This is a genomic window from Spirosoma harenae, assembly GCF_054776975.1.
Window position 1 is genome coordinate 57,672 of sequence record NZ_BAAHBD010000054.1, and the last position, 57,671, is coordinate 115,342.

The 57,671-nt window shown below is 45.9% G+C and carries 39 protein-coding genes (2 of these 39 cut by a window edge); 12 read left to right on the top strand and 27 right to left on the bottom strand.

Features of this window, described 5'->3' with window-relative positions; translation table 11 throughout:
* Positions 1-3,969, top strand: partial view of an SdrD B-like domain-containing protein gene (locus ACYVE4_RS32525; protein WP_461044599.1) — the 3' portion only. 150 nt of this gene lie to the left of the window's left edge; only the last 3,969 of its 4,119 coding nucleotides appear in the window; its start codon lies beyond the left edge, outside the window; it ends in the stop codon at positions 3,967-3,969.
* 94 nt (positions 3,970-4,063) lie between these two features.
* On the opposite strand, the gene ACYVE4_RS32530 is transcribed toward ACYVE4_RS32525, so the two are convergent.
* Positions 4,064-4,975 (bottom strand): M12 family metallopeptidase, encoded by a 912-nt coding sequence (locus tag ACYVE4_RS32530; RefSeq protein ID WP_461044600.1) that lies wholly within the window; start codon positions 4,973-4,975, stop codon positions 4,064-4,066.
* Between the two features lie 391 nt (positions 4,976-5,366).
* Between ACYVE4_RS32530 and ACYVE4_RS32535 the strand changes: the two genes are divergently transcribed.
* Positions 5,367-6,371: a YpdA family putative bacillithiol disulfide reductase gene (locus ACYVE4_RS32535; RefSeq protein ID WP_461044601.1), complete on the top strand. Its 1,005-nt coding sequence runs from the start codon at positions 5,367-5,369 to the stop codon at positions 6,369-6,371.
* A 325-nt stretch (positions 6,372-6,696) separates the two neighbouring features.
* Here the strand turns inward: ACYVE4_RS32535 and ACYVE4_RS32540 are convergent, their stop codons facing one another.
* Complete coding sequence (locus ACYVE4_RS32540; RefSeq protein WP_461044602.1) at positions 6,697-8,067, bottom strand: sensor histidine kinase; 1,371 nt, start codon at positions 8,065-8,067, stop codon at positions 6,697-6,699.
* Between the two features lie 21 nt (positions 8,068-8,088).
* Positions 8,089-11,244: a cyclic nucleotide-binding domain-containing protein gene (locus ACYVE4_RS32545; protein WP_461044603.1), complete on the bottom strand. Its 3,156-nt coding sequence runs from the start codon at positions 11,242-11,244 to the stop codon at positions 8,089-8,091.
* Between the two features lie 201 nt (positions 11,245-11,445).
* Here ACYVE4_RS32545 and ACYVE4_RS32550 point away from each other — a divergent pair, with 201 nt between their 5' ends.
* The 3 genes from ACYVE4_RS32550 (at position 11,446) to ACYVE4_RS32560 (ending at position 16,754) form a co-directional block, all read left to right on the top strand.
* On the top strand, positions 11,446-14,244 hold the full coding sequence (locus ACYVE4_RS32550) for a 2-oxoglutarate dehydrogenase E1 component (RefSeq protein ID WP_461044604.1): 2,799 nt from the start codon (positions 11,446-11,448) through the stop codon (positions 14,242-14,244).
* Positions 14,245-14,346: 102 nt separating this feature from the next.
* The gene (gene odhB / locus ACYVE4_RS32555) at positions 14,347-15,987 is read left to right on the top strand and encodes a 2-oxoglutarate dehydrogenase complex dihydrolipoyllysine-residue succinyltransferase (protein ID WP_461044605.1); all 1,641 of its coding nucleotides are present in this window, start codon (positions 14,347-14,349) and stop codon (positions 15,985-15,987) included.
* A gap of 161 nt (positions 15,988-16,148) precedes the next feature.
* Positions 16,149-16,754, top strand: coding sequence for a Uma2 family endonuclease (locus ACYVE4_RS32560; protein WP_461044606.1), 606 nt, complete (start codon positions 16,149-16,151; stop codon positions 16,752-16,754).
* An 8-nt stretch (positions 16,755-16,762) separates the two neighbouring features.
* Here the strand turns inward: ACYVE4_RS32560 and ACYVE4_RS32565 are convergent, their stop codons facing one another.
* The 9 genes from ACYVE4_RS32565 to eno form a co-directional block, all read right to left on the bottom strand.
* On the bottom strand, positions 16,763-18,019 hold the full coding sequence (locus tag ACYVE4_RS32565) for an MFS transporter (protein WP_461044607.1): 1,257 nt from the start codon (positions 18,017-18,019) through the stop codon (positions 16,763-16,765).
* A gap of 70 nt (positions 18,020-18,089) precedes the next feature.
* Complete coding sequence (locus tag ACYVE4_RS32570; RefSeq protein WP_461044608.1) at positions 18,090-19,394, bottom strand: Gfo/Idh/MocA family protein; 1,305 nt, start codon at positions 19,392-19,394, stop codon at positions 18,090-18,092.
* 132 nt (positions 19,395-19,526) lie between these two features.
* The gene (locus tag ACYVE4_RS32575) at positions 19,527-20,297 is read right to left on the bottom strand and encodes a 3-ketoacyl-ACP reductase (protein ID WP_461044609.1); all 771 of its coding nucleotides are present in this window, start codon (positions 20,295-20,297) and stop codon (positions 19,527-19,529) included.
* Positions 20,294-21,739: an oxidoreductase gene (locus ACYVE4_RS32580; RefSeq protein ID WP_461044610.1), complete on the bottom strand. Its 1,446-nt coding sequence runs from the start codon at positions 21,737-21,739 to the stop codon at positions 20,294-20,296. Before ACYVE4_RS32580 ends, ACYVE4_RS32575 begins: the two co-directional genes overlap by 4 nt.
* Positions 21,736-23,118 (bottom strand): glycosyl hydrolase, encoded by a 1,383-nt coding sequence (locus tag ACYVE4_RS32585; RefSeq protein ID WP_461044611.1) that lies wholly within the window; start codon positions 23,116-23,118, stop codon positions 21,736-21,738. The genes ACYVE4_RS32580 and ACYVE4_RS32585 overlap by 4 nt, the downstream gene beginning before the upstream one ends.
* A gap of 144 nt (positions 23,119-23,262) precedes the next feature.
* A complete protein-coding gene (gene gpmI / locus ACYVE4_RS32590) occupies positions 23,263-24,840 on the bottom strand; it encodes a 2,3-bisphosphoglycerate-independent phosphoglycerate mutase (RefSeq protein WP_461044612.1) in 1,578 nt (525 codons plus the stop codon).
* Between the two features lie 64 nt (positions 24,841-24,904).
* Positions 24,905-25,423, bottom strand: a complete 519-nt coding sequence (locus tag ACYVE4_RS32595; protein WP_461044613.1) for a low molecular weight protein-tyrosine-phosphatase — start codon at positions 25,421-25,423, stop codon at positions 24,905-24,907.
* Positions 25,424-25,536: 113 nt separating this feature from the next.
* Complete coding sequence (locus tag ACYVE4_RS32600; RefSeq protein ID WP_461044614.1) at positions 25,537-25,848, bottom strand: FtsB family cell division protein; 312 nt, start codon at positions 25,846-25,848, stop codon at positions 25,537-25,539.
* Positions 25,849-25,934: 86 nt separating this feature from the next.
* Entirely contained in the window at positions 25,935-27,215 is a 1,281-nt protein-coding gene (eno, locus tag ACYVE4_RS32605) for a phosphopyruvate hydratase (RefSeq protein ID WP_461044615.1), read from the bottom strand.
* A gap of 259 nt (positions 27,216-27,474) precedes the next feature.
* On the opposite strand from eno, the gene ACYVE4_RS32610 reads away from it, so the two are divergent.
* Both ACYVE4_RS32610 and recA read left to right on the top strand, forming a co-directional pair.
* A complete protein-coding gene (locus ACYVE4_RS32610) occupies positions 27,475-27,957 on the top strand; it encodes a hypothetical protein (RefSeq protein WP_461044616.1) in 483 nt (160 codons plus the stop codon).
* A gap of 176 nt (positions 27,958-28,133) precedes the next feature.
* Entirely contained in the window at positions 28,134-29,228 is a 1,095-nt protein-coding gene (recA, locus tag ACYVE4_RS32615; protein WP_461044617.1) for a recombinase RecA, read from the top strand.
* Positions 29,229-29,339: 111 nt separating this feature from the next.
* On the opposite strand, the gene ACYVE4_RS32620 is transcribed toward recA, so the two are convergent.
* The 6 genes from ACYVE4_RS32620 to uvrA form a co-directional block, all read right to left on the bottom strand.
* Positions 29,340-29,924, bottom strand: coding sequence for a hypothetical protein (locus ACYVE4_RS32620; protein WP_461044618.1), 585 nt, complete (start codon positions 29,922-29,924; stop codon positions 29,340-29,342).
* A 185-nt stretch (positions 29,925-30,109) separates the two neighbouring features.
* Positions 30,110-31,396, bottom strand: a complete 1,287-nt coding sequence (locus ACYVE4_RS32625) for a citrate synthase (protein WP_461044619.1) — start codon at positions 31,394-31,396, stop codon at positions 30,110-30,112.
* Between the two features lie 152 nt (positions 31,397-31,548).
* Positions 31,549-32,796, bottom strand: coding sequence for a metal-dependent hydrolase family protein (locus ACYVE4_RS32630; protein ID WP_461044620.1), 1,248 nt, complete (start codon positions 32,794-32,796; stop codon positions 31,549-31,551).
* Between the two features lie 62 nt (positions 32,797-32,858).
* A complete protein-coding gene (locus tag ACYVE4_RS32635; RefSeq protein ID WP_461044621.1) occupies positions 32,859-33,674 on the bottom strand; it encodes an endonuclease/exonuclease/phosphatase family protein in 816 nt (271 codons plus the stop codon).
* Positions 33,675-33,759: 85 nt separating this feature from the next.
* On the bottom strand, positions 33,760-34,158 hold the full coding sequence (locus ACYVE4_RS32640; protein WP_461044622.1) for a hypothetical protein: 399 nt from the start codon (positions 34,156-34,158) through the stop codon (positions 33,760-33,762).
* Between the two features lie 58 nt (positions 34,159-34,216).
* Positions 34,217-37,087 (bottom strand): excinuclease ABC subunit UvrA, encoded by a 2,871-nt coding sequence (gene uvrA, locus ACYVE4_RS32645; protein WP_461044623.1) that lies wholly within the window; start codon positions 37,085-37,087, stop codon positions 34,217-34,219.
* A gap of 417 nt (positions 37,088-37,504) precedes the next feature.
* Between uvrA and ACYVE4_RS32650 the strand changes: the two genes are divergently transcribed.
* On the top strand, positions 37,505-38,551 hold the full coding sequence (locus ACYVE4_RS32650) for a ribonucleotide-diphosphate reductase subunit beta (RefSeq protein ID WP_461044624.1): 1,047 nt from the start codon (positions 37,505-37,507) through the stop codon (positions 38,549-38,551).
* Between the two features lie 140 nt (positions 38,552-38,691).
* On the top strand, positions 38,692-39,489 hold the full coding sequence (locus ACYVE4_RS32655) for an FkbM family methyltransferase (protein ID WP_461044625.1): 798 nt from the start codon (positions 38,692-38,694) through the stop codon (positions 39,487-39,489).
* 14 nt (positions 39,490-39,503) lie between these two features.
* Here the strand turns inward: ACYVE4_RS32655 and ACYVE4_RS32660 are convergent, their stop codons facing one another.
* The 3 genes from ACYVE4_RS32660 to ACYVE4_RS32670 are packed head-to-tail and all read right to left on the bottom strand — an operon-like array spanning position 39,504 to position 42,114.
* Entirely contained in the window at positions 39,504-40,577 is a 1,074-nt protein-coding gene (locus tag ACYVE4_RS32660) for a glycosyltransferase family 4 protein (RefSeq protein WP_461044626.1), read from the bottom strand.
* Positions 40,578-40,622: 45 nt separating this feature from the next.
* Positions 40,623-41,081: a regulatory protein RecX gene (locus ACYVE4_RS32665; RefSeq protein WP_461044627.1), complete on the bottom strand. Its 459-nt coding sequence runs from the start codon at positions 41,079-41,081 to the stop codon at positions 40,623-40,625.
* 31 nt (positions 41,082-41,112) lie between these two features.
* Complete coding sequence (locus ACYVE4_RS32670; RefSeq protein WP_461044628.1) at positions 41,113-42,114, bottom strand: nucleoside hydrolase; 1,002 nt, start codon at positions 42,112-42,114, stop codon at positions 41,113-41,115.
* A 94-nt stretch (positions 42,115-42,208) separates the two neighbouring features.
* Between ACYVE4_RS32670 and ACYVE4_RS32675 the strand changes: the two genes are divergently transcribed.
* From ACYVE4_RS32675 to ACYVE4_RS32685, 3 genes are all read left to right on the top strand, one after another.
* Positions 42,209-43,381, top strand: coding sequence for a glutathionylspermidine synthase family protein (locus tag ACYVE4_RS32675; RefSeq protein WP_461044629.1), 1,173 nt, complete (start codon positions 42,209-42,211; stop codon positions 43,379-43,381).
* 126 nt (positions 43,382-43,507) lie between these two features.
* The gene (locus ACYVE4_RS32680; RefSeq protein ID WP_461044630.1) at positions 43,508-43,855 is read left to right on the top strand and encodes a DoxX family protein; all 348 of its coding nucleotides are present in this window, start codon (positions 43,508-43,510) and stop codon (positions 43,853-43,855) included.
* 454 nt (positions 43,856-44,309) lie between these two features.
* Positions 44,310-44,987: a TetR/AcrR family transcriptional regulator gene (locus tag ACYVE4_RS32685; protein ID WP_461044631.1), complete on the top strand. Its 678-nt coding sequence runs from the start codon at positions 44,310-44,312 to the stop codon at positions 44,985-44,987.
* A gap of 61 nt (positions 44,988-45,048) precedes the next feature.
* Here ACYVE4_RS32685 and ACYVE4_RS32690 read toward each other — a convergent pair whose 3' ends face one another.
* The 6 genes from ACYVE4_RS32690 to ACYVE4_RS32715 form a co-directional block, all read right to left on the bottom strand.
* Positions 45,049-47,094 carry a glycosyl hydrolase family 95 catalytic domain-containing protein gene (locus ACYVE4_RS32690; RefSeq protein WP_461044632.1) on the bottom strand — a complete coding sequence of 682 codons (2,046 nt, stop codon included), beginning with the start codon at positions 47,092-47,094 and terminating at the stop codon, positions 45,049-45,051.
* Between the two features lie 74 nt (positions 47,095-47,168).
* Entirely contained in the window at positions 47,169-47,840 is a 672-nt protein-coding gene (locus ACYVE4_RS32695) for a hypothetical protein (protein WP_461044633.1), read from the bottom strand.
* Between the two features lie 103 nt (positions 47,841-47,943).
* The gene (locus ACYVE4_RS32700) at positions 47,944-49,299 is read right to left on the bottom strand and encodes a vanadium-dependent haloperoxidase (RefSeq protein WP_461044634.1); all 1,356 of its coding nucleotides are present in this window, start codon (positions 49,297-49,299) and stop codon (positions 47,944-47,946) included.
* 97 nt (positions 49,300-49,396) lie between these two features.
* Complete coding sequence (locus ACYVE4_RS32705; protein WP_461044635.1) at positions 49,397-52,816, bottom strand: VCBS repeat-containing protein; 3,420 nt, start codon at positions 52,814-52,816, stop codon at positions 49,397-49,399.
* Positions 52,817-52,901: 85 nt separating this feature from the next.
* Positions 52,902-56,291, bottom strand: a complete 3,390-nt coding sequence (locus tag ACYVE4_RS32710) for a VCBS repeat-containing protein (RefSeq protein ID WP_461044636.1) — start codon at positions 56,289-56,291, stop codon at positions 52,902-52,904.
* Positions 56,292-56,499: 208 nt separating this feature from the next.
* Positions 56,500-57,671, bottom strand: the 3' portion of a protein-coding gene (locus ACYVE4_RS32715) for a RagB/SusD family nutrient uptake outer membrane protein (RefSeq protein WP_461044637.1). The gene runs 319 nt beyond the window's last position; the window shows 1,172 of its 1,491 coding nt (coding positions 320-1,491); its start codon lies off the right edge, out of view; its stop codon occupies positions 56,500-56,502.

The following is a 57,671-nucleotide window of genomic DNA, read 5'->3' on the forward strand; positions in this document are numbered from 1 at the left end:
ACGCCAATCACAACAACGACCGCTACCGATGGGTCGTATTCCTTCAATAGTTCTGATGTTCCAGCCGGTAAACCCGTGCGGCTTGAGTTTAGTGGCTTTCTGGCCGGTGATTACAATGGCGTTTATGGAAAGGAAAGCGGTACTAGTATACAGTTTGTAAAATCACCCGCCGAAAACGTTAATCTGGGTATCAATTATCCGGCCGACTATTGCCAGCAAGTTGGTAAAAAAATCATCCTACCCTGGTACGTAAACGGAAATTCCCAGATCACTACTGATAAAGATGGCAATCCAGTACCGGACGGCGATCAGGCGGCTTTAGCCACTGCACTGGTTAGTATACCCTATGAAGCATCGGGAATAGCTGAACCCAACAATTTTATGCCAGACCGTTTAGCAACCGCTAATCAGGTGGGGGCTATCTGGGCTGTTGCATACCAACGGCGTATGAAAACGGTATTTACAGCCGCTATTATTAAGCGACACGCAAGCTTCGGGCCGTTGGGCACGGGCGGAATTTATAAAACAGACATAGCCACAGGAACAACAAGTAACTTTGTCGATCTAAAAACCATTGGAATTGATACGGGGACAGATCCTCATAGCGATTTATTTGGCGATAAGACGCAGGCAAGTATTGATGCTGGCCCAATGCAGGCAGTGGGCCGTATGAGTATTGGCGGGATGGATATCTCGGAAGATGATCGTACCCTCTATCTTATTAATCTGAAAGACCGAACATTATACGGGATTTTTGTTGACTCGCCCGCTCGTACGCCAACAGCGGCCGATGTGAAATCGTGGGCAATTCCTGATCCTGGTTGCTCGAATGGCGATTTTCGTCCCTGGGCTGTTAAAGTCTATCGAGGCAAAATTTACGTGGGCGTTGTGTGTACTGCAGAAACATCGCAGCAGCAAAGCGATCTAAAAGCAACTATCTATCGCATAGATCCTACGGCTGCAAATCCCACGTTTGAGGAAGTGTTATCATTTCCATTGGATTTCCGACGAGGCCCAGTCGATTCAACCTTTGATCCGCTTCATCCTGAAAAGACCTGCGAAAAATATGACCATTGGCAACCCTGGACGGAAGCCTGGCCAGAACCTTGCGGAAAGGGTAATGGCCCAACGTTTGTTATGCTTCCGCAGCCTATTCTGAGTGGTTTGTCTTTTGATGACGACGGATCGATGGTGATCGGATTTATGGACCGATTCGGAAATTTATCAGGTGTAGCCAATCATGATCCGCAGGGAAACGGTGATTTCCACGGCTTTACAGCTGGCGATTTGATGCGTGCGTATAATAATAACGGAACTTATGTTCTCGAAAGCAATGGTGTAGCGGGGAATCGTGCAGGCAGTGGCGTTGGAAATAATCAGGGACCTGGCGGGGGAGAATTTTACGCAAAGGATGAATGGTTTTTTATTGACCATATTGCTCACTTTGAGGTCACTATTGGTGGAATTTCTATTATTCCGGGGTATAATGAAGTAGTCTCTTCCGCTTACGATCCAATCGCCAATGTGGTCCAGTCAGGCGGTCTGAAAGTCTTTAGCAACACTACGGGCGAGGAAAATCGTAGCTACGTACTATACACGAAGCAGCCTGGCACATTTGGAAAAGCAGAAGGAGTCGGCGATACCAAAGCGATCTGCGATGCGTCGCCAGTTGAGATCGGTAACCGCTTTTGGTTCGATGATAACCGCGATGGTGTTCAGGATCCATACGAACCGGGTATTGATGGCATCACGCTAACGCTGCACGACATGGAAGCGGGTGGCAATCAGTTGGCAGCTCAGACAACACACGATGGCGGTCAGTTTTATTTTAACAATACGACGGTATCGGGAGGGCTGAAGTTTAATCATAAATATCAGATCCGGATGGATACCGCTCAATTGTCGTTATTGGATATAACCCTTGATGGTGTGAAGACCGTAAGTAGCCCGCAACGTTATTATTCCATTTCGCCGGGTAATCGCACCGGATTTGCCGATGCTGATTTACGTGATTCAGACGCTCGTATGGAGGGTAATCTGGCAGTTATCGACGTAACTACGTCTGAACCGGGACATAATGACTTTACGAACGATTTGGCCATTTATTCTTGTCCACAGGTAATCAATGAGAAACATAGTATTGAACTATGTTCGGGTAGTAAATTAGATTCGATCGTCGCTCAAAGTAAGTACTTCAGTCGGGTCGATTCAGTTCGGTTCGTAGTATTTAGCAGTCCACAGTCGGGTACGGCTATGTACGGGAATGGAGGGACTGTGTTGGGTACGGTTCTGCCAGATGCCAACAATCGAGCCGTTCTACATAATCCCGCTCTGACTACAGCTAATAACACATCGGGCCTTGTTAATCAATATGTATACGCGATCATTTTTCCAACACCAGAGAATCCGGGTTGTCGTCAAACGGATGAAACGGTTGTAAAGATTTCACCTGCCTTGTCGGTATCGGCGTTAGGAGGGGGACTGACCTGCGCTGTAAAAACGGTAACAGTAAGCAGTCAGGCATTTTATGGCAATGGATCGACAGCATCTGATGCTATTTATAGCTGGACGGGGCCTAACGGTTTTACGAGTTCGCTTCAAAACCCAACAGTTTCTGAAAAAGGTTCTTATACGGTAACGGTTAATAGCCTCAACTGCCCCGGTAACCTGACAATGGCCGTGGCTAACGTTACATCCGATATAAGCACCCCCAGTCTGGTCGCTTATGGAAATGCGTTACCCTGCGTTAATTGTTCCGCAACGTTATTAGCCGAAGCACCAGGAGCGACGTTCTTCTGGACGGGTCCCAACAATTTTACGAGTACAGCCGCCGAACCGGAAGTCTCGATTCCCGGCGAATATACCGTGACGGCAAGAGGAGCTAATGGTTGCGAAATCTCGGAAACTGTTGAGCTTTTGCCTATCCAAAACGATCCTTGTCCAGTGTTATCCGTTACGGTTACGGGTGGAGAACTAACCTGTGCGCTCAAACAACTTACGCTCACCAGTAAAGTAGTTTTATCTGACGGCTCAGCGGCAACAGACGTTATCTATGCCTGGACAGGCCCTGGTAGTTTTACGAGTTCGCTTCAGAATCCAACCATTTCCGCGAAAGGCTCTTACACATTAACGGTTAGCCTACCTAATTGTCCAGATAGTCGGACAACAGTTGTAACCAATGTAACATCGGATACGGCAGTTCCAGATTTGGTGGCTTACGGGAATGCCATGCCTTGTGCAAACTGTAGCGCCACCTTACTAGCCGAAGCACCAGGGGCAACATTCTTCTGGACAGGTCCCAACAATTTTACAAGTACAGCTGCTGAGCCAGAGGTTTCAATTCCAGGTGAATACACCGTAACCGCCAAAGGTACCAATGGTTGCGAAATATCAGCGACTGCGGAATTGCTGCCTATCGAAAGCGATCCATGTCAGCCAGTATCGGTTACAGTTACAGGCGGGAAGCTGACCTGTGCTGTAAAAACGGTAACGCTAACTAGTCATGCAACCTTCGCAGATGGCTCTGCAATTCCTACGGTCATCTATGCCTGGACAGGCCCGAATAGCTTCACCAGTGCGCTTCAGAATCCGGTTATCTCCACAAAAGGATCGTATACTTTAACAGTGAGTGTACTAGATTGTCCAGATAGTCGGACAACGGTTGTGACCAATGTGACATCGGATACGGCGGTTCCAGATTTGGTGGCTTATGGAAATGCAATACCTTGTCCTAAATGCAGCACGACTTTATTAGCCGAAGCGCCTGGAGCGACGTTTAAATGGACTGGTCCTAAAGGATTTACCAGCACAGAAGCTGAGCCAACAGTAACCGTTGCTGGAGACTATACCGTTACTGCAACGGGAGCAAACGGCTGCGCGATTTCTACGACTGTAGAACTTCTGCCAATAGAGAGTGATAATCCTTGTAAGCCAGTTTGTTTACCGATCACTATTAAACGAATTCGATAATTCACAGGCATTTACTAAAACCAATCACTACACTTTTTTTAAAACAAAAAGGGCCAGTATACGACTGGCCCTTTTTTGAAACGCGTGCTTACGTCTAGGGGTTTGTTGAGGTGGTACTGCCGCGAACCGATGATAGTTCGGTGCCGGCAGGATACATGCTGAGAACGGTATTGACATCGACAGGTGACAAGCCAGTCCGCTGGCCTACGAATGTCGAGCCATCTTTTTTAGTGATCGTTGGCAGTCCATTTTTAGAGAAATCATACGACCCATAAAGCATAATCGAGCCAAAATCGAGGCCACCAGCGTAATCGAATCCATCCTGTCCGCGCTCTACATAGGTCTGAAAGTCAGCTTCGTATCCTGTTTGGATGTTTGCTGTATTAATGTTTACATACGTATCGCGATCAGCGCGAGTATGTTCGTGCCATAGCCCGATTGTATGACCAATTTCATGAATCGTATTGCCCGTTGTGCAGCCACTCCCCAGATTTACATACTGCAAACCGCCCGAATAGCCAACATTTGATGAGCATCCTGTGCCTGACCGAAACAGAACATAACCGCGCTGGGTAGTACGTTGAACAAAGCGAATAGGCGTATACATTTCCCAGTGAGCAATGGCATCGGTTACCCGAGACTGGTTCGGCAGAGAAGGATCGATGGAGTAATAAACTATTTTATTTGGCCAGCGCGATGAGGCTTTTGTTCGCCCTGTTCCATCAACAACTTCGGTACCTGTATTTGTAGGAGCCTGTAATTCCTGCGACGATAAAAGAATATCGCTCTCGAAAACAGCCTGGTCGCCAATCAGTCGGTAATTTATTTTCTGGCCATTCAGCAAACCCGTTTTTGATACACCCACCTGGTTGGGGAAGGCTTCTTCGGGGCGGCTCATTTTACCGGAGGGGATTGTGGGAGATTGTTCTGTTGAGGGATCCTGTGAACAGCTGATTAAAAAAACCGAAAGTGTACAGGGAATGACAAGAGAAAGAATTGTTTTCATGTAATGAACGTTTTTAAGTTATTCTTAACAGCGAGTATATTCGTTGGATCAAACTTAAAAGATTTTCAAGTGTTCTATTTATTTCATAAACGGTATACTTGTCTCTTGAGCGGTAGGTTTATTTAGTAAAAGCAAATATATTGGACACATAGAAAGTATACCTGTTGTTTACCTCTTATACAACAGATTATATATTTAGCGGTCGATAGTATATTTATGTACTAGACAATATTGATAATTTGCTAGCCAGCCAAACCCACTACATGAGGAATCTTTGCCAGAAACTCTTCGTTGCTAGTATTAAGATCTATAGCATCATAAATCTGTTTTTTAGGCAGTATTTGTACAACTAATTGCCTTCCGAGAAAACAGCGTTGATCTAACTTATAGCATGCAAGTATTCGATGTCATTATTGTTGGCGGTGGTCCCTGCGGACTTGCTGCCGGGATTGAAGCTGCGAAAGCCGGATTGAGTCATCTGATTCTGGAAATGGGAAGTCTGACCGAATCCATTCGGCAGTATCCTCGCCGGATGCGCTTCTTTTCAACCGCCGAAAACATTGAAATCGGTGGATTGCCTTTTCCAATTTCAGGCGTTAAAGCAGGCCGTGACGAAGCACTTCAATACTATCGGAAAGCAGCCGCATACTATAACCTGAATTTTAAATTATTCCAGGAAGTCTGGGAGGTTCATAAAGAAGGCGATCTTTTTACAGTTACGACGACCGCTGGAGACCGATACCAGGCGCGTAAAGTGATTATGGCCACGGGGTATTTCACCCGTCCACGCTGGTTGGCTATTCCGGGCGAAGACCTGCCACACGTTTCGCATTATTACGACGAGCCGTTTAAATATTCCTTTACGAATGTGGTGATTATTGGTGCATCTAACTCCGCTGTTGAAGCTGCGCTGGAGTTGTACCGCCACGACGTCAATATTACTATTGTTCACCGGGGCGAAGATTTTCGGAGTACGGTAAAATATTGGCTAGTGCCTGATGTAAAGAATCGGGTAAAAGAAGGAAAAATTAAAACCGTTTTCGATTCCTGTGTGACGCAGATCGACCCGCATCACGTGACAATTACGAATCTAAAAACGGGCGAAGAAAGCCAGTTACCCGCCGATTTTGTCTTTATTCTAACGGGCTATATTCCAGATGCCGCATTACTGGCTCGTTGTGGAATTGAGCTGAATCCGCAAACGCAGGTGCCTGTTTATAATAAAGAAACGTTCGAGACCAATATTCCCGGCTTGTATGTATGTGGTACAGTACTAGCGGGTATTTATACCGAAAAAGTATTCATTGAGAACGGTCGCGAACATGCGCAATCCATTATAGATCACATTATGGGTCGGGAAGTGCATAAAGTAGCTGAACTGATTCAGCGTATTTAAATGGCTGGAAGATCTGGCCATTCACCCTCAAAAACCTCGGATATTTTGAGGGTTTTTCGTTTTCAATTGGATAAAAAAACAAGTGCCCCCACCAAAGGTAGAGGCCTGTAATCGTAACTTGAACTTTAATATCTTTTTAGACTTTGAGAATTTTATCAGGTAACGAAAACGGTTGACGTTGATAGGTCTGTCCCTTGATTCGTTATATATAGTCTATAGATTTCTTTCTTGTCGATAGTGGCGGCAAAGATAACAATATTTATAGGTTTATTTACTAATATTTAACGAGTGTTTTATTTTTTTATAGAATAGACTAGGCGAACCATTAAGTTGGTAGTGTAATAATAAATTTTGTTCCCTGGCCTTCTTTGCTTTCTACTTCCATTTCGCCATTGTGCCCCTTGGTAATGATATCATACGCTAATGATAAGCCTAGCCCTGTTCCTTCTCCTGTTGGCTTGGTGGTGAAAAAAGGCTGGAAAATCTTCTGCTGTAATTCTTCTGGAATTCCTGTACCGTTATCACTGACGGTGATGATCGCTTCATCCTTGGCGTTGCGGGTTGTGAGTGTTACTGTTGGCTGATAACCCGAATCTGTGCTTTGCTTCTGGCGTTGTTGAACGGCGTAAAACGCATTGGTAAACAGATTTAGTAAAACCCGACCAATATCCTGCGGAATCATACTGACTTCGCCTAGCGATGGGTCGAAATCTGTTTTGAGCTGGGCATTAAACGTTTTATCTTTTGCCCGCAACCCGTGATACGCTAATCGCAGATATTCATCGCCCAGCGCATTCAGATCGGTTGGTTCACGCTGCCCTGTACTAGCCCGCGAGTGCTGAAGCATCCCTTTTACGATGGAAGCTGCCCGACTGCCATGTTGGGTGATTTTCTGTAGATTTTGTCTTAAATCGGTGAGTATTTCGGCTTCAAGTTCATGATCGCGCTCTTCTTTGGCCTGTTCTTCACTTAATTCATCAATCAACTCGATGCTCACTTCCGAAAAGTTGTTGACGAAGTTGAGGGGATTCTGGATTTCATGAGCAATTCCGGCGGTCAATTCGCCCAGCGAAGCCATTTTCTCGCTGTGAATCAGCTGGCTTTGGGTCGCTTTGAGTTCGTCTAAGGCGAGTTCCAGTTCTTCTTTCTGACGGGTAATTTCTGCGGTTCGTTCCGCTACCAGATACTCTAGTTCATTCTTCTGGGCTTCAACGATGCGCCGTTTCTCGACTTCCTTTTCACGTTCCAGCTGCTCGCGAGCCAGCGCTTTCTTCTGCCGGTTCGCGATGATTGTAAACGTAACTAACCAGATGAAGGCAAACGTAGCCGTCGAGTCAAAATAATCTTCGTTTGTTTTGTAGAAGGCGGGAGCTAAATGCGTTACCAAATCCCTAATAACAATGATTATGGAATACGGAGCAATGCCTAACAATAGCGTTCGGGCTGGGCGGAAGTAATACAGTTGCCAGATCGTAAAACCAATGGCACCAATCATAATCAGTTGGTACCAGATAAGCCAGGGGTCGGGAAATATCTCCCCAAGTGCCATCAGAATCAATCCGCTGACCCATACATTCTTGAAAATTCGGTCCCATTCGGGCAGACGAGTAGCTGTTTCCAGCATACTCCGAATGTATCGGGTTACCCCGAAAGCCATACCGACCGCTACATACGATTCACCATCTGACCAGTGCATAAGGGTTTTCGTTAAAGGGATTTACCTTCCTGCTAATACTTCGTTCTGACGCCGGATGCGCGCCGATAAACTTCGGACAATGCTACGTAAGATTTCTCCACGTTCTTCCATTAGATCATAGAAATCGTCCTGATCGATTCGGAGCAGACGTACATCCGTCACGGCTTCAACAGTTGCAGACCGGGCTTCGGTATCTAGCAGCGCCAGTTCGCCGAAGAAATCACCCCGACCGAAACGCGCCAGTTCTGTCTCGCCATCCAGTACAACAACCTCGCCAGTATAAATTACATACATTCCCGTGCCAAGATCGCCTTTATGAAAAATTGGCTCCCCTGCTGCAAACTCCTCTTCTTTCATAATCGGTGTAATGCTGGCCAACACATTTTCTGGTGTTTGCGAGAACAAACTGGTTTGTGCTAATAGCAAAACGCGATCGTAAGCGGCAATTTGTTCGGTCGATTGGGTTGAATGGCTCATGAGTAGAGGGGATAAAATAGGAAACCGATCCTGTAAAGATAAACGTGCCGCTTGCGATTCTGTCGTTGATAAACGTCGCAATACTTCGCTGACGGTCCAGGCCGAAAATACAGTTTCACCTTTTCGCAGAATAAAGGCCCGAATCGGTTCTGTATCTTCAAACGATTCCAACTCACTATCAAGAATACGTACTTTTTCAGCCAGGGGCAGATCATCAACCAACACTTGCAAGGTTTGATAGGTCGCCCTTGGAATTAGGTTGTCCAGCATTTCGAGCGCATTCGCCCGACGTTCGCGAGCGGGGTGGCTAATGCCCATCCGCGCTCCGGCAATGGTTTCCGAATTATATAATTGAGCAAGTACATCGAACAATCGCTGAAGCAGTACTGAGAGCTCATAATCAAGCGTTTTTGTCAACTCGGTATCGCTCATACTCCCGTGTAACAAACGTTGTGCCAGCAGCACTTCCTCGTTCATCAACCGGCGAAACAACACATCGTCGGCCGGTTCGTTCGGAAAACGACGTAAAGCTCGAATAGACGCCCCTCGAATCACTAAATCCGGCTCCTGCGCTAATCCGTTTAGAAACTGTCGACTTTCTGGCGTATAAATCGTCCCGGCAATAGATGCCAACCGCTCTATAGCCAATCGCTCCTGCGTTGCCTGGCGACGTTTGCGCAGAAACGAAATCAATTCTGAGCCATGCCCTTTCAACGCCTGAACCACTGTGCGGCCTATTTTATCGTCAGTGAGATGTTGAAGAAGATACTGTGTAAGGTCTTTATCCGCTAATCGCCCGGCAGCAAGTATAGCTGCTTTATGGATGTCTGGATTAGAACTGGCTAACTGCTGATTGACGATGGGGGCAAATTCATTCAATCGTAAATCAGCGATCAAATTCAGCGCGATTTGCTGATGTGTCGGATTAGCGTCGTTGGCTAATTGTTTCAGGTTCTTCTGTGCCGACCCATCGTGCGGGTTCAATTCAAGGATACCTTTTATCGCCCCTTGCTGAATATGCAAATCGGTATGATTAAGAAGAGGAGCCAGTTCGGCCGCTTCAACGTTAATCCGGCGACCTAACAAATACGCAGCCTGTTGACGGAGCGAAGGGTCCGAATCAGACAGCGCAATGTGCATGAGCTGACGAGTCGGTTTGGGCTGATGAATATGGGTTATAGTCGCCAGCGTTCGTCGACGTACGTTGACATCCGAATGGGCGAGTAAGGACGGAACATGCTGAGCCAATTCGGTTGGATTATGCGCATCGAGCCAGCTAATGGCCGTCATCACATCTTCAGTACGATCGCTTTTTAACTGATCGATTAAACTTTTCTGGGCTACAGTCGGCATTGCCAGTTGATCGCGTTCTAAAAATCGTCGGCCAATGGCGTCGTTCAGTTCGTGTAGATAGCGAGTATAGGTATGTTGCAACAGCCATACAGCCCCCGCGAGTAAAGCAAGCCAAATCAATGCACCACCTGATTCGAGCGTAGTATGCAGTACATATATCAATAAACCGGCAAATCCTAATCCGATGGGTTCATAAAGCCCCTTTGCCAGCGTGTGCCCTTTCAGGCGTTGAGGTGGTAAAAGGGGTTGAAACAAAACCAGAAAAACCGGATCGAATAAAGCCCGGCGCACTACTTCAAATAACAAATACAATGCGCAGAAATAAATCAGCAAAACGGTTTCGGTCGTGTCTGCGAAACTTAATAGAGCTAATCCCAGCAGACCAGCCAGCGCTACCCAAGGCAAAACCAGCAGCGAGCGTTGTACGCCAAACTTATCCAGCACTTGCCTAGACATCAACAATTTTACCAACATCGCTATACCATACGTAAGCGCCAGTACATAACTGACGTACTTTATGACATCTGTCTGATCGTGGAATCGGTGCTTTACGTTGATGAAAAAATTGTACTCAATTTCAGTCGCAACGGAGGCTAGGATCGCTAGACTCAGGCACATGTAAAAAATCAACTCACTACCGCCGAATCGTTTGCCAATCAGTCGAGAAGGTTCTCGACCAACAGCACGGTCTGAGCGATGAGGAGCATGTACATCATGTGATTGAATCGTTAAACGCAATACATACAGCGAACCCAAAAATGCGGCAAAAGCCACTAATAGCAAACGCAATACATCAGCATGCGCATGAACCAAAGCCGCCAAAATTGCTCCTAACGCTTTGGCGGGCATATCGCCCGAACTAATTACGCCAAACAGTCGCTTGCTCTGTCGTGTATCGAACACGACCGCTGAAACGCCCCAAAATTCAAGATTAGTCAATAGATAAATCAGTCGATAGCCGGTCATAATAGCCACCGCAGCCGCTACTGAGTGTCCCACTGCCACCAGTATTGCAACGACAATCGTCATCACAACCACCGATATAAGTACACGAGCGGCTAATGTTTGCAGCACCAGATGATGCTCGAAATAGGCATAGATCCGACCAACACCAATCATGGCTAATGCCGATGTAATGTAGGCGACTGGCAAACTGGTTTCGGGATGATTTTCGAGGAGAATGGCATTGGCTGCGACGTAAATCAGAATAGTGCCAATGCCCAGCAGAAAATTATGGATAAAAAAAAGCCCCACGGTTTGTCCTTCCTCCGGGCGGATGCCTAAGGCACGTTGCCATCGTTGCTTTGCGGAAAGAGTTGAAGGAATGGGAGCGTCACTAGCAATCATAAACGGTCTTCACAAGGCTATTGATAGCCAAATATAAGCATCCATAACCCAATAAATCGGAAGACAACTAAAACCAGTTTTCTGCTGTTTTATCGGTAAGCGCGTCGTTTGCCATCTTCATAGGATAAAAACAATATTTTTAGATCAACTGTGTAACGCATACACTACCTTTGTGGGTCAAAACAACGACGCGCGCCCGTCATGGATCAGTATTCGTATATCGCCAACTCAGATGCAGCTTACGTAGATCAACTTTATCAGTCTTTTAAGCAAGACCCTCAATCAGTTGACGAAAGCTGGCAACAATTTTTTAAAGGATTTGAATTCTCATTAACCTACGGCGAAAGTGCCGACCTAAGCCACACCGATACAAACGGAAAAGCCAATGGAACTGCTCCGGCTGGTATTTCGGCTAATGGAAATGGTAAAGCCACGGCCACTAAACCTGTAGATGCTACTCACGCTGAAAAAGAAGTATCGGTCGCGAGTCTGATTAAAGCGTATCGTTCGCGTGGTCACCTGCTGGCGAAAACGAATCCGCTCAAAGAACGGAAGGACCGCCAACCTCGCGTCGACCTTCCCGATTATGCCCTGTCGGATGCCGATCTGGACACGGTGTTCGAGTCTGGTAAACTGCTCGGAATCGGACCGGCTACGCTTCGGGTTATTATGGATTCGTTGCGGAAGATTTATTCGGAGGAAATTGGCTTTGAGTATATGTATATCCGCGAGCTGGACGTGAAAAACTGGCTGCGAAATAAAATCGAGAAAGAAGCGCTTGTTTTCGAACCGACGCTTGACGAGAAAAAACGTATTCTCGAAAAACTGAATGAAGCTACGGTTTTTGAAAATTTCTTAGCAACCAAATACCTTGGTCAGAAACGCTTCTCACTCGAAGGGGGCGAAGTAACGATTCCTGCGTTGGATACGATCATCAGCCAGGCCGCCGATATGGGCGTTGAGGAAGTGATGATCGGTATGGCACACCGGGGCCGTCTGAACGTTTTGGCCAATATTCTGGGAAAATCCTACGAATCGATTTTCGATGGTTTCGAAGGAAACGTACCGAATCAGGTACACGGTGATGGCGACGTAAAATATCACTTAGGTTATTCGAGCCTGACCGAAACCAAATCGGGCAAGCAGATTAGTGTTAAGCTGGCGCCAAACCCATCGCACCTGGAAGCCGTAAATCCCGTTGTTGAAGGATTCGTACGCGCACAAACCGACGAAGAATATAAGGGCGACTTTAAGAAAATTATGCCTATCCTGATTCACGGCGATGCCGCTGTGGCTGGACAAGGTATTGTCTATGAAGTTACGCAGATGGCGAAACTGGCGGGTTACCAAACCGGCGGTACCGTCCATTTTGTGATTAACAACCAGATTGGTTTTACGACGGATTTCGAAGACGCACGTTCGTCGATTTACTGTTCGGACGTTGCCAAGATTGTGGATGCGCCGATTTTCCACGTCAATGGTGATGATCCAGAAGCGGTGATTTTCTGTGCGAAACTTGCCGTTGAATTCCGGGAGAAATTCAACCGGGACGTATTTATCGATATGGTTTGCTATCGTCGGTATGGACACAACGAGTCCGACGAGCCGAAGTTCACGCAGCCAACGATGTATAATATCATCGATAAACACGCCAATCCACGCGAACTGTATAAGGAGTTACTTATCAAGCGGGGCGATGTTGATGCGGAACTGGCGCAACGCATGGACACGGAATTCAAGCAGCAATTGCAGGATCGGCTCGATCGTGTGAAGCAGAAAGCCGAAATTCCTTACAAACCACTTCGGCTTGACCGAGACTGGGCAAACCTTCGGTTCAGCGAACCGGCCGATTTTGAGCAATCGCCTGAAACGGGTGTGGCCCTAGAAACGCTGGAAACCATTGGGAAAGCTTTGGTAAAAACGCCCGAAGGATTTAAGCCACTCAAGCAGATCGATAAGTTGTTGAAAGATCGGCAAACTATGCTGACTGATACGAAGATCGTGAACTGGGGTACGGCTGAACTGCTGGCATATGGTTCGGTTTTATTGGATGGGAATCCAGTTCGGTTAAGTGGACAGGACGTACAACGGGGAACGTTCTCGCACCGTCACGCTGTACTGCACGACGCTGATACAAACCAAACCTATTCATCGCTCGACTTTATCAAAGAAGGCCAGACGAAGTTTCAGGTATATAATTCGCTGCTATCGGAATACGGCGTACTCGGATTTGAGTATGGTTACGCAATGGCAACGCCTAATGCACTCGTCATCTGGGAAGCACAATTTGGTGATTTCTCGAACGGCGCCCAATTAATCATCGACCAGTTTATAGCGGCTGCCGAATCGAAATGGGGTATCCAGAACGGGGTTGTGATGCTGTTGCCACATGGCTACGAAGGGCAAGGTCCTGAGCACTCCAATGCTCGCCCAGAACGCTATTTGCAGTTGTATGCGGAATACAACATGACGGTCGCGAACATTACAACACCGGCTAACTTATTTCACATTATGCGTCGGCAGTTGGCGTGGCCGTTCCGTAAGCCGCTGGCGATTATGTCGCCAAAATCGCTGTTGCGCCACCCAAAATGCGTTTCTCCGCTGGAAGATCTGACCAAAGGCTCGTTCCAGGAAATCATCGACGATAGCTACGCACAGGCGAAAAAGGTAAAACGCGTGCTGCTTTGCACGGGTAAAGTATATTATGATCTACTCGAAAAACAGCAGGCTGACCAGCGCGATGATGTGGCAATCGTTCGTCTGGAGCAATTAGCTCCTCTATCGAAAACCCAGTTAAATAAAGTACTGGATAAGTATAAGAAGGTTGAGAAATTCTGGGTGCAGGAAGAGCCCGAAAACATGGGCTACTGGACGTATCTACTGCGTGTGGGCCTACATTGGCCAATCATTTCGCGGAAAGCTGCGGCTTCACCTGCAACTGGTTATCCAAAAATTCATACTCAGGAACAAGCCGATATCGTTCGGAGAGCGTTTGAATAAAAAAAAGTTTGAAGTCTATAGTTTGACGTTCGTAGTTATCTTTTCTTGCGCTATGAACGTCGAACGTCAAACCTCGAACTACGAACTGCAAACTACAGAAAAATGGCCGTTGACATGAAAATTCCTCCTGTGGGGGAGTCCATTACCGAAGTAACTGTTGGCACCTGGTACAAAAAAGAAGGTGACCAAGTAAAAATGGATGATGTGCTTTGCGGACTCGATTCCGATAAAGCAACATTTGAATTGACGGCTGAAGCCGACGGTATTCTGCATATTCTGGCGCAGGAAGGCGATGTACTTCCTATTGGTGCCAGTATTTGTACAATCGATGATGGTGGAAGCGCATCGGCTCCAGCCCCTGCTGCCGAGCCGGCTAAAGCTGAAACGCCTAAGGCCGAACCTGCCCAATCAGAACCGGCTCCTCAGGCTGCTCCTGCTGCACAGGCCGTTGCGGAACCAGCAAAAGCTTCAGCAGCGAGCGTCATCGAAATGAAAGTGCCTGCGGTAGGTGAATCTGTTACTGAAGTTACGATTGCTTCGTGGAGCAAAAAAGACGGCGATCAAGTTGCGTTAGATGAGGTGCTTTGCGAACTTGAATCCGACAAAGCGACCTTTGAATTACCTGCTGAAGCGGCCGGTACGCTCCGCATTATGGCGCAAGCTGGTGAGACATTATCAATTGGTGCGTTAATCGCCAAAATTGAAGTGGGCGCTGGCTCAACGGCCTCAACTCCAGCTAGCACACCCGCTCCTCAGCAATCGACGAGTACGCCCGTTGCTGAAACAAGTTCAAATGGACAAAATGGAAGCAGTTACGCGGCTAATTATCCATCGCCCGCAGCAGCCAAAATTCTGGACGAGAAAGGTGTTAATGCTCAACAAGTTCAGGGAACTGGTGTAGGTGGTCGGATTACGAAAGAAGATGCTGTGAAAGCGTCTCCAGCTCCAGCGCAAACAGCGACGCCAACTCCTCCTGCTCAACCTACAGCCGCTCCAAAACCTGCTACGCCAACCCCAGCAGCAGCTCCGGCGGCAACAGGAGAACGTAGTCAGCGACGAGAAAAAATGACTTCGTTACGGCGAACGATTGCCCGTCGGTTGGTAGCGGTGAAGAATGAAACGGCTATGCTGACTACTTTCAACGAGGTAGACATGAAGCCGATTATGGATCTGCGCAATAAATACAAAGACAAATTCAAGGAGAAACAAGGCGTAGGGCTGGGCTTTATGTCGTTCTTCACGAAGGCTGTTTGTATTGCGCTGAAAGACTTCCCAGCCGTAAATGCCCAAATCGACGGCGATCAGATCGTTTACAACGACTTCTGCGATATTTCTATTGCCGTTTCAACGGAGCGTGGTCTGGTTGTTCCAATCATCCGAAACGCTGAACAGCTAAGCTTTGCCGGTATCGAGAAAGAAATCGTTCGTCTGGCTGGCCTTGCCCGCGATAACAAGCTGACGATTGACCAGATGACGGGTGGAACGTTTACGATTACCAATGGCGGTATTTTCGGTTCGATGCTTTCAACACCGATCATCAACGCGCCACAGTCAGCTATTCTCGGTATGCACAACATCATTGAGCGGCCAGTTGTCGTTGACGGTCAAATTGTAGCTCGACCAATGATGTATATTGCGTTGTCGTACGACCACCGGATTATCGACGGAAAAGAATCGGTAAGCTTCCTGGTTCGCGTGAAGCAAATTCTGGAAGATCCTTCCCGAATTCTGTTTGATATATAATTGATTTTGATCGCCTTTGTTAACATCCCGAAAGTCCTACACTTTCGGGATGTTGCATTTTAGGAGCGAATAATTCTATTTGTCAAGTAACTAAAAGATAGAACAGTGTAGCTTTTAAGGAGGAATTTTGTATATTTGATCAATCGCTAATAATCATAACTATGACGGGCATCGTATTTCCAATTCCTTTAGAGCCAGGCGTTGATATGTTCGAGCAGATGCGCCGTATGACAGACGATGAATTTTATTACTTCTGTCAGGAAAATATTGATTACAAGTTCGAGCGTGATGCGAACGGTAATATCAAACTAATGGCACAAACGGGTGGCGAATCGGGTATTCGTAATAGTGAATTAACAACTGACCTGACAATCTGGAATAGAAAATATCGTTTAGGATTCGTGTTTGATTCGTCTACAGGATTTAATCTTCCTAATGGAGCTAATCGTGGCCCAGATGCGGCTTGGATTAGGAAAGAACAGTGGGAGCAAATAACGCCTGAACAACAGAAGAAATTTCCACCCCTTTGTCCAGATTTTGTTGTTGAGCTATTGAGCGAATCGGATACGCTCAAAGAAACCGCTGTTAAAATGCGGGAATACATGGATAATGGCTGTCGATTAGCCTGGATGATCGATCCGAAAACAGAGGAAGTTCGTATTTATCGGGAAGACGGGTCGATTAGTGTGGTTCACGGCTTCGACAACCTTCTGTCGGGGGAAGTTGTATTACCCGATTTCTCTTTCGACTTACGATTATTGCGCTAAGCTATTCGCTAGCCCTCTTCCACGTAATCCATATCTTTTTTGAATGTCTCATCCAGATATGTGAGCGCAATTAGTGCAACGACTAATGTCAAAATACCTACGGTGAGTGCGCTATAAACGGTGCCTAGAGTGGGCTTCAATTGGACGAAAATGGCACTGAGCGGAATCGTAGCGGCTCTGACGAAATTGGGTATTGTGGTGGCAACGGTAGCGCGTAGATTGGTGCCAAATAATTCGGCGGCAATGGTTACAAAGAGTGTCCAGTAGCCATTTGCAAAACCCAGGCAGACGCAGACGATATAAAACATGGTTAAATCACTGATTGGTGCGAGGAGATAAACCAGTATAAATACCAGTGAAAGCAGCATAAACAGGCGAATAACCTTCTTGCGACTCTGCATCGACTGACTTAGAAATCCACTGACCAGATCGCCAAAAACCTGCCCTGAAAAACTTAACATTACGGCTTTCCCGGCTACGACAGGTGCGCTAACGCCCAATGCTTTGGCTAATTCCGGTGAGAACGTAATCAGAATACCTACCACGAACCAGATAGGTAAGCCAACCAGAATGCATTGAACGTATTTCGCAATTCGACCTTTATCCGAGAATAGGGTTTGTACGCTGCCTCGTTCAACGGCTTGCTGTTTAATTTTGGTAAAAAGCCCCGACTCCAGTACGTTAAATCGTAAAATGAGTAGAATTAGGCCCAATCCACCGCCGATAAAATAAGATATGCGCCAATCGAATAGATCAGCCATAAAATAAGCCAGAATAGCACCCAATACGCCCATCGTTGCCACCATCGTGGTGCCATATCCTCGAATTTCTTTCGGTAGAATTTCGGTAACAAGGGTAATGCCAGCGCCTAATTCACCCGCTAATCCAATACCGGCGATGAACCGCAAAATCACGTATTGATTTAGTGAGGTAACAAAACCGTTGGCGATGTTGGCCAGTGAATACAATAGAATGGAGCCAAACAGTACCGAAAGACGCCCTTTGCGATCTCCCAAAATGCCCCAGAAGATACCTCCAATCAATAATCCAGCTGTTTGTGTATTCAGTAGTAAGAGACCATCTCCTAACAGTCTATCACCATCTACGCCTAGCGCTTTCAGGCTGGGGACCCGTACTACACTAAACAAAAACAGATCATACATGTCCACCATGTAGCCAAGTGCAGCGACCAGTACAGGAATTTGCAGCAGTTGACTTATGGTTGATTGATTATTAATTGATTCGGGCTTACTAACTGGCTTCATCCGGGCAATTGGTTTTCGGGCATATGATGAAAACCTAAAAGGTCTTTAAGACCTTTTAGGTTTTGACTAATTATACTTTTTCGGGTACCACGAATGGGGCGCGATATTTCCGGGTAAGCATCTGATTCGCTTCTTTATCGCCAACGAATACTTCATTTTTCGGGTCGAAATGGAGCGTGCGGCCTAGTCGGTAGGAAATGTTCCCCAGGTGTGCAATTCCCGACGCCATATGTGCTGTTTCGACAGGACCGTTTTGCTTCGATTTATCCCGCGACCGTACGCAATCGATGAAGTTGGCGTAGTGATCGCCACCGGCTTTGCGGGCGGGGCCTGGGGTACGTTCTTTCCCTAAGAAGGTTTTATAGTCGTCGTAACCATTGATAACCATATAGCCTTTATCACCATAGAAAAGGTTACCGATTTCAACGCCGTCCTCCTTATTTGTCATCCAAGGACGAACTTCAAACTGAATTACTTTCCCTTGCGAAGGGTATTTATAAACAGAAGTGAGTGTTTCGGGCGTTTCTTTACAATCCTTCCAGAGAAACTTGCCACCTGACGACGTGATTTCTTCGGGAAGTCCCACGTTTAGGCCCCACATACAAAGATCAGTTTCGTGAATGCCCTGATTACCAATATCACCGTTGCCGTAATCCCAGAACCAGTGCCAGTTGTAGTGCACGTAGTTTTTACTGAATGGTTTTTCCTGAGCGGGACCTTGCCACATATTCCAGTTTAGTTCGGATGGAACAGGGGATGTACCTTGATTACCAATATCAGGCCGCCATTTGAAGACCAGTCCCCGCGCCATATAAACATTCCCAATCAGGCCATCTCGTAAGTGTTTGATCGCTTCCTGAATGGCCTCTGAACTACGCAATTGCACACCATGCTGCACAATACGATTATGTCGATGGGCAGCTTCGACTAGTTTACGGCCTTCGTAGAGGTTGTGTGCGCCTGGTTTCTCAACATATACGTCTTTGCCTGCCTGACACGCCCAAATTGCAGCCAGCGCATGCCAGTGATTTGGCGTCGCAATACTGACGGCGTCGATGTTTTTATCCTCATAAACTTGCCGCAAGTCAGCCATCGTCTGGACTTTACGATTGTATTTTTTCTCGAAATCAGCTGCCCGTTCCTGCAAAACCTTGCTGTCGACATCGCAAAGCGTTACCACTTCCACATCTTTAAGTTTCGAGAATCCCTGAATATGGTCTTTACCGCGACCATTGACGCCAATAACGGCTACCCGGACGCGATCATTAGCACCAAAAGCATGAGACGGAATAATGGTTGGCAATCCAATCGCAGCCAAAGAGCCTAAGGCTGCGGTTTTTATAAACTCTCTTCGAGACTCGTTTTGACTTTCCATGAACGACTAGGATTGGGGATTTTAAGGAATGAATTCAGTAGTATGTAAATCAGTCGATAGCTAAGCAGAATATGCTCTAAAGGGGATAAACTGACAAAACTAATCGCGAAGCAAAGACTGATTATCAAAATCTTACAAACGTGGCAAGGTCATGCCGCCATCGACCATAATAACTTGCCCAGTCGAGTAAGGGAAGTTTCCTATTGCTAATGAGGATACAGCTCGACCCACATCTTCGGGAAATCCCCAGCGTTTCTGCACGCATAAGCCATCGGCAATCAACTTGTCATATTTGGCTGTTACACCTGCTGTCATATCGGTCTGAATAATTCCTGGTCGAACTTCATACACAGGAATATTGAACTCGCCAAGCCGAGCAGCAAACAGTTGAGTAGCCATACTCAATCCAGCTTTCGCAACGCAATATTCTCCCCGGTTGACCGAAGCTACCGTAGCCGAGACGGATGATACGTTGATGATGCTGCCCGTGAATGTAGCGTCGTTTCGTTTCTGCTCAATCATCCAATTAGCAGCTGCCTGTGTTAGAAAGTAAGCGCCTTGCAGATTCGTTGAAAGGACGTATTCGAAGCTTTCTTCGGTAGCTTCCAGAATATCGCGACGTTCTTTAGGAGCTACACCAGCGTTGTTTACCAGCACATTTAATCGGCCGAAATGTGCCTTTATCGTTTCCAGCATAGTCAGCCGATTCTCCTTTGAGGCAATGTCGCCAGGGCAGTAAATTACTTCGGCGCCCAACGCTCGTAGACTTTCCAACGCTTCCGCCACAGCTGATTCAGGACGCATGCCGTTGATTGCCAGATCAAAGCCAGCTTTTGCCAGTTGCTCGGCAATTCCGTAACCAATGCCACGACTACCGCCTGTTATGAATGCTACCTGTTTCACAGACTATCTTTGTAGGCTTTAAGTTGTTCAGCTTCTGGACTCTTTTTATAGAGTGGATCTAGCGGGTAACACCCTGAAATTAAACCGTTTCGCGGAGCCGTAGTGCAGTCGGAAAAGGTACGGCATATCAGATTGCGGACTAAGGTTTTTCCGACAGTCATGTCAGCAGGCATGGTTGGGTATGACAACACCATGCGACCAAAGCCGATGCTATCGGCCATATTGTTACGCAATACATACTGCGCTACGTTGGGAAGCCACTCCTGCAAATACGAATAGCCAGACCCAATTATCACTAGCTCGGGAAAAGCCTGTTTTAATTCATTTGTTATATCGAGATGACGTTTTACGCCAATGAGCGGATCTTCGGGTGGAAGGTAACCGTCGGAAGGAGGAAATAAAGCCGGGCGTGTTAAATGTGGATTGTAGTAAGGACTGCCTGCTGTGATGCAGATGATTTGAATACCAAGCGATTCCGCCAGCGACAGAAAGGCTTTGGTTTCGGTAAGATCGAAATCCAGCCCGCCTGGTTTGCCACCAAACGCAAACCGATACTGGTCAGCTTCTTCGGGAACACCTGTGCTAGTTGGTCCTTTTTTGAATGGAAGCATATCCACTGCACTCAGACGAATACCCATTTCTAAGCCCGGTGCTGCCTGACGAATACCTTCCACAATACTTCTCAAGTATCTTGTTCGATTCTCAAACGAACCTCCGTATAGCCCTTCTCGACTGACTGCACTCAGGAATTCATGTCCTAGATAACCGTGGCAGTGTTTAACATCGACAAAGTCGAAACCAGCTTTCTGTGCCAGCACAGCTGCGTCAATGTAGTGCTGAATAATTTGATCAATCTCCTTGTCGGTAAGCGTCGGATAGTCAGCCGTCATCCCGAATTTGCTGTTCAAGATCGGATGGCTGTATACTATTTTCGATTCGAATTTTTTGTGGCTATGGGGTTTGCAAAAACGCCCGGAATGGGTGAGTTGAAGGCCAATTAGTAAATCGTCGGTATTGCCGAATGCTTTGGTATGTTCGTCCAAAATCAACTGTCGTAATTCGACAAAGTCAGGAAACGTATCCTCATTGATTACCAATTGATTCGGATTCGCTTTTCCCGAATGACAGACCGCTACGGCTTCGCAACCAAATAGCAATTTGGCTCCGCTGATCGCAAATTTCTTCCAGCGATTTCGGGTAAAATCCGTTGGTCGCCCGTCGAGCGTACCATCCCAGCCTTCCATCGGCAAAATACAAAGGCTGTTCCCAATCGTCTTACCCGATTTAAGCTGAATGGGTTTATTGAAAGGACTTTCGGAAGGAGGTGTTAACGTGTCATCAAATGGTAGATCGATGGTGTTGGTTGTCAGGTAATTCCGCAGGTCAGTTGCTGTTTTAAACTGCGCCATGCGGGGAAACTGGGGTTTATATTTCTCGCTCATTTTGGCAAACAGTTAAAGAAAGTATAATACGGTTCGTTGCGGATGATACGCTGCACATAAAGCGCAACTTCTCGGATGTGATAATCCCCCCACATACTTGATTCACCATTAGCAATTTTGCTGCTCGGTGGTATGTAATCCCAACCGTTCGGCTGATGATAAATCGAATGCAAAAGCAAGCCCTGATGCTCAGAATCAGTACTTAAATATGGCTCGTCCAGCAATGTATTCAGTACTGTTAGCCCGGCTTGGTAATAGCGCTTGCCTGCTGACTCCTCGCCTTTTTCGGTTAGGTATTTGCCTAAACGTAGCAACCCTTGTGCACCAATGGCTGCTGCCGTACTATCTACCGGCTCAAATTCATTATAAGGATCGGCGGGTCGATTGAGGTAATCACCTAATCGGTGGAGATTTGGCGCACCCGTATCCCAGTAAGGAATGCCATTGGTGGGTGTATGGTCGATGAAGAAATCGCAGGTAGCGGTGGCCGCTCTTAGCATGAAGGCTTCGAGGGTGCTACGTCCACCGAAGGGTTCTAATTCAGCATCAGGACGAGTTACAAGCCATTCCAATTCTTCGGCAAAACCACACATGGCCCAAGCTAATCCGCGCGTCCAGGTCGTAAAACCAGAGTAACCTTGTTGTGAATTTGGGCAACGGAAATTGCCATCCTTTACATTGAATACGCTTTCATGGGCCGTCCGACCCCAAATATCGTACGAATCACGCCCTTCGCCGTAAAAGACAGAGTAATCGGCAGTCGCTTTTATATGTTGTAAGGCTCGTTCCAGCAAGCTGATTTTTACATCACCTTCGCCCTGAAACACATGACCCAGCGCGTGGCTCAGCACCAGCGCCCGGCACGAACGTATTGTATCAACAAATAGTGAATGTGGCCCATTAAAGGAGCTAATAAAACCGCCATTTTTAATAGGTGTCCAGCGGCTAGCCTGTACAGCACCAGAGATTTTTAGTGCCAGTTCATAGAAATTACGCTCCCACTCATTATCTGGAATTCGGCCTTCGCGCATTAGCCGGAGCAGGTTACCATATGTGCTGACGTTGTTGAAACCGTGGTCATGCACACCAATATGGCTGACGTGCGGAGCCATCACACGTAGCGTATTATCGCGACCTATTTGCAGGAATTCAGCGTCATTTGTCGCATCGAACTGTAAAATGGCGGAGCCAAACTGAAACCCTTGCGTCCACTCTGTCCAGCCGCGCGTTGTGTATTTTCCAGCTGCCGTAAACACGGGCGAACCTTTCGTGACGTCGTATTCTTTTTCAATGAGGTGAATCTTCTGACCGGAAAGCTCCCAGAACCGGGCAAGTTTTGATGAAAGATCGGTAGGTTGTAAGGAATGGTTAATCTGCATACTAGGTAAAGGCCGCGAGTTTATCGTGTACCTTTCCTAAAGAACAAACGGTGTATTGTACTACTTTAAAAACGTTTCAGGTTCCATGTTTCAAGTTGTTAATATGAACTTGAAACATGGAACCTGAAACGTTTTAACTCTAACTTACCCTTTGATCAAACTCACTCCGCCCATTTCTGGTGGTTGTGGAATGCCCATCAATTGTAAAATCGTTGGGGCAATATCAGCTAGTTTGCCGTCTTTCAGTTCGGGATGGTAGTCTTTATCGACCAGAATGCAAGGCACTAAGTTGGTCGTGTGGGCTGTATTGGGCGTGCCGTCATCGTTTTTCATAAATTCAGCGTTCCCATGATCAGCAATAATAATCGTCGCGTAGCCATGTGCCAGTGCGGTTTCGGTAACGGCTTTCGCGCAGGTATCTGCCGTTTCAGCCGCTTTGACAACCGCTTCGAAAACGCCCGTATGGCCAACCATATCCGTATTGGCGAAATTCAAACAGACGAAATCGACCTCTTCCTTTTCCAGTTCTGGAATGATCGCGTTCCGAATGTGGTAAGCGGCCATTTCGGGAATTTGATCGTAGGTTTTTACGGGGATCGTTATTTCTACGCCACGGTCATCCAAAGCCGTCATTTCTTTGGGCGACGGGCAGAGTAATCTTTTTTCACCTGTAAATGGCTCTTCGCGACCACCCGAAAAGAAGAACGTAACGTGTGGATATTTCTCCGTTTCGGCAATCCGAATCTGTTTGCGACCAGCGTTGGCAACAACCTCGCCCAGCGTATTATGCAGGTTGTCTTTATCAAAAATGACTTTTACGTTGGCAAATTCGCTGTCGTAATTCGTCATAGTGATGTAATTCAGCGCCAGTTTTTTCATGCCCTGTTCTGGGAAATCCTTCTGCGTCAGCGCTTGAGTAATTTCGCGGCCCCGATCTGTGCGAAAGTTGAAACACAACACAACATCCCCTTCTTTAATCACGGCAACTGGCGAACCGTCGGCATTAGCGACAATGATTGGCTTGATAAACTCATCTGTCACATTGGCATCGTACGACTCCTGAAGGGATTTAGTTACGTCATCAGATGCTACTTTTTGGCCTTCACCATGTACCATTGCATCGTAAGCAACCTTTACGCGCTCCCAACGATTATCGCGGTCCATCGCATAGTAACGCCCTATAACGCTGGCAATTTGCCCCGTCGTAGCCGCCATGTGCGCTTGTAAGTCTGTTAGATACTCAATACCTCCTTTCGGATCGGTGTCGCGTCCGTCGGTGAAAGCGTGAACAAATACGTCAGTCAGATTATTAGCGTGGGCAATGGATAATAACCCCTTCACATGATCGATGTGGGCGTGAACACCGCCATCCGAAACCAAGCCAATAAAATGAACTTTCTTGTTGTTAGTTTTCGCGTAATTCAGCGCATCGACCAGCACAGGTTCTTGATCCAGCGTATGCTCGTCAACCGCCTTGTTGACTTTCACTAAATCCTGATAAACGACTCGTCCGGCACCCAGATTCATGTGTCCTACTTCCGAATTTCCCATTTGTCCGGCAGGCAAGCCAACGGCTAGTCCAGAAGCTTCCAGCGTACTGTTTGGATATTTCGGATAGAGCGAATTCATAAACGGCGTATGAGCCGATTCGATAGCTGATACCTCAGGTTTGAGCGGAATTCCCCAGCCGTCGAGAATAATGAGAATGACTTTTTTGTTCATGTTTCAATGAGTGAAAGAGTGAATGAGCGAAAGAGCGAAATGAGGGGAGGACTTATGCTAGCACTCACTCTTTCACTTTTTCGCTTTTTCGCTCATTAAGATTATGTTGCTGAACCAGATACGTTAATAACTGACCACAGCATCGTAGGCAAATTTGATAAACTTCTTCAAAAACGTCGGGACCTTCGTAATAAGGATCAGGAACGTTGGGTTGATCGTTTACGTCCGGATCAAATTCACGAAGCAGAAAAATATTGTCGCCAGAGGATAGACCTGTACTCCGATAGGCTAATTTTTCGATGGTTTCGAGATTTTTTTCGTCCATCGCTACAAAATAATCGAACTGTGCCAGATCATCACCCGTTAGTCGGCGGGCGCGATGGGTGAGCGTTAAGCCATGTTCAAGGGCATTCTCGCGAGTCCGGCGATCTGGTAAACTGCCAATGTGATAGGATGAAGTTCCGGCAGAGTCGCAGTGTATTTGTTTCTCCAGTCCAGCTTCAGCAATGACCTGTTTAAATATACCTTCCGCCACCGGCGATCGACAAATATTACCTAAACAAACGAAGAGGACGTTTAACATAGTGATGAATGATAAGTGATGAGTGATGAGCGATAAATACTGATTCCGAGGCTTTCAGCTAGCTATCAATATTTATCACTCATCATTCATCACTCATCACTTATAATTCATAATTACTTTTCAAGCGGTTCATTGTGTTCGTCGACGATGACGAACACATCTTCTTTTGGTTTTTTCATCAGGTATTTTTCGCGGGCGAATTTCTCGCGAAGACGGTCAGTGCCAAGCAGTTCCTGACGTTCCGTCTGGACTACTTTGATGCGACCCTCATAAAACGTGACTTCCTCTTCCAATTGACGCAATTTCCACCAGTTCCGAATCTGTGTTGGTAGATCATTAGCATCAAAAAATAGCATCCATACGAAAAGCCCCACGCCAGTAGCGACGTAGAAGTTGCGGAGGTAGCGAAGAGTTTTCTGTAGCATGATGAATGATGAACGATAAGTGATGAACGATAAGTGATGAATTTTTCGCGTCAGCCAGTTTATCACTTATCGTTCATCGCTCATCACTAAAACTTAAGTCCTGGGAAATACGCGGTTTCGCCGAGTTCTTCTTCGATACGAAGAAGCTGATTGTATTTCGCCATCCGGTCAGAACGCGAAGCTGAACCCGTTTTGATTTGACCTGTATTCAACGCTACAGCCAGATCAGCGATGGTAGCGTCTTCGGTTTCGCCCGAACGGTGCGACATGATGTTCTTGTACGAATTCCGTTTTGCCAGATTTACGGTATCGATGGTTTCGGTCAGTGAGCCGATTTGGTTCACTTTCACCAGAATTGCATTGGCAATTCCTTTATCGATTCCTTCCTGCAGACGGGTTACGTTCGTTACAAACAGGTCATCACCAACTAATTGAGTTTTGTATTCTTTCAGTAGATCGGTTTGTGCTTTCCAGCCCGCCCAATCGTCTTCGGCCATACCATCTTCGATGGAGAGGATGGGGTATTTACTAGCCCACTCTTTCCAGAAGCCAGCCATTTCCGACGAAGTTAGTTTGTCACCTGTCGATTTTTTGAAGTGATACATGCCTGATTCTGCATCGTAGAACTCCGAAGCAGCCGCATCCATCGCTACCCAAACATCTTCGCCCGGACGATAGCCCGCTTTCTCGATCGCCTGGAGAATCGTTTGAATCGCTTCATCGTTCGATTTGATGTTCGGCGCGAAACCACCTTCGTCGCCTACGTTGGTAGCTAAGCCCATTTTTTTCAATACACCCTTCAGCGTATGGAAAATTTCGGTACCCATCCGCAGCGCTTCCGAGAACGTCGGTGCATTGGCTGGCATTACCATAAATTCCTGGAAATCAATCGAGTTGTCGGCGTGCGAACCTCCGTTCAGGATGTTCATCATCGGTACTGGTAAGGTATTGGCATTCACACCACCGATGTAGCGATAGAGTGGCAAACCGGCTTCCTGTGCAGCAGCTTTAGAAGCCGCCAATGATACGCCTAGAATAGCGTTCGCGCCCAGACGACCTTTGTTTGGTGTGCCGTCCAGTTCAAGCATGATTTTATCGATGATATTCTGTTCGAAAACAGAAACACCAACCAACTCGGGGAAAATGAGTTCGTTAACGTTAGATACCGCTTTCAGAACACCTTTGCCGACATAAACTTTTTTGTCATCATCACGAAGTTCAACGGCTTCGTGGGTTCCAGTTGATGCGCCCGACGGCACAGCCGCACGGCCTAAAAAACCATTTTCGGTACGAACGTCCACTTCGACAGTTGGGTTACCGCGTGAATCCAGAATCTGTCGGGCATGAATGCTTTGGATGGTACTCATTGCAGAGAAATAAGAAGGAGTTAATGACGAATTAACTATTGGTCAATCTACTGGTTTATGGAATATGACTACCAGTTCGTTAGGCCAATTAGCTTACCAGCCGCAAAGTAACGAAATACGGGGCAAAACTTCAGAAAATGAATCGGATTGGTGCGTGACTTAATGAATTATTCATGGTCTTTAGTATCCCGAACGATAAGTTATCAGAAATTTTTGTCTATTTGTGTGCTCATAAAACGCAACTAAACCAACCATACCTATGCGAGGGCTATTGTATTTTTTATTATTTCTACTCGTTGTTTTTGGCATACTTTACGCACTTACCGGCTGGAGCTATAGTGATGGCGAACGGGCTGGAACGGTTTCGAAATTCAGTCGACGAGGATTTCTTTTTAAGACATATGAAGGTGTCCTGAATGTCGGTGGTTTTTCGGGCGAAACAGGTTCGCTGACTCCCCAATTTTTCGATTTTTCGGTAAAAGATGAAGCCGTAGCCAAGCAGATTACAGACGCCGTTAAAACCGGCCAACGGGTGACATTACACTACGAGGAGAAGATCATAAAATTCCCCTGGAACGGTGAAACCAAGTACTACATTACGGCCGTAGAAGAAGTCGGACCGGCCATGCGTCCGTATGGCGATTCGTCGGCTTATCCGGGTAATCAGCCAGGGCAGCCGCAAACTCCGGCTCAACAGCCAGCCCCTACGCAACAACCAGTAACCGCCGACTCTACTTTATAAGTTTAAAGAATAGTTTTTTCTTAGCTAATATTCTGATAGTGAGTTTGTTGGCGAAATTTTTCTCCCTTGCTTTTTCACGATAAAAAAGCAGGTAAAATCACCTAACTATTTTCTAAATCTGTTTGGTAATACGGCCATTTTTGGGTAATTTTATCTGTTTAAACAACCATCCTAACATGGCAAAATCAGATACGGCGCAAGCCACAGCATCTGCTAATGACAGTAAATTAAAAGCCCTTCAAACCACCATCGAAAAACTGGATAAAGCCTTTGGTAAAGGCACCGTTATGCGACTGAGCGAAAGCAAAGTTGTTGACGTTCCGGTTATCTCGACTGGCTCGCTCGGGCTCGATTTGGCCCTCGGTATCGGCGGAATGCCTCGTGGCCGTATTGTTGAAATTTATGGCCCTGAATCATCAGGTAAAACGACCTTAACGATGCACTGCATCGCCGAAGCACAGAAATCGGGTGGTCTTGCCGCTTTTATCGATGCCGAGCACGCATTCGATCGTGTTTACGCTGAAAAATTAGGCATCGACACAAAAAATCTGCTTATCTCTCAACCCGATAACGGTGAGCAAGCGCTCGAAATCGCTGAGCATCTGATCAGTTCTGGTGCAATTGATATTTGTGTAATTGACTCCGTTGCTGCTCTTGTTCCGAAAGCCGAAATTGAAGGCGAAATGGGCGAAAGCAAAATGGGTCTTCAGGCCCGTCTGATGTCGCAGGCATTGCGGAAATTGACCGGTACGATCAACAAAACAGGTTGCTGCTGTATTTTCATCAACCAGTTACGTGAAAAGATCGGCGTGATGTTCGGTAATCCTGAAACGACAACGGGTGGTAATGCCTTGAAATTCTATTCGTCGGTTCGGTTAGATATTCGCCGTATTGGCCAAATCAAAGAAGGCGCTGACAATGTGGTTGGTAACCGTACGAAAGTGAAAGTTGTCAAAAACAAATTGGCGGCTCCGTTCAAAGTGGTTGAGTTCGACATTATGTATGGCCAGGGCATCTCGAAAGTCGGCGAAGTACTTGACTTAGCTGTTGAGATGGAGATCGTTAAGAAATCGGGTTCGTGGTTCTCCTATGGTGCAAATCGTTTGGCACAAGGCCGTGATGCAGTAAAAGAACTGCTATCGGACAATCCCGAACTGATGGCAGAACTGGAAGGCAAAATCCGGGCGAAAATTGCTGAAGACGATGACGCTTTACTAGATCCAGTACTGGAAGGTACGGACGCTGATGATGAAGGCGAAATTGACGATTAATCAGCAGAATTAATATTAATGAAAAAGGCAGGACATGAATCCTGCCTTTTTCATTTTATGACAAGAAACTGTATAAGATTCTTCCTTCGTCAGTAGGACAAAAATACTGTTTTACAGCTTATAAGTGCCGTTACTCCCTTTAAGTTTGGTCAAAAACTTTCCATTCTTAATCTGAAGAAGGGCAGGAGCGGAGGGGTCTTCCTGTATATCAGGAATCATTCGAACGCTGAAGGTACCTCGAATTTCGCCCGTAAGTGTATCAAAAGATTGAATAGATAATCGGGTTTCGGCATTGATAACGGGCTTGTATGTACCCCAGGGCATTTTTTCGTTTCGAGTTGTAAACGTGCTTCCAATAGTGTCCGTATCACAATACAGCGAGCCATAATCTGCTTTAAATTTGGCCAGATTACACGCACGTTTCGGGATATTTTGTAATGTTAGGGTAGTTAGCTTTTCACCTTCGTCGTCAAATTCTGTAATGGTGATATCAAAGGAATGTTGCGTACAAGGCACACGTGATGAAGCTGAAATACGCGGATTTTGTAACGCTACGCCCTGCCGTGTTCCTGAAATGTCTCCCCAGTAATTAGTCGAATAGGCAGCAGGAACAGGACTAACCAGCGAAGAGACAGGGCCTGTACAATTTAATAATACCAGAAGAAGGGCAATCACTAATTGGTTGATTGGTCGCATAAGATGTTGATAGCCATCATTTTGCTATTACTTATAAGACGGACATGATAAAATCTCGTCACACTCTTATCGAAATGAGGCTATCAAGTTAATCAACTTTAAGGCATAAAAAAACGGCAACTTAATAAGCTGCCGTTTTCAATGAAAAACAATTTTCGATCTATGAGTTAGCTCTTACTTAGGGATTATCGTTTTTCAAGCGGAACAAATTCACGTAGCGTTGCACCAGTATAAATCTGACGTGGACGTCCGATTGGTTCTTTTTGCTCCCGCATCTCTTTCCATTGGGCAATCCAGCCTGGTAAACGACCGATAGCAAACATAACCGTAAACATATTGGTCGGAATGCCGAGAGCACGATAAATAATGCCGGAATAGAAATCGACGTTCGGGTATAATTTGCGTGAGATGAAATATTCGTCGTTAAGAGCCGCTTCTTCCAGCCCTTTGGCAATTTCCAGAACCGGATCGTTGACGCCTAGTTTGGTCAATACGTCATCGGCTGCCTTTTTGATGATTTTGGCGCGTGGATCGAAGTTTTTATAAACGCGGTGACCAAAACCGAAAAGACGGAAACCCGTTGTTTTCGCGTTTTTCGCCATATCGACATACTTGCTCACATCACCACCACCGGCTTTGATCGCTTCCAGCATTTCGATTACTTCCTGGTTTGCACCACCATGCAGCGGCCCCCACAAAGCGCTAATACCTGCCGAAATTGACGAATAAATGTTGGCCTGCGATGAACCCACTAGCCGAACGGTTGACGTAGAACAGTTTTGCTCGTGATCAGCGTGAAGGATAAGTAAAACATTCAACGCTTCTACAACAACCGGATCGATTTTATACTCTTCGACCGGTAACGAGAACATCATATTGAGGAAGTTCGGGATGTAATCAAGCTGGTTTTTAGGGTAGTTCATCGGATGCCCTAACGACCGCTTGTACGACCAGGTTGCAATAGTTGGAAGTTTGGCCAGAAGTCGGATAATGTGCAGATCTGTTTTATCTTCTTCAATACCAGCTTCCAGATCAGGATAAAATGCACTCATTGCGCTCACCAACGACGCTAAAACACCCATTGGATGCGCTTTTACCGGAAAACCATCAAAGATTTTCCGCATATCTTCATTCACCAGCGTATGGCGACGAATGGAGGTTTCGAACTGCGCATATTGATCTTTACTTGGTAACTCCCCATAAATCAACAGGTAAGCTACTTCCAGAAACGACGCTTTAGCCGCTAAATCTTCAATGGCATACCCACGATATTGTAAAATACCTTCTTCACCATCCAAAAACGTAATGGCGCTTTTGGTCGCACCGGTATTTTTGTAACCCCGGTCTAACGTAACGTAGCCGGTCTGATCACGGAGATTCGATATGTCGAAGGCTTTTTCATGTTCAGTTCCCTCCAAAGTTGGGAATGAATAGGACTTACCATCGACTGTTAATTCAGCGGAATTTGCCATAAAAAACAGGGTAGAATGAATTCAAATTCAGTGTTCGGACTGACCGGGCGAAATTAACCCAAAAATCTAAACGACGGATGAAATTGGCGTAAAAAAGCCAGATTACATTTATATTAAGTCGTAACAAGTATATTAGACCATATGTTCTCTGCTCATCGTTTATAGAAAACTCCACCTTTCATAACAGCTCTAATTCGGTGGAGGTCAGTGATCGTTTTTGTGGGGTCTCCTTCTACGGCAACCAGATCAGCTAGTAATCCAGATCGGACCCGTCCGCGATCGGTTAGATGAAATACATCCGCGTTTGTCGCTGTCGCTGAGCGCAATACGTCAATTGGTTTCATGCCATAATCGACCATCATATCAAGTTCACGAGCGTTATCGCCATGACTGAACACGCCGACGTCGCCACCCGCGCACATGGTAACACCTGCGTCTAAAGCTTGCTTAAATACGGTACGTTTGTGTTTGAGTCGTTCTGGTTCCGGGTCTTGTCCTTTTTTCCAGCCCCGATATTGACTAATGGCATCGCCAGCCGCCAGCGTAGGGCAGAGAGCAGTTCCCTGTTTTTTCATGAGTGAAAAAACTTCCGGTGTACCGGCATCGCCATGTTCTACCGTTTCGCAGCCACCCAGAATCGCTCGTCGCATCCCTTCGGCAGTACTTGCATGGGCTACCACGGCTCGACCGCTGCTTTTAGCTACTTCAACGATCAACTTAATTTCATCAATCGTAAACGTAGGACGCGCTTCGGCCATCAATCCCCAGCGATAATCTGCATAGATTTTGATCGCGTCAGCACCCTTTCCAATTTGCCGACGAACGGCTTTAATTAGCGCGTCCTGACCATCAGCTTCTTCGGCACCCTGTGGCACATCAATATCCGGACTGAATCCTTTTGGTGCATAACTGCCTGTAGCGATCAGCGCCCGCGTTACGATTACCATACGCGGACCGGGAATAATCCCCTGATTGATTGCCTGTTTTAATCCAACGTCATCATAATCAGCGCCTTCTGTGCCGAGATCGCGTACAGTTGTAAAACCGGCTAATAATGTTTTTTGCGCATGGACAGTGGCTCGGGCAACGCGTAAAGAACGGGCTTCTTTCAAGACTTGATCGTCCCAAGGTGTTTCGTTGTAGGGATGAAGTAACAGATGCGAGTGACCTTCAATTAGGCCAGGGAGTAACATTGCTCCTTTTAAATCAATCACTTCTGCTCCTTGGGCTGATACAGAAGCGGTTGGGCCGGCAGATTCGATTTTATCACCTTTGACGCGTACAGCCCAACCTTCATGAACCGTTTCGCCATCGAAAACGCGATCAGGCTTGAGCAAATAAGTTGTTTGGGCAAAAAGCGAAATGGGTAAGCAGAGCAGCAGAGCGTATAATTTGTTCATGAAGAAGTGGGGCGATTCTTCTCAAAAATACTCAAAAAGAGGCCAGTTGGCCCCTTTTTGAATTAATAAGTTAATACCGCTACAACAGGCAAGTGATCCGAGGCAACTCGTTCTGGAATCACTCTGTGTTGCACTACCCGAAACGCATCTTTTGGTGCGAACGTAATGAAATCAATCGTTTTGGTCGGCTTCTCTACCGGAATTGTTGGTGGGCAGTTCTGACAACTTGATGTTACTACGCTGGTCAACAAACGAAGTGTTTCGCTATCAGGAGTATCATTGAAATCACCGGCCAGAATAACTGGATTCGTTTCCTGTTTCAATACACGAGCGATTTCTGCGGCCTGTAAATTCCGATTTGTGGACGGCCGCTGTGCATCTAAATGAGTACACGCTACGGTGATCGGCTTGCCATTAGGAAGCGTTATCGTCGCTAGCCCTAAAATACGTGGTTCTCCCTTCGTCGTTGAGTCGGTAGGAATGCGAATTCGACGAAGATTTGTCATTTCGTATTTCGACAGAATAGCAACGCCATAATCTCCGCCATCGTGGTCAATAGATTTGACAAAATAGGATTTTAGACCCGTTTTCGCCCCTAATTCGGCGGCTTCGTCTACGTTTTTGCCAGAGCGCCCAGTATGCACATCAAGTTCTTGGAGCATGACAACATCGGGCTGCTGTGCTCGAATAACAGCGGCAATCGCGTCAAGATCAATCACATTTGGACTTGCTGGTGGATTGGCATGATGAATATTATAACTCATCACCCGAAGTTGATTCTCTTCTGATTTCCCTGATGTGTTCAGCTTTTTTGAGCAAGAACTCGCTAGCCATAAAAAGGCTAGTAGACTAGATAAACTAAATAGAATGGAGCGCATCTGAACGTTATTAGACGACTACAGCAATGATTGCTACTGAGTACTCAAATTTCGAAGATTTATGAAAAGGATGCGTATTACTAAATTACTTTCCTGTCACTGCATCCCATACACCTTTGCCAAAAACTAGCACAACTAATCCTGGAAGCAAAATAGCCCCCGCTCGAAAACCAGCCCCTGTCAGCTTATAAACACCTGTGTTATATTGTGTAAAGCTCTGAAATAAGTAATAGACAGATGCTGCCAAAAGAGCAACCAGTAAAATTATGGCTACCATTTGACTCAATCTGCCAGCAAGCCAGGCAATCAACAAGGATACACCCGTTGCCAGCGCCACAGAGCCTAGCGCTTTAGGGAAGGTTTCAATAGCGCTATAATCAAAAAAGAACACCCCAGCCTGACCAATCAGATTAGGGTGCGCTAAAAGCCAGCCGTCTAATACGACCAGTACAAGCAGCAAAATGTAAAAAAAAGGGTTACGCATAAATCGGTTTTAACAGGTTGTTTTAAGGCCAACGAGTACAAATCAGATTTACGTATTGCTAACCCGCTAATTCCATTTTTAAAAACTTGCCTGTATAGCTTCCCTTTGCCTCGGCCACTTTTTCCGGTGTTCCTTCAGCAATGATGTTACCACCTTTATTACCACCTTCAGGTCCCAGATCAATGAGGTGATCAGAGACTTTAATTACATCCAGATTGTGTTCGATAATCAGGACCGTATTGCCCTTATCGGCCAGTTTATTGAGTACATCAAGTAGGTGCGCAATGTCCTGAAAATGTAGGCCAGTTGTGGGCTCATCTAAAATATACAGTGTCTTACCCGTATCTTTTTTTGACAATTCTTCAGCCAGTTTTACACGTTGTGCTTCTCCGCCGGAAAGTGTTGTCGCGTGTTGACCAAGTGTGATATAGCCTAAACCAACATCATTCAGCGTCTGTACTTTACGAAGGATTTTGGGTTGACTGGCAAAGAAATCCAAGGCCTGTTCAACCGTCATATCGAGCACGTCGGCGATGGATTTTCCTTTAAAACGGACTTCAAGTGTTTCGCGGTTGAAGCGTTTGCCTTTACAGGTTTCGCAAACGACGTGTACATCAGGAAGAAACTCCATTTCGATTTTCTTCATACCTGCGCCTTCACAATCTTCGCATCGTCCACCTTTTACATTGAACGAGAATCGACCGGGTTTATAGCCACGAATTTTGGCTTCGGGCAATTCGGCAAACAATGTTCGGATTTCCGAGAACATACCCGTGTACGTAGCTGGATTTGAGCGGGGAGTCCGGCCAATGGGTGATTGATCGACTTCGATTACTTTATCGAGATGCTCCAGACCTTCGACCGATTTGAATGGGAGCGGCTCGCGCTTCGACTTGTAGAAATGACGGTTCAATACCGGGAATAGCGTTTCATGAATCAGCGAGGATTTACCACTTCCCGATACGCCTGTGATCGTTACCATCCGACCAAGCGGTAATTTTAGCGTGACGTTCTTGAGGTTGTGGCCCGTCGCATTTTTGATAATCAGAAACTTGCCATTGCCTTTGCGTCGCTCGGTTGGTACATCAATAGCCTTTCGACCACTCAGATAATCAGCCGTTGTGCTGCCATTTTTTAGGAATTCATCAGGCGTTCCAATCCCAACAACCTGACCGCCATGCCGACCAGCGCCGGGGCCAATATCGAGAATGAAGTCGGATTCGAGCATCATGTCTTTGTCGTGCTCAACGACCAGAACCGTGTTGCCTAAATCGCGCAGATTTTTCAGCGAATCGATCAATTTGACGTTATCACGTTGGTGAAGGCCAATGCTTGGTTCGTCCATAATGTACAGCACACCAACCAGTTGCGTACCAATCTGCGTAGCGAGTCGAATGCGCTGCGCTTCCCCGCCCGATAAGGTACGTAACGGGCGATCAAGCGTGAGGTAATCCAGGCCTATATCGAGCAGGAAGCCAATACGTTTACGAATTTCTTTCAGGATTTCCTTGGCGATAACATTCTGTCGATCACTCAGTCTGGTTTCCAATCCATCAAACCAGGTAGTTAGCTCGGAAATGTCCATGCGGGCTAATTCCGAAATATTCTTCTGGTCGATTTTGAAATAGAGCGATTCTTTTTTCAGCCGGGCTCCTTCGCATTCGGGGCAGGTTTTCACGACCATGAAATCCTTGAGCCATTCCTGAATTTTCTCGGTACTATTTTCTTGCTGTCGCTTTAGGAAATTGACAATTCCTTCAAACTTGAAACTGTAATAATCCTCGCCCGGATATTTTTTCGACGGAACTGTCGCTGATTCTTCCGTTCCGTACATCAGCGCATAAATCAGGTCGTCAGGAAATTTAGTTAAGGGTGTAGTCAGGTTCAGTTTATATTTCTTCAGAATTGCTTCGATTTCCTTGAAAATCCATAATTCGCGGTATTCGCCCAGAGGTGCAATAGCCCCTCGGCTGATACTCAATGATTTATCTGGAATGACGGATTCTTCCGTAATCTCTTCAACCACGCCTAAACCATTACAAACAGGACAGGCTCCGTACGGCGAGTTGAACGAGAACGTATTCGGCGATGGCTCGTCATAACTGATTCCCGATTCAGGGTCCATCAGATTTTGCGAGAAATAAACCAATTGGCCTGAACCATCGAGCATCTGCATAGCTCCTTTACCTTGCCGAAGCGCCGTTTGCACCGACTGGCTCAGCCGATATCGATCTTCTACTTTAGGTACGAGCCGATCAATTACGATTTCGATATCGTGGATTTTGTAGCGGTCGAGCTGCATTTTTGGCGTAATGTCCTGCACTACACCATCTACACGAACTTTGGTATAACCCGTTTTGGCAATCTGGACGAACAACTCGCGGTAATGCCCTTTACGACCTTTGATGATTGGTGCCAAAAGGGTCAATTTTTGCCCGGCGTATTGTCCTAAAATCGTATCGATAATCTGGTCTTGCGACTGACGTTCCATTTTGCGTCCTGTCACATACGAGAAGGCTTCACCCGCACGGGCATAAAACAGACGCAGAAAGTCGTAAATCTCGGTTGTGGTGCCAACGGTTGAGCGGGGATTCTTTGAAGTCGTTTTCTGCTCGATGGAAATCACTGGACTTAGGCCATTGATTTTGTCCACATCAGGCCGTTCCATATCGCCAATGAATGAGCGGGCATAAGCCGAGAAACTCTCCATGTAGCGCCGTTGGCCTTCAGCGTAAATCGTATCAAACGCAAGCGACGATTTTCCGCTTCCGCTGATGCCGGTTACGACCACCAGCTTATTGCGGGGAATCGTAACATCAATGTTTTTCAGGTTGTGTTCACGGGCGCCGAGCACTTCAATTTGGTCGTATCCCGTCAGGTCAATATCGGTAAGTCCGGACTGTTGATTCAGTGATTTTTCTTGCGTCACGTTGGGAGTGGCTTATTCTAAAAAACAACGTAAAATCGTCAATGGTAGTTTCCGGAAATAGATATGTATTTGTAGAGACGCGACCCTTCGCGTCTCATGGCCAAATAAGCTCAATAGCGTGTGATGAGTGGCAAATTTTATTGTTCAACTGATTGCTGACACCTGTGAGACATGATCCTTCGCTTCTATATATAGAACTATACTATTCCAAGAACTTCATTATTCAGAATAAATATAAATGTCTGATAGTGTTGTTGTTATTAGATTGCATCATTTGTGTAATAGTATTGATTCAGGTTTATCGGCTTGTAGAAGCGGGCGGAAACCTTAATTTTGTTAGAGAGAATTTTCCGTTAATAGATTCGCTCAGTCTAGGCGTATGGCTGAGCGTTGCCGATAAACCGCACATCCGTTATCATGACTCAGAACGACGTAATTGAACCGATTTTAGAAGAAGACAAAGGCCGATTTGTGCTATTCCCCATCAAGCACTGGGATATTTGGGAATACTACAAAACGCATGAAGCGTCGTTCTGGACAGCCGAAGAAATTGACTTAGGGCAGGATATGAAGGACTGGAATAGCCTGAATGATGGCGAACGGCACTTCATTTCCCACGTACTGGCGTTCTTTGCTGCATCGGATGGAATTGTGAACGAAAATCTGGCAGTCAATTTCCTGTCGGAAGTGCAGTATGCCGAAGCGAAATGCTTTTACGGTTTTCAGGTGATGATGGAGAATATCCATTCAGAAACCTATTCGCTGCTGATCGATACGTACATTAAAGATGCCGCCGAAAAAGATCGCTTGCTGAATGCGATCGACACGATTCCCTGCGTCAAGAAAAAAGCCGAGTGGGCTTTGCGCTGGATTGACAACGGTACGTTTGCCGAGCGATTGATTGCCTTTGCTGTCGTAGAAGGTATTTTCTTTTCAGGCTCGTTCTGTTCTATTTACTGGCTTAAAAAGCGTGGTATGATGCCCGGCCTGACATTCTCGAATGAGCTGATCTCGCGCGATGAAGGGCTGCACCGTGATTTCGCCTGTATGCTTTATACCGATCACATTGTCAATAAATTACCTGAAGCGCAGGTGTACGATATTATCAAAAATGCGGTTGAAATTGAGCAGGAATTTGTCGCTGATGCGCTTCCAGTATCGTTGATTGGTATGAATGCTGATCTGATGAAGCAATACATTGCATTCGTGGCTGATCACCTGTTGGTAACGCTTGGTCTGCGCAAAATCTACAACGTGGCTAATCCGTTTGATTTTATGGATATGATTTCGCTACAGGGTAAAACCAATTTCTTCGAGAAGCGGGTAGGGGAATATCAGCGAGGTGAAGTGATGGCGAAATTCAAAGCCGCGAAAGCAGCCTCTCAAAATCCACAAGATGCAGAGGCTGAAGTCGTAAAAGTGGTTGAGGAGCCGAAAGGATTTACTATGGATGCTGATTTCTAAGCTAAATAGCCGACATATAGTGTTTTCTATGAAGTCCCGGTGATAATTCGTCGGGACTTCGTTATTATAGAGCTACAGGTTCGCTGAGTTCAAAATCAAGTGAACCTTCTTACCTTGCGATTTATCTTATCAAGAACACCATGCCAGTAACAGGAATTAATCGCTATTTCAGATTAGCCCACCATATAGCCAATCCCGGCGAATACATCCTACATAAAAGTGATCGCCATAAACGTGACCTCGTTTTTACGACGAAACCGTTTCCGATTCGCTTTCAGGTATCGAAGAACTTATACCTGCTCTTCAAAGAGATTTTTATGGTGGATGTGTACGACATTGATGAGTTGGTCGGTACGTTACCCGCCAAACCGGTCGTAATCGATATTGGCGCGAATGCCGGTTTTTTTGTGATTCAGCTACTGTCGAAAATCAAAGAAGCTACTATTTACGCTTATGAACCTGTCGTACCCAACGTGAAAACGTTCGAGCAAACGCTAGAGCAGAATCCGCAACTCAAGCCAAGTGTGCATATTTTTCCTAAAGCTGTAACCGGGCAACAGATTGATAGTCTGGAGCTTTTTATTGAATCGGATGATCAGAGCCAAGTAGTAGCGTCGGCTATTCCAACATTTCATGAAAATAATCAGCAGAAAATAACTGTGCCATGTATTACGTTCACTGACATTATCCAGAAAAATGATCTGGAAACTATTGATCTGCTAAAGCTGGATTGTGAAGGAAGTGAGTATGATATTATATACAATACTGATCCTGAATTAATTAAGCGCATCGACAAAATGATTGTCGAGGTCCATGACTTGGATGATGATCGAAATAATATCAAGGCGTTTGACCAACATATTCAGTCGTTGGGCTATAAAACCAGCTACTCGCCCATTAATTCATTTTGTTACGCACTTACGGCTACGCGACAATAAACTAGCTGGACTATTTATTTAGCGGCTTTGGGAGCCATTCGTATAACTTCCTGGTAGAGTTTCCAGTAGTCGGCTGCGGCATTTGCCCAACTGAACTTTTGACTTTGTGCACGTAATCGGTCGGGCATCGTGGGGTCATTTTTGAAGGTTTCCATTCCTTGTCGGAACGTTTCGATTACAGTTTCCGAATCAAACGAGGGGAAATAGAAGGCTTCATCTCCGCCAACTTCGGGTAGGCTGGTTAAGGGGGAACTGAAAACGGGCTTGCCAAACGACATGGCTTCAATGACTGGGATACCAAAACCTTCTAGAAGCGAAGGGAACAGAAAAGCTTCGCAATTCGTATAGAACCACCATTTTGTCGATTCGTCGATTGCACCCGGCATCAACAATCGGTCGGCTACGCCCAACTGACGAGCTTGTTCCCAAATCTGCTGACTATATTCCGGTTTATCGGGGCCTGCCAGCACTAGCCAATGGTCAGGGTTGGTGGCTAGCAAGGGTAGCATGGTATGCACATTTTTGTATGCCTGTAACATCCCGATAAAAAATAAAAACGGCCCTGTCGGCTTGACAATGGGAGGGGTCATTGACACAATTTCTGGTCGCTCAACGCCACAATAAATCACCTGAACGGGTGTCGTGGTTGGGACTGTCAATTGCTGCTTTACATCATCGGCTACGTACTTTGAAATGGTAGTTACGGTCGATGCCTGATTTATGCGGGACTGGAATTGGGCTTTCTTTTTCGCTTTTCGCTCGGCAGAGTATTGAGGAAGAGATAAATAATTGAGATCCAGAATCGTATAAATAAATCTGGCTGTACGAGTTGGGTAAAAATGGGAGTTTTGATACGGACAGTGCCAAACATCGTACGACCAGTTTCGCCATAAACGCTGCCATTTACTAGCGATTTTATAATTAACGGAAGGCCCAAAAATGCCCACTTGCTCCTTTGAAACTAAAAAAGTCATTTCCCAATCCGCCGGTTTCTGACGCACTAACTCATGACCTAAATGCAGGCATAGCTGGCCGAGGCCACTATTGAGATTGGACATTTGTTCGACTTCCAGAAACAGATGAGGCATACGTATTTTGGGGAGATAAATCTAAAAATGATTATAAGAATGAGATTATTCTTCGTTTCCCAGTACGGAAAAAATCAGATCAGATTCGTAGCCTTTACTCATGGCGTATCGAACCAGTTTTTGTTTAATTATCAGTGGATTATCATCGCGAAGGCTTTGGCGTTTTTTGTCTAGCAGGGTTTTGAGAGTTTCCTGATAATCGTCGGTTGCAATTTCTTTCATCGCCTGATCGAGATTGTAGCCCGTAATTCCGCGTTGTTGCAAGTGTTGCTTTATCTTCCGTTTTCCCCAACCTTTCACCCGAAATTTCCCTCCGGCGAATGATTTGGCAAAACGCTCTTCGTTTAGGTAATTCTGTTGAATGAGTTCGGCAATTACTTCTTCAGCATCATCACCGAATACGCCCCATTCTTTCAAACGGTCGCGTACTTCCTGTTGTGTACGCTCCTGATAAGCGCAAAACATAGCCGCTTTGCGGAGTGCGTCTTTTAATCCATCTGTCATAAATTAGTAACAAAACCGGCTAGGCTATCATTCAGTGTTTCTTCGGTTGATGCTGCATCAATTGATTGATAACGGCCTCCACTTCTGCCGAGGATACTTTTTCGACTAAATGCTGGTGACCTTTTCCTGCGCTATCCCAACCATTTGAACCATCTTCATTCAACGTTAATCGGCCGGAGTTGACAGTATAATAGGGTTCGTAACCCCGAACGCCAACCAGCACAGCAGTTTGATCCCAGCTCATACGACCGGCCTTATCTTCGGCGGCTTTGGGTAACGAAATCCGAAAAACGTCTTTCACTGGACTATTCTGGATACTGGTATTTTCTACCAACGGCAGTCCTGAATGAATCTTCTGGCCAATTTCAAATCCACTCATCAGCACTGGCGTTGGCCAATTGGCGAAGAAGGTTTTGGATGCTGGCGTATCCCTAAATACGTTGTACTCCCGGCCCTTGGGGAATTTACCGGCCATGCTAACCACCTGTTTTATTTTCTGAGTTGCCAATTCCCGGCCCGAAAGTTTCGAATATTGATCAGGTTTGCTGTTCAAGAGATTAGCCAGATTAGTCAAGAAACCGACTGTAATCACCGTCACACTATGATCGGGTTGCTTAGCTAGGATCTGGCGATAGAGCGCAATGGCATCAGGAACCTCGTCGTTCGACTTAATTTTATGCGGATAACGAGCTACGAGCGTATCCGACCAATGCTGCGTATCTTTATCGCTCACAGCCTGTCCTTTTGGAACGCCAATTGGAATTGTTGGGCGATTAAAATAGGTATTCAATACACCAAGTACCGGCGCTACATTGGGGTAATTAGTGCTGGCGATGGTGGCTAGAATATTGGCTTGTCCCTCATCGGCAAACGCATGAAGCAACGTAATGGCTCCTACATCATCATAATCGGGACCCATATCCGTGTCGAAAATGACGGGAACCGGAGCTTGTTTTTTCGCCGATTGTCCGGCAGCCGAACCGATTGTCAGCGATAGGAATACACTAATGGAAAGTACGAGTAGTCGGGTCATGGGAATAGGTGAAATTTACGGCAAGGAAGGGCGTATTATGAATTGTTTCCACAAAAATCGCTAACTATCCTGCCTATAACAAACGCACAAACCGATGATTTCTCTTCAATCGCTGGCTATTTCGCCTACAACGCAACTCCAGAATCTTGGCTGGAACTGGATGCTCGGTCAAGATACGTTACCGTATCTGACTAACGAAGTTGTTGTGATAACTCCGGCGGAAGCTGATGCCTATTACGAAGCAGCTAACGAACTGTTTGAGATGTTTGTCGCTGCCGCTCAACATATTATCGACGAAAATCGATTTGCTGAAATCGGTATTCCTGACAATCTGGTTGAATTGATTAAACTGTCCTGGAACGATGACCGACACATTCACCTATATGGACGTTTTGATCTTGCGGGAGGGATTGACGGTCAGGCGATTAAGCTTATTGAATTCAATGCCGATACAGCGACTTGTTTGCCCGAAACGGCTGTTGTTCAATATGCACACCTCAAAGCCAATTTGCTGGATGAAAGTCATCAGTTCAACTCGGTTTTTGAAACGTTAACGGGGCAATTCGAAGAAATTCTGGCCGTAAATCCAGACCTGCAACCGACACTACTTTTATCGGCCATACGCGATTTCCCAGAAGATGATGCGAATGTAGCGCTGCTGGGTGAGGCTGCTCGTGAAGCCGGTTTTGATCTTGAATTCGATTTTATTGATAATGTAGAATTCTCCGCGGAAGAAGGTATTTTCTGGCAAAATCCGAAAAACGGACAATTTGAAAAGATGGATTTCTGGTTCAAACTTATTCCCTGGGAATCCATCGCCGAGGAAGAACCTGAGTTGGTGACGATATTAACTGAAATTATCAAAAAGCGACTCGCGGTTGTTTTGAATCCAGCTTATACGCTACTCTTCCAATCGAAATACATACTGAAAATACTTTGGGAATTATATCCTAATCATCCCTTACTCCTCGAAACCGACACAAAGCCGTTACCGGGGATAGCGTGTGTCGAAAAAGTATTATTTGGGCGGGAGGGGGCTAATACGCGTATTTTAAATGCAGATGGAAGTGAACGTCTAGCTGCTGATGGCGACTACGGCGATTATCCCAAAATTTATCAGCAATATGTTCAGTTTCCGCAAGATTCCGCTGGGTATACCTATCAGGCTGGCGTTTTCTATGCTGGTGATGCCTGTGGACTAGGCTTTCGGCGAGGTGGGTTAATTCTGGATAATACGGCCGGTTTTGTCGGGCATATCATCCGATAGCTGTTTAGTTGGGCGGAATGTTTCCGGCTATTAAGAAATTTATAATCCAGTTGCCTTTGTTTGTAGTATATAGAGATAGATCTGCGTTTATTGGTTTTCGTGAGCAGTTTTTTAGCCGCAACCTAGATGAATTACTTGTCTCTATATATTCAGGCACTCCTCTACATGATTGCAGGGGCAAATCATTTCCTGAATCCCAAAATGTATTTGGCTATTATGCCGCCTTACGTTCCAGCGCATCCGTTAATGGTGTCGCTGAGTGGCATAGCCGAAATTGTTTTAGGAATTGGATTATTGTTTCCGGCTACGCGCTCATTATCGGCCTGGGGCCTCATTTTGTTACTGATTGCTGTATTTCCGGCTAACATTTATATGGCTACGTCTAATCGCTTCAGGCGATTTCCGGCCTGGCTCCGATGGGCCAGATTACCCTTACAGGCTGTATTAATCTGGTGGGCTTATCAGTATACCTAAGTTTATTTTTCGCTCCTTGATCAGGTTTTCTCAAGCTGATTAATCCATTTAACTTAACTAGATGGGAAGGTATCTATTTTTGACTTTTTTGTTACTAAATACTTGGTATTGGTCATAAAAAAGTTAATTACTTTATACTTTTGTTTATATCATTTTTTTTGTCATTTTTGTCTAAATAAGTCATTAGTATCTGCAAATCAGTATATTAAGAGTTGTTGATATTACGTTAAATAAGTAAAGGCTGCTATAAACTACTAGTTCCTCATTTATCCCATGAGTACGACGCTATGTTCAGCTTTCTTATTTTCACTTTTTGGCACTTTACCTCAAATAACTAACATATTGGGTCGGTTAAATAATTATTGAGCCAATAATTATTTACTAAAGTGACTTTCAGATTTGATTGTAGTCAAAGGGAAGACATATATGTGAATTACAATGAATTGCTGACACTATGGAGAAAGATGAAAAAATCAGACGGAATCGCGCAAAGACCACTCAACGTATTGTTGAAGCGTTGGAGGAAGTCATAGCGGAGTACGGTCTGGATGGCGTTGGTGTGAATCGGATCGCCGAAAAAGCTAACGTTAGTAAAGTATTGATTTATCGGTATTTCGGTGGAATGGAAGGTCTGTTGGAATATTATGTGAAAATGGGGAAATTATTTCCTGTTTTTACACCGGCTGTATTGGATCAAATTCGGCCGTTGCATGAGTCTGACGTTGCTCGAATCTGGTATCGTCAGGTAATTCAAACCTATCGTTACTTTCGTACATTTAAAGCCGCCCGCGAAATTCTCAAAGCGAGCGTTATCGAAAACGATTCTATTGCCGAAACCACTACACGGGCGCAAGATGCAGAAATGACTCGACTGGTTAGCCAGTTGTCATTCGTAAAAGGAGCCGATACGCAAGCTATTTCGGCCGTAATTCTTGGGGCTATGAATTACCTGACTATTATGGCTCAGAATGATCACACCATGATTAGCATTGATTTGCGGAGCGAAGAAGGATGGGAGCGCATCGAAAATGCAGTAAAAACCATTTATATCGCTTTAAATAAAATGGCAATTGGTTCAAAAGAAGTCCAACTGGAACTTCAGTCTGCCCATCTGCCAATGGCTCAGTGGTAAAACTGGAATTGGATTGTATCAATAGCCGGATAAGCTGTAAAGTTTATCCGGCTATCTTATTTTATTGTACCTGAATAGTTTTTCGTTGCGGACCTATCCCTTTAATCGTCAGCGATTTCCACTGCTTCGGCAATTTGGTTTTTAGCTGAATAATACCATTATCTGTAATATCCAGCCCGCCGAATCCGTTGATTACAGCCTGCAACATACCACCCGCACCCGTTGCAAAATAAGGATTGGTTCCCCCTGCTGTTTCTGATAAAACCCCAAAGGGAGGAACTTCATTAGGTTTGTAGCTTTTCACGAACCAGTCATGGGCTTTATCTGGCTCACCCAAACGTGCGTGTAAAGTGGATAAGACTGACCACCCCATTGCCGGGCCTTCGGGCGAATAACGAGGTTCATAATAAGAAAGATCTTTTCGAATACCGGCTTCATCTTTTACAATCTTGAGCGGATAAGCCAACAGATTTACGTCAGCCTGCTTAATCATCACGCCGTCATACGTCCGATTTTCTTTCGTTACGCCATCTGGAAATTTCAGAATCGGGATGTTGTCTGCAACGAGTTTCCAGTCTGGATTAGGGGCGATGCCTAATTCCTGAGCCGCCTGAATGGCAAATTGGAGCGAGGTTTTAGCCATGCCATTCGTGAAGGCATTATCATCAATGTTTTCCTGCCACTCGTTGGCCCCAATCACGTTGTTGATGTGGTATTTACCCGGACCTTCCCGCTCAACCCGACTACTCCAGAAATCGGCCACTTCTTTCAACATTGGATACCCACGTGTGCGAAGCCATTCTTTGTCTTTTGTAACCTGATAATATTTCCAGAACGCCCAGCCAACGCAGCCCGTAATATGATGCTGAAATGGCCCGGTCAGTGCCCAAACGGGTGTTGCTTCCTGACCATCTGCATCCGATTCCCAGGGAAACATTGTGCCCGCATAACCATGGCTAAAGGCGTTCTGCTTAGCCATCGAAATTCGTTCAAATCGGTATTCGAGAATTGACTTGGCGATTTCGGGCTTCAGCGCCAGAATAGGCGGATACATCCATAGTTCGGTATCCCAGAAAACGTGACCGTTATAACCCAATCCTGAAAGGCCCATTGGTGAAAGGCTATACCCCGTTCCTTCCCGCACAAATGAATACAGATGATAAAGCGCCGATCGAACCGCTTTTTGTGCTTCTGGATCGCCCTCGATCACGATATCACTTTGCCAAAGTTTAACCCATTCAGCATTGTGGCGTGTCAATAACCGCTCCGTACGTTCAAGAGCTGCAAATAAGGTTAGTCGCTCGGCTTCATTATGTGGATCGGCCGTATGGGCGGTTGACGATACGGAGCCGACCACGCTGAATTTATAGGTTTCACCTGCTTTGAGTCGCTTTTTAAATTTGGCGAGGTGCATATTGTAATCCCAATCTTCGTGAATTACGTCGGGTTCCTGACCGTGTGCCTCCTCGAAAATGAAACTGGTAGAAGCGGCCACCGTATGCCGTCCGGTTGGGCTTTTTGCTACGGAGGTCAATAGTCGAATCGTAACGTGTGAGCGATCAATCTCAGAGTAGAAATTTTTGACTTCTTTCAGATTTTCAGGCGTTTCGATTACACTCATCGGACTAATTTCGCAATCTTTTCTGGCCGTTATTTCGACCATAGTCAGCTCTGAGAAGGGTAGATGACGCAATGCCATCATTGTTTGCCGAACACTGACTTTGTCTTTGTAATCGAATGTTGTGGTTAGGGCTGCCTTCTGCATATCGAGCGTCTGGCGGTAGTTAGTGATCTCCTTTGGTCCGACGCGCTGACCGTCCACGTCGAGATTCATGTTGGCAAAATTGAAAACCTTCAGGATATTCGAAACCCGCCCACGACCATACGTGTCGAACGCACCGTTCAAAACCACATCTTTTACTTTCATGGGTTCTGGCGATGATACCAGGCCAATCATGCCATTGGCGACGGTAATTCCGTAATAATTAGCTGGATTTATGTTTTGTCCAACGATCTGCCAGGCAGTATTATCGGTTTGCGCCTGAGCTACTGGCTGTACGCCAAAGTAGATTAATAGAATGCTGAAAAGAACTTGATTTTTAGTCATAAGTATATCATAGGTGAAAGAAAGGCTAAAAATAATACCATTTCTCAGTATGATAATGCCTTTATATCCCTATTTTAACGGCCTCTGTGTTTTGCCTGGCGCGTTCGTACTCGTCGTCCATGACTTTGGCCAATGTTGATTAATCCGCCCGAATCGATTCGCATTAATCCCCAGCGTAGGTAAAGTCCGTAGAAGGCTTTGGAGTTATCGTTGGTTTCGTTGCTAAAGTCGTAATAGCCCGTTGTTAGGCCAATACCAAAACGGGGCGCAATCTGGGCAATAAGGCTGTAGGTAAGTTCGAGCATCAGGCTGCCTTGTTTATCAAACACCCGACCGGCGCCAATGGTCATTTCGTTGGCGAAGACACCATAATTAGCTACATCCATAGTCACTCTACCTTCCACAAATAGTGTTGTATCAGGGCGAAGCGAATTTCGTCCGAAAGCGATTCCCAAATCGACTACGTTGAATGATTTACCGATTTCGATATTCTGTGCAATGCGATCTTTTGGGCTTCCTGCACCGGTATAAATGGAAAACGGTGATGCCCGGCCGTACCAGGGAGCTGCCTTAAAATTGAAAACGGATCGGGTCGAATCTTCGGGCGAACGACTTAATTTGCGGTAAGCTTCCCGATTTTTAGCCGCTCGGCTACTTGTGTCGATGGAAGATGTTGATTGGGAAAATAAATAGGTATCGGTCAGGATAAACCCGATCAGAATGAGGAAAAGTAAACGTAGAGTCATAGCAATAGGTAGGAATAAGGCCTTAGTTATCTGCCAGTTACTAAAAAAAATCCCCGCTTCTGAAAAACGGGGATTTTTTAATTAGCTTTTAACTATCACCAACTTATCGGCTGGCTACAGAGGCTTTTCGGGAATGAATTTTTTCAATAATCCATTGCCCTACTTTCTCGCCTTCCGTCTGGCCATTTACTAAAGCGGAACGGTAGTGGATACCGCCATACATTCGGCTGATGGATGCTTCATCGGCGGCTTTTCGGAATGATTGAAATGACCGTACACCATGACCATATCTAAACTCGGTAGAGTCTGTAAAGGCAATGTTATCTCCCATCAGGCTGGTTAATACAGTGGCTGCGGCTGTCGAGATAACGCTGTGGCCGCTAGGATATTCAGGAAATGGCGGTGTCTGTAGGAAAGGCGTCCATTTGGGATCCATGAATTTATTGATCACCGTTTCGGGACGAACGGTTTTGCTTCGGTATTTCTCGTCCCAACACGAAATAAATCCATCCGCTAACGCAAACGAGGTTAGGGCATAGGCTTCCACCATTTGTATCATATTCAGTTTCTGTTGTCGGCCTACGGTTTGGGCAATGGCCAGCCAGTGACCACCTGGCGTCATTTTTTTGCTGGCGAACATAACGTGTCCAGCTACGTTCATCACGAATGCATTATCATCCCAGAAATAGGCAATATCCTGTTTCTCTTTATCCATATTTTTGCCCGTCTGATAGACCTCGTCCAGTTCTTTTTGGTAAGGTGTCCCTTTGGCCAGGTTGTAGGGTAGAGGACGAGGGGGCATGAATTGATTACAGGTATCCATAGCCCAGCAGCGAATTTTATTCCACTGTGGTTCTGCCGCGTCCATGTAAGCAGGAGGAGTTGGTACCCAGGTTCCATCTTCGTTTGTAACAGTATGTTTGAAGCCACGCGTCTGCTTGTAATTATCCTTTGCGGCATAATCCAGAACATGCTTGGCTACAGCTTCTCCATATGCCATCGATCGCTCATACACTTCGTCTGGAACGCCATCCTTCTTGTATTGTTCATAGAACGGTTTCTCAAACTCATCATAGAAAGGAACCGAGAAGGTCAGCGCACGGGCAACCGTCAGAAACGCGTGTGTACTAGCTAAGGGAAAGCAATATTCTTTACCTGCTTCGGGCTTCGGACCCGTTTGAAAGCGCTTCAGTTTTCCGCCTAGTGATTCATATTTGGCGTCAAATGGAACCAGCGCTTCATAACCTGCCAGATTCGCATAGGAGTAAATACGGCTGGCAACAGGCGGGTTGAAAATATCATGAACAATGACTTCTGTCAGTTTATTCAGCGCGGCATTATAGTACTCAACGTTAGCCGCTTTGGCATTGTACTCGGCTGGCGAAGCAGCTTTCCGACAACCAGCTAACCCAACCAAGAGTACGGCTAGTAGATAACTAAAGTGAAAAGACGATTTCATAATAGACAAGTTAGGCAGAAACAGGCAAAGAATTTGAGAGAATCACACGCACAAAATTAACGGAAAATGTGAGTTGAAATCGTATCCATAATCAAGCTCATTTTAAAAGCAATGGGCGGAACATCTGCAAACCCGCTCCGTTTCGCGCCACCAAAATGAGTAATTCCTGCCCCGTTCGTATAGGACGAATGTCACGAATCTCCCCATTGAGCAGGAAGCCAGAATCGACCGGTGATAAGGCAGTAAACGAACCTTTTCCATTATTTCGTAAGACCAGCCCGTAACTCGCATCGTAGCGGCCTTGGTAGGTGCTAACGCCATAAAAATTACCACCGCCCAATACGTCAAGATCACCATCCTGATCTATATCTATAGCTTGTAGCGCAAAGATTTTTGATACCTGAGCCAGCATGGGCAGTTCGTGTACAACAAACTTCGGATTTCCCTCCTGGCTTCCCTGATTTTCGAGATAAACAGATGCAAACTGATCGACTGTAAATTCGTCGGCGCCTTTCAACTCATCGTCTTTCAGTACTTCGCTTAGCGTCTTCCCTGCAAAGGAGACGTAATCTGTAAATCGCTTGTTGATGATTCCCGGCATTTGTTTACCCAACTCGTCTTTAAAGGCGAGCGGATACCATTCTTTACCTCGATTATAGGCGATTATCTGCTCCGTAGTTTGGTTATTATCCACATCCTTCACCCACATCCGTAGCTGTGAATCAGGAGTTTTACGGAATTTCGTGTTCGTTCCCAGATTACCGGCTATTAGGTCGATATCACCGTCCCGGTCGAAGTCTGCAGCGATAATGCGTTGATAAAACCCATTTAAGGGCGTTTCTTTAGTAGTAATCGGTTTTACTTCCTCAAATTTGCCACTGTTATTCGCGAAAATTCGGATCGGCATCCAATCGCCAGCCAGGATTAAATCGGCATCTTTATCACCATCGTAATCGACCCAGACAGCGTCTGTAATCATTCCCGCTTTTCGTAATCCTTCGGATCGTTTTTCTGTCTGATCGGAAAAATGGCCCTTCCCATCATTTATCAATAGATAGGAAATCGGAGATTTTCCATAGCCGAAACCAACCACACGACCGCCTACAAATAAATCAAGATCGCCATCCTGATCGATGTCGTAGGGGCGAACGCAGCTTTTGTTATCATACATGGGCGGTAACGCATTGGTTGACCGGGTGAAATTGCCTTTCCCATCATTCAGATAAAGTCGGTCGAATTGCTCCGGCATTTTATCGTAAAATTCATTCCCACCCGACACGACATATAAATCTAAATCCTTATCGCCGTCGGCATCGAAGAAAGCTGCATCAACATCTTCGTAGGTTGAATCCTGTGCGAAAGCGGACTGAGTAGTAGGCTTGAATTTACCATCGGGTTGCTGGATCAGTAAACTACCTGCCTGCCATTTAGCCCCTCCCGCATATACATCTTCCAGACCGTCGCCATTAACGTCACCAATCGCCAGATGCGGCCCTTCTGTCGATACTTCGAAAGGCATCAGCGGTTCCCTGACAAAATCATAGTATTCTTTATTTTCCTTATGCCGATAGGGAATCGAATCGGTCGTCGTAACCTCCGCAAAAAGTGGCTGCGTAGACGAGATTTTGTATCGATATGTAGAGCCGTCTAACTTCGCATCTGATTGTTTTAGTGTGAGTGACTGATTCGTTTTCACTTTCGTGCGAACTTCCATTTGCTGATTCGGCCAGATCACAATGAGCGAATCGATTAGTTCACGTTTCCCAAGTCCAAACAACAATTCAGGCGCTACCGACGACTCAAATCCTCGGGTCGGCATCAATTGCTGCACCTGTATAGAATCGCCATATTTGGCAATCACTTTGCCACCAACTCCAAATGAATTTTGTGAATCTCCTTTTAGCTTAACGGTCAGATGACTATTCTCTGGAAACAATTCGTTCGCATCGTTCCGGTAAAGACTGGCTGGATCATCAATATTGTTTGTGATTAAATCCAGATCACCGTCGTTGTCTAGATCTGCATAAGCAGCTCCGTTAGAATAATTCGGCGTTTCAAAACCCCAGTCAATGGATTTATCATCGAACCGTAAGGAAGGCGTTCCATGATATAAATAATTATGAACTTTCCCTTCGGGCATAAGTTTTACCGCTCGGTCGTCCAGCGATTTCGATGTTTCCATAACGTACCGTAAGGAATCATCAGCCGCAAATTTTACGTAGTCGAGATTATTAGGTCGATGAACTATGCCATTGGTAATGAATAGGTCCTTTATACCATCATTATCATAATCAGCCAACAAAGGTGACCAGCTCCAATCGGTACCCGCTACACCCGCCATCGCGCCAATATCCATAAATTTTTTGCCGGAGAGATTCAACTGAAGGCAGTTTCGGCTATACTGGTTCATGTATCCGTAGCCCAGTTTATACATGTAAATATCCAGCGGATCTTCGCCCAACGATGATTTTTCAACCGTTTCGTCTTCTGGATACATATCAAGTGTCACGACATCCGCAAATCCGTCGTTATTGATATCGGCAATATCATTCCCCATCGAAAACCGGCTAACGTGCTGAAACGCTTTTCGTACGCTCTCCGTAAACGTGCCGTTCTGATTATTGATGTAATAGTAATCGTCTTCGTGGAAATCGTTGGAGATGTAAATATCTTCCCAACCGTCATTGTTGAGATCAGCTACCGAAATGCCCAAACCATAGCCCATAGCAGCCCCATAAATACCAGCCTGTTCACTCACGTTTATGAATCGTTGGGCAGAAGGCCTGGGGCTTGGGGTGGGTGAGGATGGTTTTGGGTTACCTTCTGCCCCCTGCTCTTTGCCCTTTGCTTCAACGCTCATATTCTTATACAAATAATCACCGGATTCGTTATGGCGTAGGTTTCGGGCCGTTACGCGATCATAACTACGCGACGTATGTACCGCATGATTTAATAAGTAGCAATCCAGGTCGCCATCGTGGTCGTAATCGAAAAAGGCGGCCTGGGTAGAAAAGCCGGTGAAATCTAGCCCATAGTCAGCTGCTTTTTCGGTAAAGGTGCCATCGCCATTATTGATATACAGTTCGTTAGCTCCTTCCAGCCCCCGGAAATTACCAACGGCGCAAACGTAGATGTCCAGAAAACCATCGCCATTAATATCAGCCATGGTCGAACCAGTTTGCCAGTCCGAAAACCCTTCAACGCCCGCTTTGGCCGTAATGTCTTCGAACTTAAAATTGCCTTTGTTGAGGTAAAGCTTGTTCTTGCCCTGATTCGAGACAAAATATAAATCAGTCAGGCCGTCGTTGTTAATATCACCTGCCGAAACCCCTCCACCGTTATAGAAGTACAGGTAATCCAGAATATTTAACTTCTGCGATGGTACGAGGTGATTGATGAAACTGACGCCCGTTTGCGTAGAGTCAAGCGCCTGAAAAAGTTTTTTTTCGGATTTGAATGAATTACAGCCTGCCAGTGTCAACAGCCCAATGGTCAGGAAGAAAGCAATACGTTTCATTATGGAGTGATGAACGATGAACGATGAGTGATAAGTGATAAGTGATAACCGGTTTTTACATTCATCACTTATCACTCATCGTTCATCACTTTATTTTAAATACCTGCGCTCGGTCGTTGTTTTTGGCTAGAATGAGCTGCCCCTGCGCTAACTGAACCATACGGCGTACTTGCCCGCGAACAAAGAAACCGGAGGATGCAGGATTGATCGACTCATAGTTAATGGCGCCATTGGTCGCTTTTCCTTTGTTGCGTAAGACAACGCCATAACTAGCATCGTAGCGGCCAATTTCTGGAAGTACATCCAAGAAATTACCTGTTAAGATAAGGTCCGTCTGTTCATCATGGTCATAATCCATAAATACGGCTCCGCAAACAGGTGAAAATTGAGCTTCGCCAGGTAAAGTTTGAGCGGTCAAATGACCCTTACCATCATTTATGAGAAGCATGGTTTCGGCAGTAAAGGCTTGTTTAACAATGGCTTGCTTCCGCTGATCTTCGTCCAGAATGTCGGTTATTTTTTTACCCGCGTAATCCGTGTACTTCACAAATTTCTTCTTAATGGTAGGCATTTCTTTCTGCAATTCTCCTTTCAACACCATAGGATACAACTCTCCTGTTTCGTCGGCGCAGTTAATTATTTGCTCAATGGTGCCATTATGGTCAAAATCACCTACATAGATTTCAGCAGGGGTAGTTTGGGTAGCTTTAATACGAGAGTTTAATCCCAAATTGCCTACTACCAAATCCAGATCACCATCGCCATCGGCATCACCCGCCGTTACGCAGTTCCACCAGCCCGCTGTTTTTAACGCTTCACCCTGAGGATTCTTAATAGTCCATTCTGGATTTTGAGCCAATTTACCTCGCTTATTTTCGAACACGCGAATTGGCTCCCAATCTCCGGCGACAATTAGTTCTGGGTATTTATCGCCATTCAGATCGGCCCATGTTGCGGAGGTTACCATACCCAGTTGTTCGGCATCAGGCAAGAATCGTTTGGTGTAATTTTTAAAATTACCTCGACCGTCATTGGTCAATAAATAACTGGCTGGATTACGGCCATACTGACTTGGAATCATACGTGATCCTACAAACAGATCAATATCACCATCCTGATCAAAATCGGCGGCTGCTACGCATGATCCACTTGCTTTTAAATTAGGTAAACCTGCTTCTGAACGTGTAAAATTGCCCGTGCCATCGTTGAGGTAAAGTCGGTCTAGCAATTCATCCGCTTCCGCATCAAATTCATTACTACCTGTCACCACATACAGATCAAGATCTTTGTCACCATCCGCGTCGAAGAAAACTGCGTCAACTGCTTCAATAGCTACATCATCACGCAAACTGGCCGGCGTTTTATCGACAAATTTTCCTGTGCCTTTCTGTTGCAGGAATAAGTGAGAAGGCTGCCCGCTGGCGCTGCCAAAAAACAGATCTTCCAACCCATCGCCGTTGACATCGCCTTTTGCTAAGGCTGGCCCTTGCGTTGATGTTTGCTGTTTCAGCAGCGCATCCCGGTTGTAATCGACAAAATTGCTTTCGGTGTGTACGTAATTCAGGCCCGATGCCGTCGTGTTATCCTGAAAAAGTGGGTGCAATTGAGCCACAGTGGGCTTCCAGATTTGGATTGCATCCTGCTGACGGAGCGTTAACAATTGGTTGACTTTGGGTTGGCCAATGGTCTGCATTCGATCATTCGGCCAGATAACTTTTACCGAGTCAATTTGTGCTTTTTCTCCTAAGCCAAAAACCAGGTTTAAATCGATTGACGATTGAAAACCCCGGTTGGGCATTTGCTGCAATAGCTGCTCTCGTCCATTTTGATAAACATATACTTTAGCGCCAATTGCATTCCGGTTCAAGCCAGCGCCCTCCAGCTTCACTTTCAGGTAATTAGTTTTGTTCTTTTCGACTGATCGATTCTGGTAAACCGCAACTGGCGAGTTGACATTGTTGACGATCAAATCCAGATCGCCATCATTGTCCAGATCGCCATATGCTGCTCCGTTTGAAAAGTCGGGTTCAGCTAATCCCCAGTCAAACGCTTTGTTGGTAAAGTGCAGATTGCCATCATTATGAAACGCGTAATTCGGGACCGCTTCAGAGGGAGCTTTATCGAGAAATTCTTTGAAGTTGAAACTTCCTTTACGGGCAATCTGAGCCATATATTCCCGGTCTCCTAGAAAGTTTACGAAGTCCTGATCGGTCACGTCTTTGGCAATGCCGTTAGCGACGAACACGTCTTTTAGTCCATCGTTATCCATGTCGAAAATCAGGGCGCCCCAGCTCCAGTCTGTTGCATGCACACCTGCAAATCGGGCTACTTCACTAAATGTAGGTAGACCGTTGTTCGCAGGCTGATTGCCCTGATTCAAATGCAGCATATTCTGCATGAACTGGTAATGGAAATCCCGATCAACCTTGATTCGTTCCAGATCGTGGCCCTCATAGGTGGATGTTAGCTTCAACCGACGATCATTGCCAGGTAACATATCTGTTACAAAAATATCGAGCTTCCCATCGTTGTTAATGTCGGCGACATCAGCTCCCATCGACGCCAGACTGATATGGGGCATGGCTTCTTTTATTGACTCACGGAATGTACCATCGTGATTATTGATGTAGAGGTAATCGCGCTCGTAGAAATCGTTGGAAATATAAACGTCTGGCCAGTTATCGTCATTAACATCGCCAATGGTAATACCCAATCCGAAACCAATTAAGCTTCCGTAAATACCGGCCTGTTCACTAACATCGACAAAATGGCCTCCTTTTTCCTGATCGTTTCGGAAGAGTTTATGCCCACCCAACGAGTCGCGTTGGGCGCGTATGTTGGCATAAGCCAGTCGATCAACCGGCTCAAAACTGTTATTCAGGAGATACATATCCAGGTCGCCATCTCGATCGTAATCAAAAAAAGCAGCATGGGTGGAATATCCTCGGTCAGCCAGGCCATATTCAGCCGCTCGCTCGGTGAATGTTGGTATGCCGTTAGCATCATTCCCGTTGTTGATGAATAATTCATTGGCACGATCATCACCAGGACGATTTCCTGCGTTGCAGACGTATAGATCTAAACGTCCGTCGCCATTGACATCGGCAAATGTAGCTCCTGTACTCCAGGCTCGTTTGCCCGCTACACCCGCTTTAGCCGTAATATTATCAAACTGAAAGGTTTTCTGACCAGCTGTTGATCGATTCAGATAAAGTTGGTTGTCTCCCATGTTCGCGATGAGGAACACGTCGGATAGACCGTCGCCGTTTACGTCACCAATTGCTACGCCACCACCATGATAGAAATTGCGGTAGTTAAAAATATTAAAGTCTTTAGAATCAGTGACGGTGTTGGTGAAATTGATATGAGTTTCGTCAGCCGATAATTTCTGAAAGAGTGGATCGGTGGGTGCCTGCTGTCCTGATCGACAACTGGCTAGCAAGCCTATTGCCAGAACAATCAAACTACTACGCATTCGTACAAGAAGATGAAGAAAGAATGTATTCGTCGGAATGAGAAGCCAAGGAACGTTTAGGTAGATTCTGATTGATAAGGGACTACAAATGTAACGAATGAAGGGCGTTATTTAGTCATTTTCGGTTAATTAATTAGCTTTTAATCAGTCCATAAAACAGAAAAACGCAAGCCCAGTGAGCTTGCGTTTTCTATGAAGTCCAGTCAAATTAATAACCTGGGTTCTGCTTCAGATTCGGATTCAACGAAATCTGGTCCGTTGGGATTGGGTACAGTGCCCAGTGGTTGTCGGCATCAGCCGTCTTGAGTCGACGGGCAACACCAAATTTTCCAAAGCGAATCAGATCCTGACGGCGGTGGAATTCCCACGCCAGCTCACGACCACGCTCGGCTAGTATTTCGTCCAACGTTAATGTCGTAGCTGTATAGGCTGGCATGCCAGCGCGAGCATGAACAACATTTGCATCCGCAACAGCTGAAGCCGCATTGCCTAGCCGCAGATAAGCTTCGGCACGCATCAGGTACGCATCTGCTAAACGGTAGATAATGAAATCGTTATCCTGCCACGAATCCTGTGTGAAGTTGTTCGCTTGAATCTGGTACTTCTGGCTACGAGCACCAATGACCCGCCCGGCAGCGCCGGCTGGATAAACGATGGCATCAACAACAGGATTCAGTACGAGTGGGACACCGTCGTCGACCAGTGGTTTCCCTGTAGCATCGTACTGCTGACCGACCATCCACATTTTCTTACGGGCATCCTTATCATCGAACGAATTATAGAACTCCGTTACGGCGCAGAAACCATTCCAGGGTGATTGGCCCAGGTTGTAAGTCAACTGATGCAAATAGTGTAGTGTCTGCATCTGTGGTCGGAAGCCAATACGTTTTGTACGGCTAAACGGAGTGGCAAGAATCGTTTCGGTAGATGTCTGGTTCTGCAGCGAGAAGTTGCTCAGGAAATCTGAAGACAGCGAATATTTGCCCGACTTGATAATGTTATCCAGCCGATCGATCGCTTTTTGCCACTGAGGAGTTCCTGTATATACCTGAGCATTCAGATACATTTTAGCCAGGATCATATCAGCCACAAACTTGTTCATCCGACCGTAGTAGCTTCCGCCCACCTGATCTGACAACGCAGCGTAGTTATCTAACAATTCTTTTTCAACGAAAGCGAATACCTGCGCTCGTGTGCTTTGTGCCTGCGTAGCACCTGCTACCAGTTTATCAGCAATAATCACATTGCCGAACAGGTCCATAGCCTCATAATGGAAGAAAGCCCGAAGCGTTTTCAATTCAGCAATCAGAGCCGCATCTTTCGCAGTTGCTAACTGCTGGTTGATCGACGTAATGTTGTTGTAGCACCAGGTCCATGGGC

What these genes read in the sequence shown, in the direction of transcription:
- ACYVE4_RS32530 (WP_461044600.1), bottom strand. Translation starts at nt 4,975, where the DNA reads ATGAAAACAATTCTTTCTCTTGTCATTCCCTGTACACTTTCGGTTTTT.
- ACYVE4_RS32535 (WP_461044601.1), top strand. Translation starts at nt 5,367, where the DNA reads ATGCAAGTATTCGATGTCATTATTGTTGGCGGTGGTCCCTGCGGACTT.
- ACYVE4_RS32540 (WP_461044602.1), bottom strand. Translation starts at nt 8,067, where the DNA reads ATGCACTGGTCAGATGGTGAATCGTATGTAGCGGTCGGTATGGCTTTC.
- ACYVE4_RS32545 (WP_461044603.1), bottom strand. Translation starts at nt 11,244, where the DNA reads ATGATTGCTAGTGACGCTCCCATTCCTTCAACTCTTTCCGCAAAGCAA.
- ACYVE4_RS32550 (WP_461044604.1), top strand. Translation starts at nt 11,446, where the DNA reads ATGGATCAGTATTCGTATATCGCCAACTCAGATGCAGCTTACGTAGAT.
- odhB (WP_461044605.1), top strand. Translation starts at nt 14,347, where the DNA reads ATGGCCGTTGACATGAAAATTCCTCCTGTGGGGGAGTCCATTACCGAA.
- ACYVE4_RS32560 (WP_461044606.1), top strand. Translation starts at nt 16,149, where the DNA reads ATGACGGGCATCGTATTTCCAATTCCTTTAGAGCCAGGCGTTGATATG.
- ACYVE4_RS32565 (WP_461044607.1), bottom strand. Translation starts at nt 18,019, where the DNA reads ATGAAGCCAGTTAGTAAGCCCGAATCAATTAATAATCAATCAACCATA.
- ACYVE4_RS32570 (WP_461044608.1), bottom strand. Translation starts at nt 19,394, where the DNA reads ATGGAAAGTCAAAACGAGTCTCGAAGAGAGTTTATAAAAACCGCAGCC.
- ACYVE4_RS32580 (WP_461044610.1), bottom strand. Translation starts at nt 21,739, where the DNA reads ATGAGCGAGAAATATAAACCCCAGTTTCCCCGCATGGCGCAGTTTAAA.
- ACYVE4_RS32585 (WP_461044611.1), bottom strand. Translation starts at nt 23,118, where the DNA reads ATGCAGATTAACCATTCCTTACAACCTACCGATCTTTCATCAAAACTT.
- gpmI (WP_461044612.1), bottom strand. Translation starts at nt 24,840, where the DNA reads ATGAACAAAAAAGTCATTCTCATTATTCTCGACGGCTGGGGAATTCCG.
- ACYVE4_RS32595 (WP_461044613.1), bottom strand. Translation starts at nt 25,423, where the DNA reads ATGTTAAACGTCCTCTTCGTTTGTTTAGGTAATATTTGTCGATCGCCG.
- ACYVE4_RS32600 (WP_461044614.1), bottom strand. Translation starts at nt 25,848, where the DNA reads ATGCTACAGAAAACTCTTCGCTACCTCCGCAACTTCTACGTCGCTACT.
- eno (WP_461044615.1), bottom strand. Translation starts at nt 27,215, where the DNA reads ATGAGTACCATCCAAAGCATTCATGCCCGACAGATTCTGGATTCACGC.
- ACYVE4_RS32610 (WP_461044616.1), top strand. Translation starts at nt 27,475, where the DNA reads ATGCGAGGGCTATTGTATTTTTTATTATTTCTACTCGTTGTTTTTGGC.
- recA (WP_461044617.1), top strand. Translation starts at nt 28,134, where the DNA reads ATGGCAAAATCAGATACGGCGCAAGCCACAGCATCTGCTAATGACAGT.
- ACYVE4_RS32620 (WP_461044618.1), bottom strand. Translation starts at nt 29,924, where the DNA reads ATGCGACCAATCAACCAATTAGTGATTGCCCTTCTTCTGGTATTATTA.
- ACYVE4_RS32625 (WP_461044619.1), bottom strand. Translation starts at nt 31,396, where the DNA reads ATGGCAAATTCCGCTGAATTAACAGTCGATGGTAAGTCCTATTCATTC.
- ACYVE4_RS32630 (WP_461044620.1), bottom strand. Translation starts at nt 32,796, where the DNA reads ATGAACAAATTATACGCTCTGCTGCTCTGCTTACCCATTTCGCTTTTT.
- ACYVE4_RS32635 (WP_461044621.1), bottom strand. Translation starts at nt 33,674, where the DNA reads ATGCGCTCCATTCTATTTAGTTTATCTAGTCTACTAGCCTTTTTATGG.
- ACYVE4_RS32640 (WP_461044622.1), bottom strand. Translation starts at nt 34,158, where the DNA reads ATGCGTAACCCTTTTTTTTACATTTTGCTGCTTGTACTGGTCGTATTA.
- ACYVE4_RS32650 (WP_461044624.1), top strand. Translation starts at nt 37,505, where the DNA reads ATGACTCAGAACGACGTAATTGAACCGATTTTAGAAGAAGACAAAGGC.
- ACYVE4_RS32655 (WP_461044625.1), top strand. Translation starts at nt 38,692, where the DNA reads ATGCCAGTAACAGGAATTAATCGCTATTTCAGATTAGCCCACCATATA.
- ACYVE4_RS32660 (WP_461044626.1), bottom strand. Translation starts at nt 40,577, where the DNA reads ATGCCTCATCTGTTTCTGGAAGTCGAACAAATGTCCAATCTCAATAGT.
- ACYVE4_RS32665 (WP_461044627.1), bottom strand. Translation starts at nt 41,081, where the DNA reads ATGACAGATGGATTAAAAGACGCACTCCGCAAAGCGGCTATGTTTTGC.
- ACYVE4_RS32670 (WP_461044628.1), bottom strand. Translation starts at nt 42,114, where the DNA reads ATGACCCGACTACTCGTACTTTCCATTAGTGTATTCCTATCGCTGACA.
- ACYVE4_RS32675 (WP_461044629.1), top strand. Translation starts at nt 42,209, where the DNA reads ATGATTTCTCTTCAATCGCTGGCTATTTCGCCTACAACGCAACTCCAG.
- ACYVE4_RS32680 (WP_461044630.1), top strand. Translation starts at nt 43,508, where the DNA reads ATGAATTACTTGTCTCTATATATTCAGGCACTCCTCTACATGATTGCA.
- ACYVE4_RS32685 (WP_461044631.1), top strand. Translation starts at nt 44,310, where the DNA reads ATGGAGAAAGATGAAAAAATCAGACGGAATCGCGCAAAGACCACTCAA.
- ACYVE4_RS32690 (WP_461044632.1), bottom strand. Translation starts at nt 47,094, where the DNA reads ATGACTAAAAATCAAGTTCTTTTCAGCATTCTATTAATCTACTTTGGC.
- ACYVE4_RS32695 (WP_461044633.1), bottom strand. Translation starts at nt 47,840, where the DNA reads ATGACTCTACGTTTACTTTTCCTCATTCTGATCGGGTTTATCCTGACC.
- ACYVE4_RS32700 (WP_461044634.1), bottom strand. Translation starts at nt 49,299, where the DNA reads ATGAAATCGTCTTTTCACTTTAGTTATCTACTAGCCGTACTCTTGGTT.
- ACYVE4_RS32705 (WP_461044635.1), bottom strand. Translation starts at nt 52,816, where the DNA reads ATGAAACGTATTGCTTTCTTCCTGACCATTGGGCTGTTGACACTGGCA.
- ACYVE4_RS32710 (WP_461044636.1), bottom strand. Translation starts at nt 56,291, where the DNA reads ATGCGTAGTAGTTTGATTGTTCTGGCAATAGGCTTGCTAGCCAGTTGT.